Source organism: Williamsia limnetica (assembly GCF_003217475.1).
GTDB classification, from domain to species: domain Bacteria; phylum Actinomycetota; class Actinomycetes; order Mycobacteriales; family Mycobacteriaceae; genus Williamsia; species Williamsia limnetica.
Genome location: NZ_QJSP01000018.1, coordinates 56,760 through 114,430 on the forward strand (window position 1 = coordinate 56,760; position 57,671 = coordinate 114,430).

Sequence of the window (57,671 nt, forward strand, 5' to 3'; positions counted from 1 at the left end):
GTCATGGCTGCTGATCGACTGTTCCTGCAGTTCAGTCCCCTCCGAGGGTGCATAAAGCAGGTCTACTTTTGTGCTCCGGTAACGCGTGTGACAGCCTGGTCGATAGGTCACAAATAGACGCGTCTTAAAGCGTGTCAGTTAACCGCGACCCGCTCGCGTGGTTACTGTTGCAATGAGAAGTTGCACGGCAGAATGTAACGATGAAACCTTGTGTCGGTACATTTGCTCGCGCATGCAAACGTGGTGATTCGAGGCGAGCGTTCGTTCGAGATTGGAGCGCGAGATTTTGAGTGCTGGCCGCTTCGACGAACCAGCAGACGCGCCCGGCAACTCCTTCGAGCTGTCGGCAGCGCAACGCGGGATCTGGTTCGCCCAGCAGAGCCTGGGCCACGTCCCCATCAACATCGCCCTATATGTGGAGTTGGTCGGTGACGTGGATCTCGACACCCTCACCCGTGCGTCGCAGGCGGTCGGTCGCGAGATGGGGTCCGGGTACCTGACTCTGGTGGAGACGGACGGGCTGCCGCTCCAATACGTCGACGCAGCGATCGACGACTCGATCGAGTTGGTGGACTTCGCGGACGAGCGTGAGCCGGTGCAGGCCGCGCAGGCCTGGATGCGCGAGGAGTACCGAAAGCCGATCGACCTGCTCGCGGACCGTCTCACGGTCAGCACACTTCTGCGAATCGGAGTCGACCACTACTTCTGGTACCTCCGTACGCACCACATCGCCATGGACGGGTTCGGGGCGATGGCCACCGTCACCCGCATCGCAGAGGTGTACACGGCCCTGATCTCGGGCGTCGAGGTTCCGCCGGGCAAGGGGGCTGAGCTCTCGGAGGTGGTTGCCGAGGAACGCCGATATCGCGGCTCGGATCGGTTCTCGAAGGACCGCGACTATTGGGCGGAGCGAATCACCGATCTCCCTGCGCCGCTCTCGCTCACGCAACACAGGGCGGCGCCCGGTGAGTTCTCGCTGGTGGCGTCGGCGACCCTCGCCGACGACACGGCCGCACTCCTCGACGAGGCGGCCCGGGATGCGGCGGGAAGCACCGCACCTGCGGTGATAGCCGCGTTCGCCGCCTATGTGGCCCGTATGACCGACAGCGAAGACATCGTGTTGAGCCTGCCGGTCTCTGCTCGGAACACGGCGCGACTCCGTCGCGCCGGGGGGATGGTGTCGAACATCGTCCCACTGCGTTTGACGGTATCGCCGAAGACGACGATCAGCGATCTGATCAGGACCGTGCAAACCGAGCTGACCGGCGCGTTGCGTCGCCAGCTGTACCGGCACGAGGACATGCGGCGCGACATCGGCCAGGGCACCGGCCGAAGGGGCCTGTTCGGGCCATCGGTGAACCTCATGATGTTCAAGTCGCTCATCGACCTCGGCGACGTCGTCGGTCACCTGCACGTGCTGACGACGGGCCCTGTGGAAGACCTGTCGATGAACATCTATCCCGGCGTCCAGGGTGCCAACCTGCGCGTCGATTTCGAGGCCAACCCGCAGACCTACACCGATGGTGACCTGCAACGGCATCACCACCGGTTCACCGATTTCCTTGGCCAGATGCTGCGGGCCAACCCCGACGCCGTCGTCGGATCTCTGAATCTGGGTTCGCCGGCCGAGATCGCGGCGACGATGGAACAGTGGAACGCCACCGAGCATCCCGTTGCGGCCACCGACCTGGTACAGATGTGGTCGCAGCAAGTTGCATCGACCCCGGACGCGACCGCGTTCGTCGACGGCGATCGTAGGGTGACGTTCGCCGAGTTCGACGCCTTGACGAACCAGATGGCCCGCCATCTCATCGACGTCGGTGTCGGGCCGGATATCCGCGTCGGCGTCGCGATGAGACGGTCGCTCGAACTGATGGTCGCCCTGTACGCGGTGCTCAAGGCGGGCGGCGCGTACGTGCCGATCGATCCAGATCACCCGAGCGGTCGAATCGCCGACGTCATCGCGACCGCGATGCCGGTGTGTGTGCTGGCGCGAGCCGTGGATCACCCGGTGTTCGCCGAGATCGACATCGCTGTTCTGGACCCCGAGGCGGTCGATCTCGCGGATCGATCGGACGCCCCGATCAGGGCAGGGGAGCTCACGGCTGCACTGAACCCCGAGTCGCTGGCATACGTGTTGTTCACGTCGGGCTCGACCGGGAAACCCAAGGGTGTGGCGGTCCCGCATCGCGCTGTGGTCAATCAGTTGGCTTGGGTGGCAGGTCATTACGGGATCGGCCCGGATGACGTGGTCCTGCAGAAGACCCCGACGACATTCGATGTGTCGGTGTGGGAACTGTTCTCGCCGGTCGTCGGTGCGCGGATGGTGGTCGTCGAACCGGATGGGCATCTCGATCCCGAATACCTGGTTCGCCTGATCGAATCCGAGGCGGTGACGGCGACGTCCTTCGTGCCCGCCATGCTGCAGCTCTTCCTCGGAGAAGTGACGCCCGGAAGCATGGCCTCTCTTCGGCTGCTGCTGGTGGCGGGTGAGGCGTTCCCGGCGAAGCTCGCCGGCCAGGCGCTGCGCGCACTACCGCGAACTGCTGTCGAGAACCTGTATGGGCCAACCGAGTTCACGGTTCACGCTACGTACGCCTCCGTGGAGTCCGGCACGGCACAGACGATCCCGATCGGCCGTGCGGTGTGGAATTCCCGCGCCTGGGTCCTCGACCGGCAACTGCGTCCCTGCGTCGTGGGTGCCGTTGGTGAGTTGTATCTGTCCGGGGACCAGATCGCTCGTGGATACTTCGGGCGGCCGGACCTCACCGCGGAAAGGTTCGTGCCCAGCGTGTTCGGGCCGACCGGTGCCCTGATGTACCGAACCGGCGACCTCGTTCGCTGGTCGGCCGATGGTGCTCTGGAATATGTGGGCCGCAGCGATTTTCAGGTCAAGGTTCGAGGGCTGCGAATCGAGCTCGGAGAGATCGAGTCGGCGATCCTGGCCGACGAGTCCGTGCGTGAGACGGTGGTCGTCGTCCACCAGAGCCCACACGGTCAGCGTCTGGTCGCCTACGTGGTGGGTACGGACGATTCGGCCGTGCTCGACACCGCGAAGTTGATGAACACCGTGCGCGCCCGGGTTCCCGAGTACATGAACCCGGATGCCATCGTGTCGCTTCCGCAGATGCCCCTCGGACCCAGCGGTAAGGTCGACCGCAAACAGCTTCCTGAACCCGACTTCTCCGCGCAGGCCGTTGCCTTCAGGGCGCCGACGACCGATACCGAACGAGCGATCACCGCTCTGATCGGTGACCTTCTCGGACACCCCGAAGTCGGACTCGACGATTCTTTCTTCGGCCTCGGCGGCGACAGCATCATGTCGATCCAGCTCGTGTCGCGCGCGCGGGCAATGGGTCTGCACTTCTCCTCGCGAGAGGTGTTCGAATGCAAGACGATCGGCGAGCTCGCTGATGCGGCTCGAGACGAGAGCTCGGCGTCCGTGGTCGAGGAACTGGCCGGTGGCGGGGTCGGGGAAGTCCCCCTCACGCCGATCATGGCCTGGATGACCGCAGAGCCTGCCGCCGTCGGCCCGTACTCGCAATCAGTGGTCGTGATCGCGCCGGTGATCGACGATCTCGATGTCCTGCGTCGCACCGTGCAGGCGGTTGTCGATCGACACGACGTCCTGCGATCGACGCTGTCCGTGGACGAGTCGGGTTCTGTCCGACATCACGTTGCGCCGGTGGGTGATTCGCCGGATGTCGAGGTGACCGAATCCAGCATCGCCGCAACGCCCGGTACAGCGGCGTACGACGACGCGATGTCCGCGCTGGCCACCACCGCGACCGATTCCCTCGATCCGTACAGCGGGAAGATCATGTCGGTGACCGTGGTCGACTCGGCGGCCTCGGACGTCGGACGACGCCTTCTGATCGTGCTGCACCACATTGCGGTTGACGGTGTCTCGTGGCGAATCCTGTTGCCAGATCTCGCGACGGCATGGTCGCAACTCGTCACGGGCGAGTCTGTGGCGCTACCGGCGACCGGTACGTCCATGCGTCGCTGGTCCCATGGGCTGGCCGAACTGGCCGCAGATCCGGCACTGCAGGACGAGCTGGCACATTGGCGCACGGTCGTGAGCGCGATCGACAACTCGACACTGGAACTGGACCGTGACCGTGATGTGGTCGGCACGCTGCGGCACCGGGAACTGACACTGTCGGCCAACCTCACCGACACCCTCATGACGCGCGTACCGCAGGCGTTCCACGGCGGTGTCAACGACGGACTGTTGGCCGCTTTCACGCTCGCGGTGACACACTGGCTGCGGGGCCGGGGGCTGTCGGGCGACTCGGTGGTCGTGTCCCTCGAAGCACATGGTCGCGAGGAGGAACTGCTGCCGGGCGCGGACCTCTCGCGCACCGTCGGATGGTTCACCACGATGTACCCGGTTGTCCTGAGCACGACGGGGACCGACGTCGACGACGCGTTGGCCGGTGGGCCCGCTGCGGGTGACCTCATCAAATCCGTCAAAGAACAGTTGGCGTCGGTTCCGCGCCGCGGGGTGGGCTACGGGCTGCTCCGCTATCTCGACGAGCGCGGAATCGCCGAACTGTCGCGGTATCCGGAGCCGGCGATCACCTTCAACTATCTCGGGCGTCTCTCGGGTACGGACATCTCCGGGCCCTGGGTTCCTGACGGGCAGAGCGCATTGCGGGGGACTCGAGGTGCTTCGGTGCCAGTGCGGACGGCTCTCGACGTCAACGCCGTTGTCATCGAGACGCCGTCCGGTCCGGCGCTGTCGGCAGGTGTGGATTATCCGGCAGGCGTCATCGACGACGAACAGGTCGACCAACTCATCGACTTGTGGCAACGCGCGCTGGAATCGGTTGCGTTGCATGCGGCGTCGCCGGGTGCCGGTGGCCTGACGCCGTCGGATCTGGAGCTCGTGGATCTCGGACAGGCCCAGATTCTCGAGCTCGAAGATCGCTTCGACGACATCGCCGATGTCTGGCCGTTGACGCCACTGCAGAACGGGCTGCTGTTCCACGCGGAACTCGCCGCAGGAGATGTCGACGTCTACGCAGCGCAGATGGTCCTCGACCTCAGTGGAGTCGATCCTGACCGGATGAGGCGCAGCGCAGAGGCACTGATCGCACGACATCCCAATCTGCGCACAGCGTTCTTCACCGACTCCGAGGGCACCGCGGTGGCGGTCGTGAAGCCGCACGCCGCCGCGCCCTGGACCGATCATGACCTGTCCGACCTCGAGCCCGGTGACCGAGAAGTCAGGGTCGCCGAACTGACCCACGAGGAGCGCGTCAGTCCTTTCGCCATGGATCGCGCACCGCTGATGCGGTTCACCATGATCAGACGCAGCGACTCCTCGTTCCGGTTCGTCGTCACCAACCACCACATCCTGCTGGACGGGTGGTCCTTGCCGATCTTCATGAGCGATCTGCTCGCGATCTACCGCGAGGGGGGCGACGCGCAGGCCCTGGTGTCTCCACGTCCGTACCGGAATTATCTGGTGTGGCTGCACTCTCAATCGCAGCAGCAGCAACAGTCGATCGATGCCTGGGCCGAGGCGCTCGCCGGTGTCGATGAACCGACGCTGTTGTTCCCGTCGGCCGTCGCGCACGGCGAGGGGCAGGTACCGCTTCAGACCGAGGTGACCGTCGACCAGCACGTGATGGCCGGTCTCACCGACTATGTCCGCGAATCGGGCGTCACCCTGAACACCGTGCTGCAGGCTGCCTGGGCAATAGTGCTGTCACGGCTGACCGGTCGTGACGACGTGGTGTTCGGGACAACGGTATCCGGCCGCCCACCACAGGTTGCCGGTGTCGAATCCATGCTTGGGCTGTTCATCAACACCCTTCCGGTCCGGGTCCCGGTCGGGTCCGCAGGCGACGTCGGTGATCTGATCACCAGGATCGCCCGCCGGCAGACCGAGTTGCTCGACCATCACACGGTCGGCCTGGCAGACATCGTGGCGACCACCGAAGCCGACTCGTTGTTCGACACGATGATGGTCTACGAGTCCTACCCGCTCGATCGTGATGCGCTCAGTGCCGCTGCGGATATCGATGGCATGCGCGTGGAGAGCGCCGACGTGCTCGACGCCACTCACTACCCGTTCACGCTGATCGCGGTGACCGACCCGGGATTGCGGCTGTCCGCGAAATATCTGCCCGGCATGGTCGAGCGGAACGAAGTGGAGTCGATCCTGGACCGGGTTGTCCGGGTTCTCGGACTGATTGCGGCCGATCCGTCCGCGCGGGTGGATGACCTCGACGTTCTCACGCCGGCCGAGCGTATCGAGCTGCTCGAGCAGAGCGGCAACGGCGAGACGGCAACCGGAACCCTTCCGGAACTGCTCGCCGGCGCAGTGACGCGAGCCGGAGATCGTGACGCCGTGGTGTCTCCGGCCGGCTCGATCAGTTACCGTGCTCTCGACGAGCAATCGAACGCGCTTGCACGCCTGCTGATCTCACGTGGCATCGGTTCTGAGCACATCGTGGCGCTCGGAATGGGGCGCTCGATCGACTTCATGGTCGGTCTATGGGCTGTCGCCAAGACCGGAGCGGGTTATCTTCCGGTGGACATGCGGTATCCGGCCGAGCGCATCGAACACATGCTCCGCGACTCTGCTGCGGTGTTCGGACTCTCGACATCGCAGTGGCGCTCGGCTCGTCCGGACTCGATCGAATGGCTGGAGCTCGACGGCAGCGACGTGTCGGGCATGATCGCCGGGTACGCGACGGACCCGATCGCTGATGACCAGCGATTGCGGCCGATCCGTGTCGCCAACACGGCCTACATGATCTACACGTCCGGGACGACGGGGGTCCCCAAGGGTGTGACCGTGACCCACGGGGGGCTGCTGAACCTGCTGCGCGAGCAGTCCGATCGCTTCGTCCTCACAGAAACCTCGCGCACCCTGCATTTCGCGTCCCCGAGCTTCGACGCCTCGGTCCTGGAGGTCTTGCTGGCGCTGGCGAACGGCTCGACCATGGTCATCGCGCCGACAGAGGTGTACGGCGGCGACGAATTGCACGACTTCCTGGCGGAGTTCGGCGTCACGCACGGATTCATCACGCCGGCAGCGCTCGCGTCGGTCGACCCGACAGGTCTCGACGCATTCGAGTCGGTGGTCGTCGGTGGCGAGGCGTGCCCGCCCGAACTCGTCGACCGTTGGGCTCCGGGCCGCCGGATGTTCAACGGTTACGGTCCAACCGAGACAACGTGTTTCGCCGATATCGCCGGTCCCATGCAGCCCGGGGGTGCCATCACCATCGGCTCGCCGGTACGCGGTCTCACTTCGTTGATACTCGACCACCGGTTGCAGCCGGTGCCCGTCGAAGTGGACGGGGAGCTGTACCTCAGTGGTCCTGCGATGGCACGTGGATATCATGAACGCCCCGGCCTGACGGCGGACCGATTCATCGCCAACCCGTACGGCAAACCCGGTGCACGGATGTACCGCACCGGTGATGTCGTGCGCTGGGAACGCCACGGCGACCACCTCGAGGTCAAATACATCGGGCGCAGTGACTTCCAGGTGAAGGTCCGTGGTTTCCGGATCGAGCTCGGAGAAATCGACGCCGCGCTCGCCGCTCACCCCGACATCGAGTTCGCGTCCACCTCTGGGGCGACTCTGCCTTCCGGCGCCACCGCGCTGGTGGCTCACGTGCTGGCATCACAGCCGCTGGAGGCCAAGGCAGTTCGGGAGTTCGTCGGACGGCGCCTGCCGTCGCACATGGTCCCGGGAGCAATTGTCTTCCTCGACAAGATCCCGTTGACCCGTTCCGGCAAACTCGACCGATCGGCACTGCCGGACCCCGATCTCGAGTCGTTGATCGGTAGCGGAGCCGAACCCCGTACGCAGACCGAACGCGTTCTGGCCGAGATCTTGGCCGAGGTCCTGGGGCTGCCGTCGATGGGCGTCGACGACTCCTTCTTCGATCTCGGCGGCAACTCCCTGGTCGCGACCAAAGCCGTCGCCCGGATCTCGGCACTGGTCGGACGCCGGATCGCGGTCCGCGAGATCTTCGAGAACCCGACGGTCGAATCCCTGGCGGCCCGGCTCGACGACGATCACAGTGTCGGCGACGTACCGGAACTGGTGGCCGGCGCGGCCGGTGACCGTCCTCCACTATCGCTTGCGCAACAGGCGATGTGGCTGCTGAACAGGTTGGACCCGGCGTCACCTGCGTACAACATCGTGCTACCGCTGACGATGTCGGGGTCACTGGATGTCCAGGCCCTACGTGCCGCCGTCGCCGATGTGGTGGCGCGTCAACAGTCTCTGCGCACCGTGTTCCCCGACAGCGCCGACGGCCCTTACCAGCGCGTGCTTCCGGCTGCGGATGTTGCCATCGACCTCGACGTCGTCGACGTGACGGATGTCGAAGCGATGCGCAGTGTGGCTGCCCGGTTCGCTGCCGAGGGCTTCGATGTGACCGGCGGCCCTCAGGACGCCGCCACGCCACCGGTGCGGGGCACATTGCTGCGTTCGGGCGATGACCATCTGTTGCTGGTCGTCGTTCACCACATCGTTGCCGATGGAGCTTCGATGGCACCGCTCGCCCGCGACCTGGTCACGGCGTATCTCGCTCGAAGTAGCGGCCACGCACCGCAATTCAGCATGCTGCCGGTGCAGTACACAGACTTCGCGCAGTGGCAGCGTCAGGTCCTGGGTTCTCTGGAAGATCCGGATTCGGTTGCCGGTCGGCAACTCGATTTCTGGCGGCGCAACCTCGCCGGCGTTCCGGAGGTGCTCGAACTGCCGTTGGATCGGTCGCGTCCGGTCCGGCGTGACATGGTGGGCGACTTTGTGCCGCTCGAGATCCCTCGGGAGGTGGTCGCCAATCTCGAAGTGCTCGCTCGGCGACACCAGGCTTCCTTGTTCATGGTTGTTCATGCGATTGTGGCGACTCTCCTGGCAAGGCTCTCGAATTCGAGTGATATCACGGTGGGCACACCGGTAAGTGGGCGGGATCACGTCGATCTGGAAGCCCTGGTCGGAATGTTCGTCAACACTGTCGCTCTCCGCGTCGAGGTCGATCCCGCCGAATCGTTCGACGCACTACTCGATCGCATTCGAGCTGGCGACCTCGAAGCCTTCGCGAACGACGATCTGCCGTTCGAAAGCGTTGTAGGCGCACTGGTGCCGACGCGCCGCACTGCTTATTCGCCGCTCTTCCAGGTGATGCTGTCGTTCGAGAACAACGAGACGGCGCAGGTGAACTTGCCGGACCTGGTTGTGGGTGTCGCCGATGAGATGGCCGACGGTGCGAAGTTCGACCTGACGTTCACCCTCAATGAAACGATAGACGCGACAGGGGCACGCACTCTCGCCGGTCGCCTCACCTATGCCACGGACATCTTCGATCGTTCTACCGCTGAGACGATGGTCCTACGGCTCGGCGCGCTCGCCACCGCGGTTGGCACGAACTCGGCTGCGGTTGTGGGCGACATCAACATCCTGACGGACGCAGAGCGGGTCGAGGACAGCGCTTCTGTCGTGGAGTCGCGCCCTCGAGCAACCGGGACCAAGTACACAGCGAAAGACTTGGCCGCCCTACTCGCGGCTGCCGTTGATCTGGCACCTGATGCCACGGCCATTGATCATGACGGAACAAGAGTCACATACCGTGATTTCAGCGATCGGTTTTCGCAGCTATCCGGACCGTTGACGGAACGCGGGATGGATGCCGACGCCATCGCCTCGGTCGTGCTCACCGGTCTGGTTCCAACTATCATGGTGGCCCCCGAGGGGTTCGCGACGGCACTGGACAATGTCATCGCCGACGCGGCACGTCTAATCGGCGATCACGATCTAGACGGGTATCGCAGATCAGTAGGCGTGACCGCGGCGGTGGGTGGTGTAGGTTCGAAACCGGCAGAAACCGAGGAGCCCACCCCGCTAGCCGAATGGGACCTGCGCGTTCAAGAAGATCCAGATGCTCCGGCGCTACGCAGTCTAGGCGTAGCGCTGAGTCGTAGTCAGCTCGATCAGGCCGCAAATCGTCTTGCACGGGAATTGATCTCGTACGCAGTGGGCCCCGACGACGTGGTCGGTTTGCTGTTGCCACGGTCGGCGAACTGGGTGATAGGAATGCTCGCCGCGTGGAAGGCAGGCGCGGCGTACCTGCCGCTCGATCCGGCGGCCCCCTCCGACCGCACGATGATTGTCATCGAAGATTCTCAACCATCCGTCGTGATCTCGGACCAAGAGACGTCGAATGCCGACCTGCTCACCCGAATGGAAGCAGCGGGCGCGGTCGTTGTCCGAATCGGTGAAGCCGCGACCGATGAGCGGCTGTCTGCACGCGATGCGTCCCCGCTACCGAATAGGTGGATCGAAGCTGGTGCAGACCTTCGATTGGCCTATGTGATAACAACATCGGGGTCCACCGGGCGACCTAAGCCGACACTTGTGACTGCCGCTGGCGTTTTCAACGTGTGGAACTGGTATCGCAAGGCAATGCCGGTTGATCAGGGCGACTCGGTGTTGATAGTGAGCTCCCCTCGTTTCGATCTGACTCAAAAGAACGTATGGACGGCCCTCAGTTCTGGTGCAGTCGTGCGCCTCGTCCGGGAGGGGTTCGATCCGGCCGAGGTCCTCGGCGTCATCTCTGATGAGAGAGTCGCGCTCATCAACTTGGCGCCGAGCGCGCTCGAAGTCCTCGTCGAGCTCGACACGACCAGCGTACTTTCCACAGTCGGTGCGATCGTTGCAGGCGGAGAACATCTGCGTGCTGGTGCCTATCGATCGCTGCTCGGCGGCACCACCGCGCTGGTCAACAGCTACGGCCCGACCGAGGCCTCCGACGTCACCGCGGCCAAGTTCGTCGATGTCGGCAGCCAGCTGCCCAACGAGGCCGGGGAAGCCAGGGACATAGGCCCGATCTCTCTGGGACCTGCGATTGCCGGTGTCGTTCACCGAATTCTTGACCAGCGACTGAATCCTGTACCTGTCGGAGTGGTCGGCGAGCTATATGTCGGGGGAATTGCACCAGCGCGCGGGTACGGAAAGATGCCCGCCATGACGGCCGCGCGATTTGTCGCCGACCCGGCTGGTCGGCCTGGCCAGCGCATGTACCGAACGGGTGATCTCGTGCGTCGGCTGCCCCATGGCGACGGAATCTTCATAGGGCGCAGCGACTTCCAGGTCAAAGTCCGTGGCTTGCGAATCGAATTGGGCGAGATCGAATCAGCCTTGACGGCGATCGACGGCGTCCGCCAGGCGGTTGTTACGGCGCACGGTGACGCTTCCGATCGGCGGCTCGCCGCCTACGTCGCCGGTTCCGGCGAAATCGACCGGGGCGACATTCGGATGGAGCTTGGCCGGGCGTTGCCCGACTATATGGTTCCTGAAGCAGTTGTCGTACTTCCCGCACTGCCTTTGAACGCTAATGGGAAGATCGACCGAAAGGCGCTGCCAAAACCCGACTTCGGACAGGTCGATTCGGACGCTTTCGTCGCTCCGCGAACTCCGCTGGAGGAGATAATCGCGGGTTTGTTCGCCGACGCGGTCGGTACAGGACGTGTAAGTGCGACTGCTTCATTCTTCGATCATGGTGGCAACTCGTTGAGTGCGGCCCGGTTGGCGAGCAGGTTGTCCGACACCCTCGGAATTGTGGTTGGATTGCGCGACATCTTCGAGCAGCAGTCGCCCGCCGAGCTCGCGCGATTCGTTGAGGAACGCCGAAGTGAAGGTTCCACCGCTGGGGTCGGCGTCGCGCCAGCACGCTTTGTCAAACCAGAAGGACCGCTGCCGGAACACATACCGCTCTCGCTGGCACAGCAACGCCTGTGGTTCATCAACCGATACGACCCGTCTTCAGGCGCCTACAACATTCCGATGACGTTGTTGTTTACCGGAGAACTCGACGTCGAGGCACTCGGCGCAGCGTTGGTGGATCTGGTCGAGCGCCAACAGGTGATCCGCACTATCTACCCGGAGTCGACCGACGGACCAACCCAGGTGATCGTTCCTATTATGGAGGCGCTCCCTCCCTTGAGGCTCGACTCCATCCCGCAACAGCAAGTGTTCGAACGCTTGCAATCCTTCGCCCGTATCGGATTCGATGTCACTACGACTGTTCCGTTCCGTTCCGCGCTCTGGCGCATTGAGTCGGCGTCGGCAACTCCAGAAACGCCCGACGAACACCTTCTCGTGATCGTCATACATCACATCGCCTCCGACGGCCTGTCGATGGGTCCACTGGCCACTGATCTTCTGACTGCCTACGAGGCTCGGCGCGCGGGTCGAGAACCGGACTGGGCGCCGCTTGAAGTGCAGTACACCGATTTTGCGATTTGGCAGCAGAACAACTTCAGCGGAAGAGATGCACTGGTCGGCCCAGCGGCGACCCAGTTGGAGTTTTGGCGGCGCAATTTGGCAGGTCTGCCCGAGGTGATCGGGCTGCCGACTGATCGGCCACGGTCCAACGTCCGAAGCGGTGTGGGCGCAAGCCACATGTTCTTCGTGCCTGCTGGTCTGCACCAGAAGGTGATCTCGCTCGCCGGTGCCAACGGGTTGTCCGCGTTCATGGTCTTCCACGCTGCGCTTGCAGTTCTGCTCGCCCGGTCAGGCGCGGAGAACGATGTTGCGATCGGTACACCGATCGGGGGTCGAGGTGCTCCAGAGCTCGACGCCCTAGTCGGCATGTTCGTCAACACCCTTGTCTTGCGAACAGAAGTGGCGCCGGACGTCACCGTTGCCGAGTTCTTGGCCGATGTCCGGAACCGGGATCTGGACGCGTTCGTCAACAGCGACGTCCCGTTCGAGCAGATCGTCGATTCGCTCACGCTGCACCGTTCCACTGCACACACACCGCTGATCCAGGTGATCCTCGGACTGAACAACTCATCTCGGCCGATCCTCGATGTGGACGGGCTCTCCGTCACGCCCGGAGCAGTCGATACGGAGTTCAGCAAGTTCGACCTCGCGTTCGAGTTCACCGAGCAGTGGGATGTCGACGGGAAACCCGCGGGGCTGGCAGGATTCCTCGGCTATGCCACGGACATCTTTGACGAGGCAACGGCGCGGGCGCTTGCTGATCGGTTGCTGCGAGTTCTCGAGGGCATGGTCGACGACAGCGATACGACCCTCGGCGACATCTCGCTACTCGATGAGCAGAGCATGGCGGACCTAGTGCCTGTGCGCGGTGTCGAACCAGTGGCACCAGCCTCGCTCATCGAGTTGCTGGACGCTGCAGTCGATCTCAACCCGGACGGCGTCGCTCTCGTCTGCGGTCCTGTGAGCATGACCTACCGCGAATTGAACGACCGGTCGAACCGCCTCGCGCGTGACCTGATCGCTCGCGGCCTGGGGCCCGAGGATGTGGTGGCGCTCGGGATCACTCGTAGCGTCGAATCGGTCCTCGCAATCTGGTCGGTCGCCCGCTCCGGTGCGGCCTTCGTCCCGGTCGACCCGAACTACCCGGCCGATCGCGTGGCACACATGCTGTCCGACTCGGGAGCAACGATCGGCATGACGCGGCGTGTCGATGCGGTCCGCTTGCCCGACACCATCGAGTGGCTCGACATCGACGATCCCGCTCTCCATAGCCGATCCGGTGAACAGATCGATCCGGTCGAGCTTCGGGGCCCGGTGCGCATGTCGAACTGCGCCTACATCATCTACACCTCGGGTACCACAGGGAAGCCGAAGGGCGTCGAGGTCACACACGGTGGACTGGCGGCGTTCAGTGCCGAACAACACCGGCGCTACCGCACCGACAACACTTCGCGGACGCTGCATTTCGCCTCGCCCAGCTTTGACGCGTCGATCCTGGAACTACTGTTGGCCACTGGCGCCGGCGCAACAATGATCATCGTCCCGGCCGGTATCTACGGTGGCGGGGAGTTGCACGACCTGCTGGCAGAGAACGCCGTCACGCATGCTTTCGTCACCCCGTCGGCATTGGCATCGGTTGATCCGCAGCAACTCCCGCACTTTGCGGATGTGGTTGCCGGGGGTGAGGCGGTGCCGTCGGACCTCGTGGAACGATGGGCGCCGGGTCGTCGTCTCTATAACGGTTACGGCCCCACCGAGACCACGATCATGACGAACATCAGCGATCCGCTGGTGCCCGGGGAACCGGTGACAATCGGCGGTCCGGTCGCGGGCGTCAGCGCGCTCGTGCTCGACAACCGTTTGCGTGCAGTGCCGACCGGTGTTCCAGGCGAGCTCTATATCACCGGCCTCGGCGTGTCGCGGGCCTACCGGGGCCGGCCGGATCTGACCTCACACCGATTCGTGGCGAATCCTTATGTGGCCGACGAGCGGATGTACCGAACCGGCGACGTGGTCCGGTGGGTGAAGGTCGACAAGCCAGGTGGCGGTTCTGCGTTCGAGATCGCCTATATGGGCAGGTCTGATCAGCAGGTGAAGGTTCGCGGTTTCCGTATCGAACTCGGAGAAATTGATTCGGTACTCGCCGGACATCCGGCAGTCGACTTCGCGATCACGATCGGAGTCGATGGCCCGTCCGGTGACACCGCTCTTGCTGCCTATGTGAAGCCGCGGTCGGGAAGCACCATCGATTCCGGCGATCTCACCGATTATGCGTCCGGCTTCCTACCAAAGTTCATGGTGCCGTCTTCGATCGTCGTCCTCGACGAGGTGCCGCTCACCCCTGTCGGGAAGCTGGACAAACGCGCTCTACCAGCGCCCGATTTCCAGGGAAGTTCCACGGAACACCGGGAACCATCAACCCCGATGGAGCACGCGATCGCGGCGGCATTCGCCGACGTCCTCGGTGTAGGTGTGATCGGTGCCGACGATTCCTTCTTCGACCTCGGGGGCAATTCGCTCGCCGCCACCCGTGCCATTGCCCGGATCAACGAGGTCCTCGGTGTGCGTTTGGGAGTTCGAATCCTGTTCGAGGCACCTGTGGTGGCGGATCTCGCAGAAGCGATCGCCGCGTCGCCGGACCTGGACGGAATGCCCATCCGCCCATTGACCCCGCAGCCACGACCGGATCGGATCCCGCTGTCGCTGGCGCAACAGCGGATGTGGTTCGTCAACCGGCTGAACCCTGAAGCTGCCGACTACAACATCCCGCTTGGCTTGCGCTTGCGCGGCGTCTTGGACGTCGCAGCGCTGCGAGCAGCATTGATCGATGTCATTGCGCGCCAGGAGATTCTGAGAACGGTGTACCCGGATTCGGTCCAGGGGCCCTACCAGAAGATTCTGCCGATCGAGGAAGCTGTTCCCCAGTTACCCACTCGTACGGTCGATTCCGAAGAAGTGCTGCTCGGCCTCTGCGTGGAACTGGCGACCGAAGGATTCGATGTCACAGCGGCCCCGCCGTTGCGGGCAATGTTGATGGAGGTCGCGCCCGAAGATCACGTGCTGCTTCTCGTCATCCACCACATCGCTGCCGATGGTTCTTCGCTGGTTCCGCTCGCGACGGATCTGATGACGTCGTACACCGCGCGAGCGGCCGGTGCCGAGCCGGTTTATCGACCGCTCACCGTGCAGTACGCCGATTATGCGATTTGGCAGCGCGCCGTCATGGGTTCAGAAGATGACCCGGATTCGCTCGCTGCGCGCCAGATTGCCTTCTGGCGTGACCATCTTGCTGGAATGCCCGATCTGCTGGACATCCCGACCGATCGGCCACGAACGGACAAGCGGTCGGTGGCCGGCGGCGAAGTCACCTTCACGATCGGCGAGGAACTCCAGACGCGGCTCAACGCCGTTGCGAGAGACAACGAGACCACCATCTTTATGGTGATCCACGCCGTGTACTCAGTTCTGCTCGCACGTCTGAGCGGTTCGGCGGACGTCGCAGTCGGGACACCGATCGCGGGACGCAATGCCTCCGCTGTCGACGGTCTGGTCGGCATGTTCGTCAACACCCTCGTGCTGCGGTCGACCGTGGAGTTGTCAGATTCCTTCACCGCCATACTCGCAGCAACCAAGGCCTCCGACTTGGCTGCGTTCAACAATGCCGAACTCCCCTTCGAGCAGGTTGTAGAGGCCCTCGCCCCAGTACGCACGCGTAAGTACGCGCCGCTGGTCCAGGCGATGCTCACCATGCAGAACATCGATGTCCCGACCGTGACGCTGCCTGGACTCGAGGTCAGTGGTCTCGAATCGCCGATCCGTTACGTCAAATCCGATTTAGGGCTGACGGTCTCGGAATCGTTCGGTGCCGACGGCCGCGGACGAGGCATCGACGCTGTACTGGACTACGCCGTCGACATCTTCGACGAAGCGACGGTCAAGGCAATGAGTGAACGCCTCCTGGCGATCTTGGAGGCGGTAGCCGGCAACCCGGATGTGACGATCGGCGACATCGACATACTCACCGCTGCGGAACGTCAGTCAACAGGACTGTCGACCACAGGGCAGGAGGCTGCTGGATTTGGGTCGGCTTTGCAAGACCTCCAGGGTAAGTCGCTCTCGGAACTGCTCGAGACCGCGGCGCGAATCAATCCGGAAGGAATCGCGCTCTCACACAATGGCATCGACGTTACATACGGTGCGCTGCACGCGAAGTCGACCGAGCTGGTCGTGACGCTGGCCGCAGTTGGCGTCGGGCCCGAGGCCGCAGTGACGGTTGCGTTGTCCACCCTGCTGCCAGGTCTGCTCGAAGGAGAATCCGCGGAAGGATTCGCCGAGCAGTTCTCCGGTATGCTCGCGTCTGTCATCGCCGAATCGGGTGATGCACCAGATGTGGAAGGCCTCACGCTCGCCACCCTCTTCGGCGACGCAGTCAAGGCGAACTCCCACGCCACCGCCTTGCTTTTCGAAGGCGAGACCATGACTTACCGCGAGTTTGCGGAACAGGTCTCGACGCTGGCGAGGTATCTGATCGCGGCAGGGGTCGGACCCGACACCCATGTGGCACTCGCCATGAACCGCTCGTTCCAACTGCTCGTCGGCATGTATGCGGTCATCGAAGCCGGCGGCGCGTATGTTCCGATAGACCTGGGCAATCCGGCGGAGAGAATCGCCTACGTCCTGGACAGCAGCCGGCCGGCGATGGTGCTGACGACTTCGGTCGACGGTTTCGAAGTGCCGGTTGAGACGCTCGCTGCTCCTGAGGTCCTGGTCGTCGATCAGTTGGACCTGGCCGGCTTCCCGATTGAACCGGTTGTCGATGCCGAACGTATCCAACCGCTGCGCGGTACAAATACGGCCTACGTCATCTATACCTCGGGCTCGACCGGACGCCCGAAGGGTGTCGCGGTCAGCCATGAGTCGATCGTCAACCGGCTGCTGTGGATGCAGTCGGAGTACCCGATCGGCCCGGGCGACGTTGTGATGCAAAAGACTCCTGCGACGTTCGATGTCTCGGTGTGGGAGTTCTTCTGGCCTTTGCAGGTCGGGGCCGGCCTCGCGATCGCGATTCCGGACGGACACCGCGACCCTGCATATCTGAGCCGCCTGATCGTCGATGCCGGTGTGACCACACTGCACTTTGTACCGTCGATGCTGTCGGCATTCGTCTCCTCTGCGGTTGCGACGGACCTGGTCGGACTTCGACGTGTATTCGCCAGCGGTGAGGCGTTGCCGCCGGGAACGGCAGCCCACCTGGCCCGACTCACAGACGCCGAACTACACAACCTCTACGGACCAACGGAAGCCGCCGTCGACGTCACTTACCACCAATACACTCCGGATGACGTCAATCTCGTTCCGATCGGTCGCCCGGTCGCCAATACCGGGGTGCACGTTTTCGACGCACGTTTGCGACCGGTGCCACCGAATGTGGCGGGCGAGCTCTACCTCACCGGCGTCCAATTGGCCCGCGGCTATGTGGGCCGTCCCGATCTGAGTGCGGACCGGTTTGTCGCCGACCCAACGGCGCGAGGCGGGCGGATGTACCGCACCGGTGACCTGGTCCGATATCGAGCCGACGGCGAACTCGAGTACATCGGGCGTACCGACTTCCAGGTAAAGCTTCGAGGCCTGCGGATCGAACTGCCTGAAATCGAAACAGCGCTTACAGACAATGATTCGGTCGCGGAGGCGGTCGTCGTCGTCGTCGACGCGGCGGGGGACCAGCACATCGTCGCCTACGTGGTCGCTGCCGGCGGTCACGAGGTGGACGTCGCTGCTCTGTCCGCGGGTCTGCGTGATCGATTGCCCGCGTACATGGAGCCGAGCGCGATCATGGTGCTTGAGCACCTGCCGTTGACGCCGAATGGAAAGCTGGATCGAAGGGCATTGCCTGCTCCCGAGTTCAGCGACCGGGCAGCTGAGTTCGTACCGCCGCGGACGGCAGCTGAGCAAGCGGTGGCGCAGGCCTTTTCCGACGTGGCCAAACGCGCTGAGGTCGGCGCCAATGATTCGTTCTTCGATATCGGTGGTACGTCGCTCGGTGCGACTCGCGTTGCGGCACGTGTGGCCGCCGCGCTGGGCACGGACATCAGCGTGCGTGACATCTTCGACCATCCGACCGTTGCAGAGCTCGCCGAACTGACCGCCAAGCGGTCTGGCGGCAGGCCGGCACGCCAGGCACTCGTCCCGGCGGATCGTCCCGAGCGGATCCCGCTGTCTCTCGCACAGTCCCGGATGTGGTTCATCAACCAGTTCGACACCAGTTCCCCGGCATACAACCTGCCACTGCCGCTACGGTTGTCCGGTGAGCTCGACGTCGCAGCTCTGCGCGTCGCGATCGCTGACGTCGCTCATCGTCACGAGTCACTGCGGACCACCTTCCCGGACTCCGCGGACGGGCCATATCAACTCATTCAACCGGCCGAAGAATCAGTTGCAGGGATCTATCAGGAAATCGAGGTCCGAAACGATTCCGGCGCGATCGAGGACGAACTGCGCCGTCACGCCCTGACCGGCTTCGACGTCACTGCCGAACTGCCACTACGAATCATCCTCATTCGCGTGAGCGACACCGAGCACATCCTGATGATGGTCGTCCATCACATCTCTGCCGACGGCGCCTCTCTGGCGCCGCTGTTCAGTGACCTACTGCTCGCCTACGAGGCGAGGAGAAACGGTGCACCGCCAGAGTTCACCCCGCTGGCAGTCCAGTATGCCGATTACGCGATCTGGCAGCGCCAGGTTCTGGGCGACGAAAAAGATCCGGGCTCGCTCGCAGCAGAGCAGGTTGGCTTCTGGCGCGAGGCACTGGCGGTACTGCCGGAATCGATAGAACTGCCCACCGACCGGCAGCGCCCGGCCCTGCAATCGCTACGTGGCGCAAGCCTGCCGTTCAAGGTTCCCGCAGCCGTGCGCGAAGCGTTGCAACAGGTCGCCCGTACCCACGATGTCAGCATGTTCATGCTGATGCATGCCGCATTGGGCGTACTACTCGAAAGGCTCAGCGGTGTCAGCGATATCGCGATCGGTACACCGATCGCGGGGCGCGGCGAGCAGGATCTCGATCCGTTGGTCGGCATGTTCGTCAACACCGTCGTACTTCGCGTGCAGGTCGATCCCAAGGAAACATTCGCTGATCTGCTCTTCGATGTCCGGACTACCGACATTGATGCAATGGCGCATGGAGACATCCCCTTCGAGCGGTTGGTGGAAGTGCTGGACGTCCACCGCTCGACAGCTCATCACCCGCTCTTTCAGGTCGCTCTGTCGTTCGACAACAACGAGATGCCTGAACTGAACCTCCCGGGTCTCCGGGTATCGCCTGCACACGCCGACTTCGACGTGGCGAAGTTCGACCTTCAGTTGTCGATCGGTGACAACGACGCGCCGGGATCGGACATCGAAGCGCTGTTTACCTACGCGACGGATCTGTTCGACGAATCGTCTATCTCCTCGTTCGCGGATCGCTTCATCCGTATTCTCACTGCGGTCGCAGACGATCCAAACGTGATAGTCAGCGACATCAACGTTCTCGATGAGTCTGAGGTCACCGATCTGGTATCGATCTCGGGTGGTGCAGGGGTCGATGCAGAGTCGCTACCCGCGATCCTGGCACGCGGCGTTTCCGTCAATCCGGCCGGCATCGCGGTGTCGTACTCAGGTCAGACGCTGACGTATACCCAGCTCGATCAGCTGACGAACCGCATCGCGCGAAGGCTCATTGCACTCGGTGCGGGCCCGGAAACAGTGGTGGCGTTGGGGATTCGGAGATCGATGGATTCGATCATCGGGACGTGGTCTATCGCTAAGACCGGTGCGGCCTACTTGCCGATCAATCTGGATTATCCGCGGGAACGAATCGTTGAGATGATCGAGGACTCGGGGTCGCGCTTCGGACTCAGTGCGGACGGCGACAGAAGCCATCTGCCCGCAGGCATGGACTGGTACGAAATCGATGAACTCGACACAGAGTCAGAGGATGAGCGATCCGACGCGGTGACCGACGCCGACCGGATCCGGCCGATTCGTTTGGATAACCCCGCCTATTTGATCTACACATCCGGCTCGACGGGTAAGCCGAAGGCCGTTGTAGTTTCCCATCGCGGCCTGGCGAATCTGGCGCGGGACGTGCGAGAGCACTATGACGTCGACCCGCAGTCGCGGTTCCTGCACGTTGCATCACCGAGTTTCGACACCTCGGTCGGAGAACTGTTGGCGGCGTTCAGCGCCGGCGCTGCGCTCGTCGTGTCGCCGCAGGACGTCTTTGGCGGTACGGAGTTGTCCGAGTTGATTGCCGCAGAACAGGTCACCAACGTCGTGATGACTCCGACTGCGTTGATGACCGTCAATTCTGCGGGCCTTGAGTCCGTGCGGTCGGTCGTCGTCGGCGGCGACATCTGTCCTCCGGAGCTCACAGAACGCTGGTCAGGTCTGCTACGAAACGCCTACGGTCCGACTGAGTCGACCGTCATCGTCACCATCACCCCGCCGCTGTCCTCCGGCGATCGCGTCACCATCGGATCCCCGCTCCGCGGTGTCACGACCCGAGTTCTCGACTCGAGGATGAGAGTCGTGCCCCGTGGCGTCGTCGGTGAGCTGTACCTGGCGGGTCCAGGTGTGGCTCGTGGCTACCACAACCGTCCGCAGATCACGGCGCAGCGATTTGTGCCCGACCCTTATGGGGCGCCAGGAACCCGGCTTTATCGCACCGGTGACCTCGTCCGATATAGCGCGGATCCCTCGGTGGCCCGAAACTCGCTGGAGTACGTCGGACGTAGTGACTTCCAGGTCAAGGTGCGTGGCTTCCGGGTAGAGCTGGGTGAGGTCGATCGCTTGCTCGACGCTCAGCCAGACCTCGATTTCGCGGTAACAGTGGGTACAACGGGGCCGGGTGGCGACACCGCCCTGGTGTCGTACGTACTACCCAAGGACGGCCGGACCGTAGACCCTGAGGCACTCAAACGTGCCGTGGGCGAACATCTTCCGCAGCACATGGTGCCTTCCGTGGTCATGATCCTGAGCTCGATCCCACTCACGCCGATCGGTAAACTGGATCGGCGTGCACTGCCGGAGCCGACGTTCAACCTCGGCGACCGGGTGTACCGCGCTCCGCGCAATGTCATCGAGACGACGCTCGCCGATGTGTTCTCCGAGGTCCTCGGTATCGATGAGGTCAGCATCGACGAGAGCTTTTTCGACCTCGGGGGCAACTCGCTCAGCGCCACGAAGGTGGTCGGCAGGGCCGGCGCGCTACTCGGCAGCAAGATCGGTGTTCGGGAACTGTTCGCGGCCCCGACTGTCGAAGAGCTTGCATCCCGATTGTCGGCGAGTACTGATATTCGACCTCAGCGACCGCCGTTGGTCGCGCGACCCCGGCCGGTGCGAATACCGCTCTCACTGGCGCAGACCAGGATGTGGTTTCTCAACCGGTTCGACCCCGAATCGGTTGCGTACAACATTCCTGCGGCGGTGACCCTCAACGGGGCGCTGGATGATTTGGCGCTCGAGCGCGCCATCACCGACGTGGTCGACAGGCACGAATCCCTGCGAACGATGTATCCCGATTCGTCGTCGGGACCCCATCAGGTGATTCTGACGGCCGAGCAGGCCGCGGTCCGCGTCGAGAAATTCGACGTCGACGCTCAGACGCTGTTGCCGGAGCTGCAGCGTTTCGTGGCACAGGGTTTTGATGTCACCCTCACGGTTCCCGTGCGTATTGCGTTGCTTCGGGTGGAGCCCGATCAGCACGTGCTCGTGATGGTCGTCCACCACGTGGCTGCGGACGGCCAATCGATGGTCCCGTTCGTCGGTGACCTGGCGATGGCCTACGCAGCCCGCGTCGAGGGTCAAGCGCCGGCCTGGTCGCCGCTGCCGGTTCAGTACGCGGACTATTCCATCTGGCAGCGCGACCTCCTGGGCGACGAAGGTGACCCGGGAAGTGTGCTCGCCACTCAAGTCGAGTTCTGGAAGCGCAACCTGGCGGGTATCCCGGATCAGCTCGAACTGCCCACCGATCGGCCACGGCCTCCGGTGCAGTCGCTACGGGGCCGCCAGCTGCGCTTCTCTGTTCCCGCCGATCTACATCGCGGATTGTCGGACCTCGCGCGTTCACGGGGTGCCAGTACGTTCATGGCCTTCCACGGTGCGTTCGCGCTGTTGCTGGCGCGACTGAGCGGCAACGGGGACATCACCGTCGGTACGCCGATGAGTGGTCGGGTGGAGAGTGAGGTCGAAGGTGTCATCGGCATGTTCGTCAACACACTGGCACTGCGGACCGAGATCGATCCGGGGCGGAGCTTCAACACCCTGCTCGACGGTGTCCGCGATCGGGATGCGGAAGCATTCACCCACGCCGACGTGCCGTTCGAGCGGCTCGTGGAGGTGCTCAACCCGCAGCGGTCCACTGCGCGGCATCCGATCTTCCAGGTCGGTCTGTCTTTCCAGAACATCGATCGCGCCACTCTGGAGCTTCCGGGTCTGCGCATCGAGCCGGTCGAGATGCCGGAGGGCGTCGCACAGTTCGACCTGCACCTGATCCTGTCGGACAACTACGGTCCCGACGGTGAACCCACCGGCCTCGACGCGGTGTTCACCTACGCCGACGATCTGTTCGATCCCGATACGGTGTCGTCCATCGCCGAGCGCTTCGTGACCCTGATCTCGGAGATCGTCGCCACCCCGTTCACCGCCGTGGGCGACCTGCCACTGCTCACCGATCGTGACCGCCGCGAACTGATCCGCGGACGGAACAACACCGCGGTGGTGCTCGCGCCGGCGACTCTGGCCACCCGACTGGCGATGTCGGTGCGGGACAACGCCGGCGACATCGCGCTGGAGACGGACGACGGCAGCACCCTGACCTATGCCGAGCTCGGTGGACGGGTGAACGCCCTCGCGCGGATTCTGATCGCCCAGGGTGTCGGGCCCGAGACCATCGTCGGTCTGGCCATGCCGCGCTCGATCGACCTGCTCGTCGGTATGTATGCCATCACCGTCGCGGGCGGCGCCTACTTGCCCATCGACCCGGATCACCCGTTGGATCGGACATCTTTCATCGTCGAGAGTGCCCGGCCGGTGCTGACATTGGTCTCCGGCGACCGCCCGGCCGGCCTGCCGGATGCGACCGCGACCCTGGATGTCACCCAACTCGACATGGCGTCGGCCTCGTCCGGCCCGGTCGAGGACTCCGATCGCATCGCGCCCCTGCGCCCCGAGAACACCGCCTACATCATCTACACGTCGGGATCGACCGGCCGCCCGAAGGGCGTCGCGGTCCCGCACGCGGCAATCGTCAACCAGATCAACTGGATCGACGCCCAGTTCCGGCTCGACAGTGACGATGCGCTCTTGCTCCGCACGCAGGCGACCTTCGATCTGTCGGTCTGGGAGTTCTGGTGGGCCACGACGTCCGGTGCCCGGCTCGTGGTGGCAGACCCCCAGGGACACCGGGATCCGGTATATCTGGCGGGTCTCATCGAGCGGGCCGGCGTCACCACGATGACGTTCGTGCCGTCGCTGCTCGGGGCATTCCTGCAGGAGGCCCATCCGGGCCAGCTGGCATCCCTGCGCCAGGTCTTGTGCATCGGTGAGGCGCTGACCCCCGATGTCGTCTCCAGATTCCGTCAGTCGACCGGGGAGGCGACCGGCGGCGTAGCCCGACCGGATACCGATTTCGATGTCACCGTGGTCTCGATGCACAACCTGTACGGACCCACCGAGGCCGCGGTCAGCGTCACCCATCAACCCGTGCCGAAAACGGTCGGCGCCGTGGTGCCGATCGGACGGCCCGAGTGGAACAGTCAGGTCTACGTCCTCGACACCCGTCTCCATCCGGTGCCCGACGGCGTCACCGGTGAGCTCTATCTTGCGGGTGCACAGCTGGCCCGCGGATACCACGGCCGCAGTGACCTTTCGTCAGAGCGGTTCGTGGCGAACCCGTTCGGTGGACCGGGCAGCCGGATGTACCGCACCGGTGACCTCGCTCGCTGGACGACACTGGACGGCGACGCCGAGCCGACCCTGGCGTACGTGGGCCGCAGCGACTTCCAGGTGAAGGTGCGCGGATTCCGTATCGAACTCGGTGAGATCGAACGGGTACTCGCGTTGTCGCCTCAGGTCGACGCCGCAGTGGTCACCGTTCACAGTGATCCACACGTCGGTGACCAGCTGGTCGCCTACCTGGTGGCGGCTCCGGGGCAGACTGCCGATACGCGCGCCGTCCTCGCCTTCGCGGCAACGGAACTACCCGCCTACATGGTGCCGGCGCTGGTGGTCCCGATCGATGAGCTGCCGCTCAACATCAACGGCAAGCTCGACCGAAAAGCACTGCCGGAGCCGGTCTTCGCCGGTTCGGAGAGCTATCAGCCGCCGAGCAGCCCCGTCGAGGAGATCGTCGCGGGCATCTTCGCCGACATGGTGGGCGCCGAATGGGTCGGGGTACACGACAGTTTCTTCACCCTCGGGGGCAACTCGCTGTCGGCAACGCGGGTGGTCGCACAGATCAATGCTGCGGTCGGTTCCGATCTGGCGGTCCGCGATCTGTTCACCGAACCCACCGTCGCCGGCTTGGCTCTGCTCGCCGAGCGCGCCGACGGCGGACGCGGCCGTCCGCCGCTGCTCGCCGGGAACCGGCCCGACCGACTGCCGCTGTCGCCGGCCCAGAGTCGGATGTGGTTCATCAACCAATTCGACACCTCCTCACCGGCGTACAACATTCCTGCCGTCATCGCGATGTCGGGCGAGTTGGACGTCTCCGCGCTGCGCGAGGCGGTGACGGACGTCGTCGCGCGCCACGAAATACTGCGCACGCGCTACCCCGATGACGGAGACGGCCCGCGCCAGCACATCGTCGACGTCGATGAAGTGACCTCTGCGGGACTGTTGTTGGATGTTCGCGACGTGTCGGGCGACGAGGATCTGTATGCCCAGCTCGGGTCGCTGATCGGCGCCGGATTCGACGTCACGGCAGCCATACCGGTGCGAATCGCGTTGCTGCGTCGCGGCGTCACCGAGCACGTCCTGGTCATGGTGATCCACCACATCAGTGGAGACGGATCATCGGTGGCACCACTGGCCCGCGACGTGATGGTCGCCTACACCGCGCGCACCGCGGGAACCGAGCCGAACTGGGCGCCTCTTCCGGTGCAGTACGCCGACTATGCGCTGTGGCAGCGCGAGGTGCTCGGCGACGAGTCCGACCCGGAGTCTCTGGCCAGGCGCCAGATCGATTTCTGGACAAAGGAACTCGACGGCATTCCGGATGTCATCGATCTGCCCCTCGACCGGCCCCGGCCTCCGGTGCAGTCGATCGAGGGGGCCGCGTTCGAGTTCGCACTCGACGGCGAACTGCGGTCCCGCCTGCAGCGGGTGGCGAACATCCATCACGCGACGATGTTCATGGTCTGCCACGCGGCACTGGCGGTGTTGCTCTCGCGTTCGGGCACCACCGACGACGTCGCCGTGGGTACGGCGATCGCGGGCCGCGGCGAACCGGAACTCGACGATCTCGTCGGTATGTTCGTCAACACGTTGGTGCTCCGGACGCGGGTCGATCCGGGGGAGCGGTTCACCGACCTGCTCGCCCGCACCCGTAGCACCGACATCGCGGCGTTCACGCACACCGAGATACCGTTCGAGCGGCTTGTCGAGCACCTCGCTCCCGAGCGTGAGACCTCCTACGCGCCCCTGTTTCAGGTGGCGCTCGCCTTCCAGAACAACGAGAAGGCGGAACTGGAGCTCCCCGGAATGAGGGTCTCAGGACTCGAATCCGACCTGAAGACGACCAAATTCGATCTTCAGCTGACGCTCGCCGATCACGTCGACGACAATGGCGTGACCGGTCTGACCGCGCTGTTCACCTATGCGACCGCGCTGTTCGACCAGTCGACGATCGCGTCGCTGGCGCAGCGGTTCACCGCGATCGTGTCGGCGATCGCGGCCGACCCGGATGTCCGCGTCGGCGACATCGAGTTGCTGACCCCCGAAGAAAGGGTGATGCTCTCACCGGTCACCGGACCCCCAGATGTCAATCCATGCACCATGATCGACATCTTCGATGCTGCCGTCGAGGCCAACCCCGATGGGGAAGCGCTTGTCTGCGGTGATGAGTCTCTGACCTATGCCGAACTCGATCACCGGGCCCGACTCTATTCGCGGGTGCTCATCGATCGCGGGGTGCGACCCGGAATGCCGGTGGCGCTGGCCATCGGGCGATCGACGAATTCGATGATCGCCTTCTGGGCCATAGTCAGATCCGGTGGTGCGGTGCTGCCCATCGATCCGAACTATCCGGCCGACCGGATCGAGGGGATGGTTGCCGACGCCGATGTCGCGATCGGACTGACGACGGCGGACATCGTCGACCGACTACCGCAGCTGACCAAGTGGCTGCCCATGTCCGAGGACGTGCTGGCAGCGATGCGCGCCTCCGAGGATGCCGAGAGCGCCGGTGAGCAGAAGGCAGCGGTCCCGGCGACGCCGCATATCGATGATCTCGCCTACGTGATCTTCACGTCGGGTTCGACGGGCCGTCCCAAGGGCGTCGGGACCACCCACCGCGGCCTCGCCAACCTCGTGACCGAGATGCCGTCGCGCTTCAAGCTGACCCAATCCTCGCGAGTCCTGCATTTCGCGTCGCCGAGTTTCGATGCGTCGATCTTCGAGATCATGATGGCGGTCACGGCGGCGTCGACGCAGGTGATCGCCCCGGCGTCGATCTTCGGTGGCGAAGACCTGGCCAGATTGCTGGCCGAGCAGCGGGTGTCCCACGCATTCGTGACTCCCGCGGCACTCGCCACGGTGCCTGCCGACGGTCTCCGCGGTGTCGAGATGATCGCTGTCGCCGGAGACGTCTGTCCTCCGGAACTGGTGCGGCGGTGGGCTCCCAGTCGATCGATGTTCAATCTCTACGGTCCGTCGGAGGCCACCATCTGGTCGACGTCGACACCGCCCCTGGATCCGTCTGGCCCGGTCACCATCGGTGGCCCTGTGACCGGAGTCCGTGCCCTCGTGGCCGATTCCCGGATGCAACCGGTCCCCGTCGGTGTCGCCGGCGAACTGTACGTGTCGGGTGCGGCGGTCGGCCGGGGATATCTCGGACGTTTCGACCTGACCGCCCAGCGATTCGTCGCTGATCCCTACGGCGAACCAGGCTCGCGGATGTACCGCACCGGCGATGTGGTGCGTTGGAAGCAGGTGTCCGACCATCGCCTGGAGCTGGAGTTCCTGGGACGCAGCGACTATCAGGTCAAGGTGCGTGGTTTCCGTATCGAGCTCGGCGAGATCGACTCGGCGCTCGGTGACCATCCCGACATCGACTTCGCGGTGACGGTCGGCCGGACGAACCCGAACACCGGCCAGACCATCCTCGCCGCCTACATCTACCCACGTCCGGGCAGAAGCGTTCAGGTCTCAGAGGTCAGTGCCCGCCTCGGGGAGCGACTGCCGGCGCACATGGTGCCGTCATCGATCACCGTCCTCGACTCGGTCCCACTGACACCTGCCGGCAAACTCGATCGCCGGGCACTGCCCGAACCGGTCTTCGACAGCAACGCCGATTCGTATCGTGCCCCGACCTCCGCGATGGAGGAACTGCTCGCGACACTCTTCGCCGACGTGCTCGGGGTCGAGCGCATCGGCGTGGACGACTCGTTCTTCGCACTCGGCGGCGACAGCATCGTCTCGATTCAGCTCGTCTCGCGGGCCCGTGAGGCCGGAATCGTGTTCACGCCTCGTGACGTGTTCGATCGGCGCACGGTGGCCGAGCTCGCCGCGGTAGCGCGGGCCGCAGCCGATGCCGAGGTCCGACGCGTCGCAGAACTCCCTGGTGGCGCAGTGGGTGCGGTGCCACTGACCCCGATCATGCGCTGGCTGGTCGAGTCCCGTCGCAACTACCGGCATTTCTCGCAGGCCACGTTCCTGACGCTGCCCGCCGATCCAGGACACGACCGGTTGCTGGCCGCGGTCTCGGCAGTGCTGACCACACACGATGTCCTCCGAGCCAGACTCGTCCTCGACCGCGACCCCGAGCACTCCCGTCTGGAGATCCCGTCAGCGGATTCGATCGACCCCGCATCGGTACTGACCCGGGTCGAGTTCACCGCAGCCCCGGGCACGTCTGAGTTCGAGGAGACGGTTGCGGCAGCGACCCGCATCGCCATCGATCGCCTCGATCCGGAGAGCGGCGTGATGATGCAGGTCGTCTGGTTCGATCCGGCCGCAGGTCTGCCGGCGGACGTGATCGGCCGCCTGTACGTGCTCATTCACCACCTGGTGGTCGACGGTGTGTCCTGGCGGATTCTGCTGCCGGATCTCGCTGTGGCCTGGGGCCAGAGTCACGGTGGGGCGGTGCCCGAACTGCCTGCCGTGGGCACCTCGATGCGTGCCTGGTCAACTGCGCTGAACGCGACCGCTGAGCAGCGCGGCGATGAGATCGATTACTGGACCACGGTTCTCGGAGTCGACGATCCGGTGCTGGGTAGGCGTCGGGTCGATCCCGATGTCGATGTTGCCGACACGATCGACCGCTTGGAGGTCGAGTTCAGCAGCTACGTCACGGAGTCGATGCTCACCGGTGTCAGCGCCGCCTATCGCGGTGGCGCCAACGATGCGCTGCTCACCGCCTTGGCTCTGGCAACTGCGCGGTGGCGTTCACGCCGAGGGTCGGCATCGGACACCCTTCTCGTCGACCTGGAGGGTCACGGCCGTGAAGAAGACGCCGTCGGGGGAGCGGATCTCTCGCGCACAGTGGGCTGGTTCACGTCCCTGTATCCGGTGGCGCTCGATCTCTCCGGTATCGACACCGACGATGCGTTCGCGGGCGGTCCGTCCGCGGGCTCGGCGTTCAAGGCGGTCAAGGAACAGCTACGGACGGTGCCGCGGAGTGGGATCGGGTTCGGCGTGCTGCGCCACCGGGCCGACTCGCCGTTGGCGGGGATCGGGGCCGACCCACAAATCGGATTCAACTACCTCGGACGCATCGCGGCCGGACACGGCGACGTCGATGACGCCGCCGCGGCTCACGGGTGGCAGCGCGCAACCGACGGTGGTGAAGTCGGCGGCGCCCAGGACCCAGGGATGGTCGTTCCGTCCGCACTGAGCATCAACGCCGTCACGACCGACTACGCCGACGGACCGAGATTGTCCGCGTCGTTCGCCTACGCCACCGGAATCCTCGACTCCGACGACGTCCGCGAACTGGCGGAACTCTGGAAGGAAGCGGCCGCGGCGCTGGTTTCTCACGACCGTCGCGGTGACGCCGGTGGTCTGACGCCGTCGGATGTCCCACTCGTCCGTGTCAAGCAGACCGAGATCGACGTCCTCGAGCGCGATCACCGCGCAGTCCACGACATCTGGCCGTTGTCCCCGCTGCAGATGGGCATGCTGTTCCACGCGGAGGTGGCGGGCGAGTACGTGACCGATGTCTACACCGCCCAGGTCGTCCTGGAACTGCGTGGCGTCGTCGACGAGAACCGGCTGCGGGCCGCCGCGACCACTCTGGTCTCGCGGAACCCCAACTTGCGGGCAGGTTTCCATCACGTGGACGACGGCACCGTCGTCCAGTTCATCGCGGGTAGCGTCGACGTTCCGTGGCAGGTGGTCGACCTGTCGGAGCAGTACCGTGTCGATCCGGCCGCAGTCGACCACGAGGTGGATCGTCTGCTCCGCGAGCACCGCAGTGGCCGCTTCGACATGGCGGCACCGCCACTGCTGCGCATCCTGTTGCTGCGTCTCGGTGAAGGCCGCTACCGGATGTCCATGACGAATCATCACATCCTGCTCGACGGCTGGTCAGGACCGCTGCTCATGGAGCAGTTGTTCACGCTGTATGCGACGGGAGGCGACGACACGCATCTGCCCCGGTCGCGGTCGTACCGTGACTTCCTGGAGTGGCTCGACCGGCGTGATTCGTCGGCCGCGGTGGCGTCGTGGGAACACGCGCTGGACGGCGTCGAATCGTCGACTCTGTTGGTCGACCAGAGCGAGTCGGTCACCGCCGGCGACCAGATCCCGGTCGAACTCGCCCTGGACCTCGACAGGCACACCGCCGAGGGTCTCGCGAATCTGTCCCGGGATCGCGGCCTGACGATGAACACGCTCGTCCAGGCCGCGTGGGGCCTGGTGCTCGCCCGTTCCCTCGGCAGCGACGATGTCGTCTTCGGGGCGACCGTGTCCGGTCGTCCGCCGGAGATCGCCGGTGTCGAGTCGATCCTCGGCCTCTTCATCAACACCATCCCGGTGCGGGTCCGTCTGGACGAGCGGGAGACGGTTCTCGGTTTGCTCGAACGGATTCAATCCGAGCAGGCGGGCCTGCTGGAGGCCCACCACATCGGCCTGCCGACCATCCAACGCGCGGTGGGGCTGCCGATCCTTTTCGACACCCTGACCGTCTTCGAGTCCTACCCGGTGGACCGGGGCAAGTTGGACGCGCAATCGGACATCGACGGGATGTCCATCGCCGGCGCGCAGATCAACGACGCCTCGCATTACCCGACAACCCTGTTGGCACAATCGGATCCGGACCTGGCACTCAAGCTGAAGTACCTGCCGTCGGTGGTCCCGCACGATCGCGCCGAGATCTTGGCCGCCCGGCTCGTGCGGGTGCTCAATACCTTTGCGCAGGCGAGCTGGACACCGGTGCGAGAGCTCGATCTGCTGGACGCCGACGAGCTGACTGCGCAACTCCACACGTGGAACGACACGGCGCGAGAGGTGCCGGAGCGCACTGCCATGGAGTTGTTCGCCGAACAGGTCGCCGCGACTCCTTCCGCCGTCGCGTACCAGTACGGCGATCAGACGCTGACGTACTCGGAGTTCGACGCGCTGACCAACAAGCGTGCCCGCGCGCTGATTGCGCGGGGGATCGGACCCGATTCGATAGTGGGCGTTGCGATGCCGCGCACACTCGAGCAGGTCGCCGTCGTCTACGGCATCCTCAAGGCCGGCGGCGCCTACCTACCCCTCGACACAGAGGCGCCGGATGACCGGTTGCGGGCAATCGTCGGCGATGCCGGGGTCGACTGTGTTGTCGCCGAGTCTTCCCGCCTCGGTCAGCTGCGCTCGGCATTGCCGGGTGTGACGGTCTTGGACTTGGCGGCACGAGATCTCCAGTCGATCGATTCGAGCCCGCTGCGGCCCGGCGAGGTCCGGGGCCGCGTGCGCCCGGACTCGTTGGCCTACGTGTTGTTCACATCGGGGTCGACGGGTCGCCCCAAGGGCGTGCAGATCAGTCAACGTGCCCTGGTCAATCAGGTGTGCTGGATGGCGGTCGAATACGAGTTCAACGCCGATGACGTGGTCCTGCTGAAGACCCCGTTCACCTTCGATGCCTCTGTGTGGGAGATGTTCGCCCCATCGCTGGCCGGTGCGCGCACTGTCATCGCCGAGCCGCAGGCACACCGCGACGCCGACGAACTGGTGTCGCTGGTGCAGCAGCATGGGGTGACGGTCGTGCAGTTCGTCCCGTCCGTGCTGTCGGTCTTCGCCGATGCGGCAGAACCGGAGTCGATCGAAACCCTGCGTACAGTTTTCAGCGGCGGCGAGGCGTTGCCTGTCGCGCTGGCCGAGCGCGTGGCGACCCTCGGCAAAACCAAGGTCGTCAATCTGTACGGTCCGACGGAGGTCACCGTCGATGCAACCTCGCAGGTCGTAGCCGATGGATCGAACGGTACCTCCGCCGGTGCCGGCATCGGGTCGCTGTCGACCTCCGGAGCCGCACCGATCGGTCGGCCGGTCTGGAACACCAAGAGCTGGGTACTCGATCGTTGGTTGCGGCCGGCGATGGTCGGCGCGGTCGGGGAGCTGTACCTCGCCGGGGAGCAGCTGGCGCGCGGCTATCTGGGGCGACCGGATCTGACTGCCGAGCGTTTTGTGCCGAGCGTCTTCGGTCCGTCCGGATCGGTCATGTACCGCACCGGTGACCGTGTTCGCCGCCTGTCGGACGGGACCATCGAGTACGTCGGCCGGGTTGATTTCCAGGTCAAACTCCGTGGACTGCGCATCGAGCTGGAGGAGATCGAAACTGCCCTGGCAGAACACGATTCGGTCGCGCAAGCGGCGGTGGTCATCCACTCCGACGCCGGCAGAGAGCGCTTGATCGGGTACGTGACCGGCAACGATATCGACCCGCGCGATGTACGCGAGCACGCCGGCCGCACACTGGCGCCGTACATGGTCCCCGAGATGATCGTGGTTCTCGAGGAGTTCCCCCGCGGCCGTTCGGGCAAGATCGCGCGGCGGGAGCTACCGGCCCCCGACGTCGCGACAACCGCCGGGCGTCGTCCCGCCACCCCGAACGAGGAGATCCTCAGTCGGATCGTCGCCGAACTGGTCGGTGTCGACGATGTCGGTGCGGACGATTCGTTCTTCGAACTCGGCGGCGACAGCATCCTCGCGATGCAACTGGTGAGCCGGGCACGTGCTGCCGGACTGAACTTCACTGCCCGCGACGTGATCGAGAAACGAACGATCGCGGCGCTGGCCGTGGTTGTGAACAACAACGTGCTCGACAGAACATCAGAGGTTGCGCGTGCCGCCGATCAGGCAATCGCGCCGCCTAGCCCCGTCATCGCTCGAATGCTCGAAAGAGGCGGCGATTACCGCAGATTCGTGATGCCTATGGTGGTGAACCTGCCCGTCGAGGTGACGGAAGAACAGATTGTCGACACCTTCGAGGCGATCTTCGATCTGCATGACGTGTTTCGAGCGCGCCTCGATGGGGACAACTTGGCGATCGCCGAGCCTGGTTCTGTCGATGTCCGCTCGATGCTTCGGCGGCTCGAGTTGCGACCCGGACAGCTTCCGGGCGAGGCCGGATATCAGGCCGCGCTTCGCGGCGCCCTGTTCGAAGAGATGGATCATCTCGATCCCGGCACCGGTGCGATGGTGCGGTTGGCGTGGCTTGATCCGGGTGCAGGCATCGCCGGCCGATTGCTGGTAGTCGCCCACCACCTCGTGGTGGACGCGGTGTCTTGGCGCGTCTTGGTGGCCGACATCGCAACGGCGGGCTCGCAGATCTCAGCCGGAGCACCGATTTCGCTGCCTGAAATCGGCACCTCGTGGCAGGACTGGACAACCAGCCAACACCGACAAGTAGAGTCACGGCGCGGCGAACTCGAGCACTGGCAAGCGGTACTGGACGGAGAAGACCCGATGCTGGGCAGCAGGCGTCTCGATCTCGCGACGGACCGCGTCGACCAACTCAGCCGCGCCGAGGTGCTCATACCGTCTGACATCGTGGAGCCGCTCATCTCCAGTGCCGGTGACGCGGTGACGATCGCTGATCAACTGGTTGCCGGGCTGTCGGCGGCGCTGGTGGGATGGCGCCGAGACCGGGGCATCGAAGTGGCGTCCGCGCTGCTCACTCTGGAGGGCCATGGTCGGGAGGAATCATTGGTGCCAGGAGCGGACTTGTCTAGGACCGTCGGCTGGTTCACCTCGATGTTCCCGACGCGGATCGACCTTACTGGGATCGACATCGAAAGCTTGTACGAGCAACCCAGGGTAGCGAATGAGGTACTCGGGCGAACACGCGCCGCGATGGAATCGAACCCCGGTCGGGGGATCGGATACGGCATGCTGCGCTATCTCGACCAGGAGTCGGCTGGACTGCTGGCGCAGTTCGATGAGCCCCAGATCGTCTTCAACTACATCGGGATCGTTCCTGGAGGCGATGTGGCTGACGAGATCGCTACCGCGCCATGGTTCCCGGATGTCAACGGTCCTGAACTGGGCAGTACCGACAGTGCGGTCATGGAGCGCGGCAACCGGATGCCGGCTCAATCGGAAATTGACATCCAATCGATGGCCACCGAATCGCCGGACGGCATGGTCGTGAAAGCCTTCGTAACCTACGTCGCAGATGCGATCGATCCTGAAGACTTACAAGAGTTCATCCAGCACTGGCTGCTGGCACTCCGCGCGTTGGCGAATCGGCACCAAAGCTGATTCCTGGCGGGATGTCAGAATTGTCGCCACTGGTGTGACACAGAACCTCAGAGGTTCAGGGACAGGGCGCCTGATGAGTACGCCCGTAGCCAGGATCGAGCGCAACCAGCGTCATCCATACCGCGCGCGGGCTACTCGTCACCTGCATGTGGTCGACGTTTGCCGACTCGCAACCCTCTTGGACCCAAATGTTACGAACCTTGGACCCTCGTGCCGGGTTGAGGAACGCGTTTTCGGGCGGCGTGACCATGGTGTCGTTCTTGGTCGCCAACGCGACGTACGTGACTCCTGGCCGCGTATCCCCGCCTGCGTTGAGTTGGCGGAGGAACGGCGAGCCCGACATCTGTTCGACGTACGACGGCCCCACGGTCGCAGAAGCGAGTGTGACTACCGGAATTCCGAGCATCTCAGCGATTGCTCCGAGTTGCTGGTTGAGATTGAAGCTGGTGCCCTGATTGGTACCCGCCAAGCTAACGAGCGTGTGGACAGAGTTTCGTTCGGGTCTGGCAGCGTCCGACCCGCCGGCTGACTTGAGGTATTCACGGGCGACCAATGCGCCTTGCGAGTGTCCGATCAGGTCGACCTGGCGACCACTTGTCGCAGCTCGCACCTTCGACACGAAGCCAGCAAGTGTTCTGGCTGACCGGCTGATCGTGTTGCCGCCGACCATGTCGAGCAGATTCTCGCCGGTGCTCAGGTCCCTGGTTCCGTAGTTGAGCGCGAAGACGCAGTACCCCTGCGACTTCAACGTTGGTGAGAGGGTGTCCCATGTGGTGACCATGTTGGCCCAGGTGCCGTGCACTAAGACAACGGGCCGGGGGTGTTCGGGAGCCGGTATGCAGGACCAATCGTTGGCCCCTGCAGGTGGAGCGTCGGGTGCGGGAGCTGCCGTGGCCGGGGCTGCGAATCCGGCTAGAAGGGCGACGCTGAGGAGAATCGTGGCAAACACGCCAGACCTGCGACTAGCTTCGTCCGACATAAATATTCCTCCGCACCATCAATCGACCGGGGCCCGCCGTTTGGGGCTCGCATCCAATGGTGACACGAGCTGCAGGTCGGATCATATTCGGTCAAGCCGGATCAATCGGATTGTGAGGCAATTCAGACGGCTCGGACATCCGTTGCGATGAGCCACGAGAGAGTGGATCGCCACAGCGTGGTTCGGTAATCATGCTCGCGTGGTGTCGTACGGCAGTACCCGTTGTTTGTGTTTAGAGAACAATTGACGAAGCGAATAGTGTCCCGTTGCCGGATTCCACGCTCGTGAAGGAACCCAGAAGACCCGATGCATGATCCGCATGGTCCTGACCTCGGCCCGCGACCGCTTGGCCTCTGCCGTCATCCCCCGTGCCTCATAGGTGGCCGGCATGTAGGCGGTGAACTTCGCGTAGGTTTTGGTATCCGAAAGCATCCGACGACCCGAGGCGCTTATCGCCATACCGGGGACGTAAACATTCCGCTGACCGATTTCCTTCACGCAGAGGGTGATGTCGAGGTCGTCGAAGATGCCGTTCTGCTCAAGCAATAGTGGCCTGATTTGCTTCCAGGTACTTGCCCGCACCGCCATGTTCGCGCCGAAAAGCGACGGAACATCCCCGTTGTTCTTCTGCGCCTGATCGAACGCGATGTTGAGCAATTTCTTGTGGATGAACTGCAGCGGCATGTCGTACTGATCGAAGAAACCGGTGCCGGCCCCGATCGAGTCATCTGCGTTGGCAAAGAAGGTGCGGACTGCCGCCGCCCAGCCGGGCTTGGCTCGCGCGTCTGCGTCGAGGCGTCCGATGATATCGCCCTTGGCGACATCAAAGCCTGCGTTGCGAGCGGCGATCACGCCACGCTTGGTCTCCTTGATCATGCGAAGTTGCGGGATTTTCGCGTAAAAACCGGCCACGATATCGGCCGTCTCGTCGGTGGAATTATTGTCGACGACAATGATCTCTTCGATGTCCGCCAACTCGGTGAGCAGGGATTCGAGGAGCCATCCGATGGTTTCTGCCTCGTTGTACGCGGGAATGGCCAGCGATAGGGTCGGCTGAGTCATGCGCCGGAGTATTCCACAGTTGGGCCCATGTGCTCGTCCCATGAATGTGCCAAAAAGGCTCTGACATCGCCCTTACTCGACAGTAGGTACAGTTACGCGCCCCTCGAATCTGACGGGCAAAAATGACTCTCAAGCTCAGTTATTTGTGATCTGTTATTTACCTCCGCTAAGCCTCTGACCTGCAGTGATGCAGGTCATAAGAAATCTTATGGTTTTCCTGCAGACAGGGACTGTGGAGGTGCTGTACACATGTCACCATTAATGAACAGCGCAATCGAGCGTTGAGCAGACACCGAAGGTAGATCATCGTGAGCGATTTGATCCCAACGTCAGGGCACCCTGTGGATACGGGCGTTTCTGCCGTCGCCGTCATCGAGAAGGTCGCGGCAACGCGTCCCGCTCGGGTCGCGGCAGAGTTCGGCGACGACTTCGTCACTTACGGGCGACTGAACTCGACGATCCAGGCGTACCGAGTCGTGATGGATGCCCATGGCATGGGCGAGCAAGCCGCTGTCTTCGCTGCCGTGCTGGGCACACTGCCGGGGCTGGCGGATGAGACTCCCGGCCGCGTCACCGATCGGGTTGCAGACATTTTGCGTGCCATCACCGGGGACACCGAGTGGGCACACATCGAGGAGAGCCGGCAGGTCGGCTGACCTGACAGCAGTAGTCACTCCCCGAACTGCGCGAGTATCCCGCTGTACGTCTTCGGCGGCGGGGGCGCGAGCTCGCCGGATGACGCAGGTGCGGCCTGCATCGTGACCAGTGATTGCAACAGCAGCGTTCCTGCGGCCACACCGTCTATGACGGGTATCCCGATCTTTTGACTGATCAGATGAGCCAGGTCGGCCATACCGGCGCAGCCCAGCACGATGGCGTCGGAGCCGTCGTTCTCGGCGGCCGCCCGGCAGGCATCGATGAGGATCGCGGCGGTGTCGGGGTTGGTCTCGAGTTCCAGCACCGGGATCTCGCAGGCGTGGATGCCGCGGCAGCGCTTGCTCATTCCGTAGCGCTCACTCAACTCCTCTGCGCGGCCGATTGTCCTGCCCAAGGTGGTGACCACGGAGAACCCTCGTCCGAGCAGGGACGCGACGTGCATCGCGGCTTCCGCGATCCCGATCACCGGAACCGGTGAGATCTCACGCGCGGCGTCCAGGCCCGGATCGCCGAAGCACGCCACCAGATAGCCGTCGGCGGGTGTTTCGCTGCGCTGACTCCGGATGATCGCATCGAGTAGTCCTGGCACCGCCAGGGCCTCGTCGTAATGGGATTCGATCGAAGCCGGACCCATCGTCGGGGTGACGCCGACGATCTCGGTCCCCGGCCCGGCGACCGATCGGGCGGCAGCAGCGATCTGATCGGTCATCGCGGCGGTCGTATTCGGGTTGATCACGCTCAGTAGCACGCACCCATCCTTCCATCGGTGCCGAAAATGGGGCCTTCTGGCGAAGAAAACCGCAGGTCGCGGTCGCCAGAAGGCCCCATGATCGGAAGTTGTCAGACTTCGGCGGTGGCCGTGCGGGTTCCGTAGATCAACTCTTTCGGCAGCATCCTCATGCCGACCATGTACATCACGAAGCCGATGGCGGCACCGATGAACCACGTGAAGCTCGCCTGGTAGGCGGTACCCCAGATGACCACGCCGATCGGGATCAGCGCGCCCACGATGGTGGCCGCCACCGCCACCGGGTTGACGCCGCCCCGGAAGTAGTAGGTCGACGTCTCGTCCATGGTGAACAGATCGTCGACGATGATCTTCTGCTTCTTGATCAGGTAGTAGTCGGCGATCAGGATGCCGAACAGTGGTCCGATGACAGCTCCGAGGGTGTCCAGTGTGTAGTGGATCGCGTCGGGATTGTTGTAGAGGTTCCATGGCGTGATCAGGATGGAACCGACTGCGGCGATCATGCCGCCGGTCCGCCAGGTGATCTTCGTCGGGGCGACATTCGAGAAGTCGAATGCGGGGGAGACGAAGTTGGCGACGATGTTGATGCCGATGGTGGCGATGGCGAAGGTCAACACTCCGAGAACGGCCGCGGTGGTGTTGTCGATCTTGTCGACGATGTGCACCGGGTCGGTGATGATGTTGCCCTCACCGTCTTTACCGATCACGGTGGCGCCGGCCGAGACCGTGCAGACAACGAGGATGGAGAAGAACAGGAAGTTCACCGGCAGGCCCCAGAAGTTGCCCTTCTTCACATCGCCGTACGTCTTGGCATAACGCGAGAAGTCGCCGAAGTTGAGCATCGGCCCGGAGAAGTAGGACACCACCAGCGCGATGGCTGAAATGAGTGCGGTGATCGATGCCCAACCCGTTTTGCTCGGCCCCACAGACAGATCGAAGCTGACATTGTCCCAGCCGGCTTTCCAGATCAGATAGCCGGCGAGGATGACCATGACCACATAAACGGCGGGGCCACAGAAGTCGATGAATTTGCGGATGGTCTCCATGCCGTTCCAGAACACGACTGCCTGCAGGACCCACATGAGCATGAACCCTGCCCAGCCCAGCGGGGACAGGCCGAGGAATGCCATATCGCCGCTCTCGCTGTACTTTTCGAGCGACGGCCAGAACTTGAGGGCGAGCAAGCCGAATGCCACCGAGGCGAGATAGGTCTGAATTCCGTACCAGGCCACGGCAATCAGACCGCGGATGATCGCCGGGATGTTGGCGCCCCGAACACCGAAAGCCACCCGGGTCGTCACCGGGTAGGGCACACCGGCCTGTTGCGATGGTTTGGCGACCAGATTGCACAGGACATTGACGATGACGATGCCGACGACCAGTGCGACCAGCACCTGCCAGGCAGCGATGCCGAGCGCAAACAGACTGCCCGCGAACACATATCCGCCGACGCTGTGCACGTCTGACATCCAGAACGCGAAGATGTTGTACCAGGTCCAGCTCTGGTTCTTCAGTGGCGCGAGATCTTCGTTGGTCAGGCGCTGGTCGTAGCTGAGCTTGATCACGCTCTCGCCCGCACCGTTGTTGTGGCTTGTGGGTACCTCGGGATCCGATCCCGACGTCTTGACCTCTGTCATGGGCTTTCCCTGCTGTCGGTGTGAACCGGTTACCCGGTTCTCCAGTGGCTGAGAAAAACCTAAGTCTCCGATGTTGCACTCGGATTACATGCGTAACAAATTGCCGGCGACAAGTGCAGGGAACGGAATATATTCGCAGAATATATTCTGCGAGAGAGGGTGATTCGCTCCGATCAAATCTTCAGAGCTCATCGGCTGAGGCCGGATCCTCGCCGGCGACATTCAGCTGGGCTGCGGTCTCGATGATGACCGACTCGAGCCTGCGATGGTGTTCCTGGGCGACGGCGATGAGTTCGGCGACGTCTCGGCGAGCCATCGCGTCGATCATCTTCTCGTGGTCACTGTGCAGCTGTAGTTGCGTCGGGCCGGTTGCACCCTGCATGACCTGAAAAGGTTCGGTGATATCCCAGGTGGAGTCGAACATGTTGAGCAATCGGTGCATGCCGCAGGGGTTGGCAAGCGCTTGATGAAAGCGTCGCGAATGTACGTGATAGGCCCGGCGATCCCCGGAGATGGTCGCCTCCTGGAGGGCTTCGTGTTCGGCGCGGGCGCGGTCGAGGTCGGCGACGGTTGCCAGTTCGCATGCGCGGGTGAGTGCGGCCTGCTCGAGCACGCCCCGAACGAAGTAGATCTCTCGGAGTTCGGTCAACGTCAGCTGCGCGACGAAATATCCGCCCCCGGTCCGGTGGCCCACCAGGCCCTCGCCGATGAGGGTTTTGAGCGCCTCGCGAACCGGGATGGCGCTGACTCCGAACAGCTCTGCGACCTCGCCGACGGGAATTGCGGAACCGGGCGCCGCGCTCCCGTCGAGAATGACCCGCCGTAGTTCGCCGAGCACGCTGGCCTGGGCGCTGCCGGAACGCTCTCCGTTCAGGTACGAGACCAGCGGGCGATGTGGATGATGCGGCGGCACGACTTCCTTCGGGCGATGACGTGAGGACGATGTTCGCCGAATCTTAGGCCCATCTGTGCCGCTCGGCCTCCCGAGACCTGCGTTCGGGGTTTTACGCCGGCGTCACCCAGGTCGTGATGTCGCAGTGCACGACCTCGACGCCGCTGTGGTCCGTGATCGTGATGTTCACGGTGACGTCGCGGCCCTCGGTGATCTCGGCCCAGTCGAGTGGTTCCGCGATCGTCGCCACCGCGCGCAGCCCGGTCTTCGCTTTGGTCAGGTACTGGCTTGTCATCGCCTTGGGAATCCATCGGTGGGTGGTGGGGGTGCTGGCCTCCATCAGCATCCCCATGGCCGTCTCGGCCAGATTGCACGCGGCGATCGCATGAAAGGTACCGAGGTGGTTGCGGATCCCGAACCATCTCGGCGCGGTCACCTCGCAATAGCCGGGTTCCATCGTTTTGACGTACGGCAGGATCGTCGCGAAGTAGGGGACTCGGACGCACATGCCCACCGAGAAGAGGGCGGCGCCGAGGCGACCCTCCGGGAGTTTCTGCCGAAAGCGATAGGTGGGGCCGGACAGGGAGCTCGTGGTGGTCATGGGGGCTTATCTTACTGCCCGGTAAGTTATCGGGATCGGCAGGATGCGAACGTACCGACCTGAGCGAGTCGCAGATCCTCCAACTGCTCTTTCGCGTGGGCTCGGCCGACGTTGAAGTCCATCAACCCGTGATCGGATCGGACCTCACGGGCGATGGTCCGGAGAACGCATCGGCGAAGGTCGTCAGGCAAGTCGAGGAGCGCGCCGGTGGCGTCGGGGGAGAGCTGCGACAGGTAGACGAGATCGATCTTCCCGGTCTTGTCGAACCGGTCGACGTTCGCCTGGGCGATCTGGTGGTCGGGGTTGTAGGCGGCGAAGCCCAGTGCCGCGACGATGGTCATGACACCGACGATGCGGGGGAGGTGACGCGTACCGAGTCCGATGCCTGCGGCGATCAGGATGATGAGGATCGCACCGAGCCACAGTTCGGTCGCCAAGACACTGATCCGCAACCGGGTGGCGCCGAAGGCGTCCATATAGAGATCCATCCGGTGCAGGGCCGATGCGACGACCGCCAGTGCACCCAGGCACAGACCACCGAGAATCGCTCGCACCAACGCGCGCCGGCTCGCCGTACTGCGATCTGCTCGCCGCCAGCCGACGGTGACAACCAGGATCGTCAGTGCGGTGATCGCGAACAGCTGCCAGAATCCGGACCGCGCGTATTCGGCGTAGGTGAGGTCAGAGGTGCGTTGGACGTACTCGTCGCCGCCGAACATCGCGCGGGCCTGGATGAGCAGAAACGCGACATACAGTGCCAGCACCGTGCCGGTCGGAACAGCCCACATCCAGGCGTCACCAGCTGGTCGACCTGAGCGCGGCGAGACCCCTGGCTTCGAGAACCTGAGGAAGCAACCGAGGGCGGTGAATGCGGAGATGAGCAGTCCGAGAACGATATCGGGGCCGACGTTCGCATCGCCGAAGTCGGGGGTGAGGTCGCTCAACAGTGATGCGAACGTGGCGTCGGCTCCGGCGAAGAGCGCACCGAAGACCACCAGCAGCACGATCGTCGTCGCGGCCACTTTGATGATCGCCCCGAGGTTCTTGATCGGCCTGTCGGCGCATGCCGTCCCGACACCCCGACACAGCCAGCCGATCGCGCCCAGGGACATCACGATCGGTGCCACGAGCGAGAAGGCCATGTCTCGCACCGACCGTCCATCGACCAGCAGTACTCCGGTCACGAGTATGGCCAACAGGATGCACCAGCCCGCCAGCCATTCGGCGCTACGCCACCCCGCCACCATCAGCAGGGCCAGGATGCTCGCGGCGGTGAGCACTTGCAGCGGACTCGGACGCTCCGGCGAGCCGATGAAGACCGCGATGAGTACCGCTGCCCCGGTGAGCGCGATCCCGATGCCGATCAGCGTCGTGGGCAGCAGCATGGGTGCGATCAGAGCAACCAGGGCGACCGCCGCGAGCACTCTCGACGGCGCCGCGCCAGGGAGCGCCGTGGACACGGTGAGCCGGGCCGAGCGTGGGACCTTCTTCTCCAGCACGACCGGCGGAGCCTGTGGCAGATCGGTTTCGGGCATGGGTTATCGCCTCTCGAAGATGGGGGTGAAATTTGGTGGAACGAGGGTGGTGTCAGCGCACGGGACGGACCGGCAGGCGGATCCGGATCCGGCAGCCGCCGGATTCGATACCTCGATCCCACGGGTCGTCAACGACCGCGATCTCGCCGCCGTGCAGATTGATGACCCACTGGGCGATCGCCAGGCCCAGGCCGGTGCCGCCGTCGCGGGACCCGCCGCGGGTGAACCGGTCGAAGATCCGGGTTCGTTCGGCGGGCGCGATACCCGGTCCCTGATCGGCGACCTCGAGGACGACGACGTCCAGGTCCTGCCGGCCGGCCACCTGCACCACGCCGCCCGGCGGGGAGTGGCGTGCGGCGTTGTCGAGCAGATTGGCCAACACCTGATGCAACCGCGCCTCGTCGGCGACAACGGTGAGATGAGGCGCGATGTCGGTCTCGAAGCTGATGTCGGCGCGTGATCGCATCCTGCACTCGGCGACGGCATCGGTGGCGAAGCGCAAGACATCCATCGGTGCGACGTCGAGCTGGGCCACGCCGCCCTCCACTCGGGAGAGATCGAGCAGTTCGTTGATCAGTCGACCCAGCCGGTCGGTCTGTGAGAGCGCCAACTCCAACGTGCCCTGATCTGGAGTACTCACGCCGTCGACGAGGTTCTCGAGGACGGCGTGGAGTGCCGCAACCGGAGTCCGTAGCTCATGCGCGACGTTGCCGATCACCTCACGGCGGTACTTGTCCTCATCCGCGAGGTCGTCTGCCATCTGGTTGAACGCTGTGGCCAGCGTCCCGATCTCGTCTCTCGAGGTCGCGCGGACCCGGACCGTGTAATCCCCTCGCGACATCCGCCGCACGGCACCGGTCATCTCGCGTAGCGGCGACGTCATGCCGTGGGCCAGGACCAGCGTCACCAGGAAGGCCACGAGCAACGCGACGAGCAGGGCGTATCGGAACTGCCACTGGGCGGTGACCCAGAACGACACGCTCGAGAGGGTCAGCGCCGAACCGACCACGACAGCGGTCTTGAACTTGAACGAATGCAAGGCATCGAGGGGGCGGGGGAGGTCAAGCGTCACGGCGTGCTGCTCTCGAGCGCGTACCCGATGCCGTGGACGGTACGGATCCGGTGGGCCCCGACCTTCTGGCGCAGCGAGCGGACGTGGGAGTCGACTGTCCGGGTCTCGCCCGCGCTCGGCCACTGCCAGACGGTCTCGAGCAACTGGGTGCGACTGAGAACTGCGCCCGGGTGCCGCGCCAACGACGTCAAGAGGTCGAACTCGGTACGCGTGAGATGAACCGCCGAACCCGCGACGGCGACCTGGCGAGCGGCGTGATCGATCTGCAGATCCCCGAGTATCTGCGGGACCGAGGATTCGGCGGACGTCTCGGGCTGCGGGGCTCCGTAGCGCTCGGCCCGCCGCAGCAGGGCCCGGGTTCTCGCGACGAGCTCGCGCATGGAGAACGGTTTGGACAGGTAGTCGTCGGCGCCGACCCCGAGTCCGATGACCAGATCGGTCTCGCCGGACCGGGCGGTGAGCATCAGGACCGGCGTCGGCGCCTGCGACTGGATCCGTCGGCACACCTCCAGTCCGTCCATGCCCGGCAGCATCAGGTCGAGGATCACCACGTCGGGATTGCTCTCGGAATGCTTCGCCACAGCGGCGGGGCCGGTGTCCGCGGTGTTCACATCGAAGCCCTCCGCGCGCATCCGATCGGCGATCGATGTCCTGATCAACGGCTCGTCGTCCACGATCAACACGGACGGAGGTCGGTCCCCGGATGGCTGTGAGGTCATGGAGGCGACGTTAGCTGCGGAATGTCGGCTGCCTGCGCAGATGTTGTGAAGAGACTGTGTAGATCTGCCGCCCGATAGCTGCTGGTGGGGGCAATTTGGACGTACGCCGGATCTGTTGCATACTTGTCGGGTTGCCTTGATCGGCAGCTCGGCGCTGTCTGTCGTCCAACGACTGCTGGGCCACTGTCGATCAGAGAGCACCACCGGACGAACCAAGCGGCTTCCGAACTGGTTCGAGCATCCGTTGTGGCGCACAACATGCAAGCTAGACCCCGCGTTCGCAAGGATGCACCCGGTACAAGTGATAGGCGCATGCGCATAAGTGTGTGTAGCGATCGCGACACGCCCGAGTGCGTGGACCGGAGGCCCGCTCAGGCGGGCAGAGCTCGAACGGCTCGCGCAAGCGGGCTTTGAACAATGACAGATGAACAGCGTCGATCACCACCGCGAGGTTTTGGTCACGAGGGTGCGGCCACTGTGTCGCGACCGCGAGGTGTTCATCTGTGCAGCCGAAAATGACGGAAGAGGACACAGCGTGGCGGGACAAAAGATCCGCATCCGGCTCAAGGCTTACGACCATGAGGCGATCGACGCGTCGGCGCGGAAGATCGTTGAAACCGTGACCCGTACGGGTGCACGCGTGGTCGGCCCTGTGCCGTTGCCCACCGAAAAGAACGTGTATTGCGTCATCCGCTCGCCGCACAAGTACAAGGATTCGCGCGAGCACTTCGAGATGCGTACACACAAGCGACTGATCGACATCCTCGATCCCACGCCGAAGACCGTTGACGCTCTGATGCGCATCGATCTGCCGGCCAGCGTCGACGTCAACATCCAGTGAGTGGCGGGATTTAACAGATGACTCAGAGAAATGTGAAGGGAATCCTGGGCACGAAGCTCGGGATGACCCAGGTCTTCGACGAAGACAACCGGGTGATCCCGGTGACCGTCGTCAAGGCCGGACCCAACGTGGTCACCCAGATCCGCACCGAAGAGACCGACGGCTACACCGCTGTGCAGCTCGCCTACGGTGCCATCGATCCGCGCAAGGTCACCAAGCCTGTCGCCGGACAGTTCGCCAAGGCCGGGGTCACCCCGCGCCGGCATGTGTCCGAGATCCGCGTCCACGACGTGTCCGACTACACGGTGGGACAGGAACTGACGGCCGAGATCTTCGCCGACGGTGCACTGGTCGACGTGACCGGCACCTCCAAGGGCAAGGGTTTCGCCGGTGTCATGAAGCGTCACGGCTTCAAGGGCCTGGGCGCCAGCCACGGCGTGCACCGCGTGCACCGCTCGCCCGGATCCATCGGTGGTTGCGCCACCCCCGGTCGCGTGTTCAAGGGCATGCGGATGGCCGGCCGGATGGGCAACGACAAGGTCACCACCCAGAACCTCAAGGTTCACAAGGTGGATGCCGAGTCCGGCCTCCTGCTGATCAAGGGAGCGATCCCCGGTCGCAAGGGCGCCATCGTCATCGTTCGCGACGCAATGAAGGGTGGTGCATAGCCAGTGAGCGTCAACACTGAAAAGCAGCAGACCCGCACGCTCGACGTGAAGGTGTTCGGCGGCAAGACCGACGGCACCGTCGAACTGCCTGCCGAGATCTTCGACGCACCGGCGAACATCTCGCTGATGCACCAGGTCGTCGTCGCGCAGCAGGGTGCAGCACGTCAGGGCACCCACGCCACCAAGACACGGGCCCAGGTCCGTGGTGGCGGTGCGAAGCCTTACCGCCAAAAGGGAACCGGCCGCGCCCGTCAGGGCTCGACCCGCGCACCCCAGTTCGCCGGTGGTGGCGTCGTGCACGGCCCGCAGCCGCGTGACTACAGCCAGCGCACCCCCAAGAAGATGAAGGCAGCTGCTCTGCGCGGAGCCCTCTCCGACCGGGCACGCAACGAGCGCATCCACGTGATCACCGAACTGGTCGCCGGACAGGATCCGTCTACCAAGACGGCTCGTCAGTTCCTCGCGGAACTGTCGGATCGCCGCAAGTTCCTGCTCGTCGTCGGCCGCGAGGACATCGCAGCCTGGAAGAGCGTGCAGAACCTGCAGCACGTCCTGCCGATCGCGCCCGATCAGCTGAACACCTACGACGTGCTCGATGCCGACGAGGTCGTCTTCAGCCGTGAGGCACTCGGCGTCTTCATCGATGGTGCGAGCAAAGATCAGAAGGAGGCCTGAGAAACATGACAGTTCAGGCAAACCCACGCGACATCATCTTGGCCCCGGTGATCTCCGAGAAGTCCTACGGACTGATCGAGGACAACGTGTACACGTTCTTCGTGCACCCGGAGTCGAACAAGACCCAGATCAAGATCGCCATCGAAGAGATCTTCGGTGTGCAGGTCACGAGCGTGAACACCGCGAACCGGCAGGGCAAGCGCAAGCGCACCCGCGCCGGCTACGGCAAGCGCAAGGACACCAAGCGCGCGATCGTGACCCTGGCAGCCGACAGTAAGCCCATCGAGATCTTCGGAGGCCCGGTCGGCTGACGCCGCCCGGACTCAGAAGAAGTAGAGGACAAGAAGACTCATGGCTATTCGTAAGTACAAGCCGACGACTCCTGGTCGTCGTGGCGCTTCCGGCGCGGATTTCGCGGAGGTCACTCGTGACACCCCGGAGAAGTCGCTGGTTCGCCCGCTGCATGGTCGCGGCGGTCGAAATGCCCACGGACGTATCACGACTCGTCACAAGGGTGGCGGCCACAAGCGGGCCTACCGCCTCATCGATTTCCGTCGCCACGACAAGGACGGCATCAACGCCAAGGTCGCTCACATCGAGTACGACCCCAACCGCACTGCGCGGATCGCGTTGCTGCACTACGTCGATGGTGAGAAGCGCTACATCGTTGCACCCAAGGGCCTCGGCCAGGGCGCAGTGGTGGAGAGCGGCCCCAACGCCGACATCAAGCCCGGCAACAACCTGCCGCTCCGCAATATCCCGACCGGTACTCAGATCCACGCGATCGAGCTCCGTCCGGGTGGCGGCGCCAAGCTGGTCCGTTCCGCCGGAGCCGGCGCTCAGCTGCTCGGTAAGGAAGGCGCCTACGCCACGCTGCGTCTGCCGTCCGGTGAAATCCGTCGAGTCGACGTGCGCTGCCGCGCCACCGTCGGCGAGGTGGGCAACGCCGAGCAGAGCAACATCAACTGGGGTAAAGCCGGCCGTATGCGGTGGAAGGGCAAGCGCCCGACCGTCCGTGGTGTCGTGATGAACCCGGTCGACCACCCGCACGGTGGTGGCGAGGGCAAGACCTCCGGTGGACGCCACCCGGTCAGCCCGTGGGGCAAGCCCGAGGGCCGCACCCGCAAGAACAAGCCGAGCGACAAGCTCATCGTCCGCCGCCGCCGCACCGGCAAGAACAAGCGATAACCCAGGAGGGAGTTAGAGAATGCCACGCAGCCTCAAGAAGGGCCCGTTCGTCGACGACCACCTGTTGGGCAAGGTCGATGTTCAGAACGAAAAGGGCACCAAGCAGGTCATCAAGACCTGGTCACGTCGTTCCACCATCATTCCGGACTTCATCGGACACACCTTCGCCGTCCATGACGGTCGCAAGCACGTGCCGGTGTTCGTCTCGGAGTCGATGGTCGGTCACAAGCTCGGCGAGTTCGCGCCGACCCGCACCTTCAAAGGTCATATCAAGGACGACCGGAAAGCGAAGCGCCGGTAATCATGAGTACTGAAACAACGAATCCGACCGCCAAGGCGACCGCGAAGTTCGTTCGCGTCACGCCGATGAAGGCGCGTCGTGTCATCGATCTGGTTCGCGGCAAGAACGTGGACGAGGCCCTCGACATCCTGCAGTTCGCTGCGCAGACCGCGAGCGAGCCGGTTGCCAAGGTGCTCGCCAGTGCCGTGGCCAACGCAGAGAACAACCTCGACCTCGACCGTCGCACCCTCGTGGTGGCTCAGGCGTTCGCCGACGAGGGACCGACCATGAAGCGGTTCCGCCCGCGTGCCCAAGGGCGTGCGTTCCGGATCCGTAAGCGGACCAGCCACATCACCGTCGTCGTCGAGAGCATCGCCGACAAGGGTGCGGCCACCAGCCGCAACCGCCGGAAGGGAGCTCAGTAGTGGGCCAGAAGATCAACCCGCACGGCTTCCGTCTCGGTATCACCACGGACTGGAAGTCCCGCTGGTACGCAGACAAGCAGTACGCGGAATACGTGAAAGAGGATGTTGCCATCCGCAAGCTCCTGGCCACCGGCCTCGAGCGCGCCGGCATCGCCAAGGTGGAGATCGAGCGCACCCGTGACCGGGTTCGCGTCGACATCCACACCGCCCGTCCGGGCATCGTCATCGGTCGCCGCGGCGCCGAGGCCGACCGGATCCGTGGCGACCTGGAGAAGCTGACCGGCAAGCAGGTGCAGCTCAACATCCTCGAGGTCAAGAACGCCGAGTCGGAAGCTCAGCTGGTGGCACAGGGTGTCGCAGAGCAGCTCAGCAACCGCGTGGCTTTCCGCCGGGCAATGCGTAAGGCCATCCAGTCGGCCATGCGTCAGCCCAACGTCAAGGGAATCCGGGTCCAGTGCTCGGGTCGCCTCGGCGGTGCGGAGATGAGCCGTAGCGAGTTCTACCGCGAAGGTCGTGTGCCGCTGCACACCCTGCGCGCCGACATCGACTACGGCCTGTACGAGGCCAAGACCACCTTCGGCCGTATCGGCGTGAAGGTCTGGATCTACAAGGGCGACATCGTCGGTGGCAAGCGCGAGGCTCTGTCCTCGGCCGCTGCTCCGGCCGGCGATGACCGTCGTCCGCGTCGCCCCGCACGTCCGAAGCGGAGCGGTTCGTCGGGCACCACAGCGACCAGCACCGAAGCTGGACGTGCGGCCACCGCGACTGCTGATGCACCCGCGGCCGCCGACGCTCCAGCGACTACGCCTGCTCCCGCGCAGGCCGAGAACCAGGAGGGCTGAGGCATGTTGATCCCTCGTCGGGTCAAGCACCGCAAGCAGCACCACCCCAGCCTGAAAGGTCAGGCCACGGGCGGCACCAAGGTGACGTTCGGTGACTACGGCATCCAGGCTCTGGAAGCTGCCTACATCACCAACCGTCAGATCGAGTCAGCTCGTATTGCCATCAACCGGCACATCAAGCGTGGCGGCAAGGTGTGGATCAACATCTTCCCCGACCGCCCGTTGACGAAGAAGCCTGCCGAGACCCGCATGGGTTCCGGTAAGGGTTCGCCCGAGTGGTGGGTTGCCCCGGTCAAGCCCGGTCGCATCCTGTTCGAGATGAGCTACCCCAGTGAGGAGACTGCTCGCGAGGCCCTGCGCCGCGCGCAGCACAAGCTCCCGATCAAGACCCGCATCGTGACCAGAGAGGAGCTGTTCTGATGTCAATCGGAATCGCCGCCGCTGAGCTCCGTGAGCTCAACGACGAAGAACTGGTCGAACGTTTGCGTGAGTCGAAGGAAGAGCTGTTCAACCTTCGGTTCCAGATGGCCACCGGTCAGCTCGACAACAACCGCCGGCTGCGTACCGTGCGTCGCGAAATCGCGCGCGTGTACACCGTCATGCGGGAACGCGAGCTCGGCCTGGCCGCCGGACCTGAAGCAAAGGACGGTGACGACGCATGAGTGAGGACCAGAAGGTGACAGAAACGTCCACCACCGAGGAGCGTGCGCGCCGCAAAGAGCGGATCGGGTACGTCGTCTCGGACAAGATGCAGAAGACCATTGTGGTCGAGCTGGAAGATCGTGTGAAGCACCCGCTTTACGGCAAGATCATCCGCACCACCAGCAAGGTCAAGGCCCACGACGAGAACGAGACCGCCGGTATCGGCGACCGCGTCCGTCTGATGGAGACCCGCCCCACCAGCGCCACCAAGCGCTGGCGTCTGGTCGAGGTCCTCGAGAAGGCCAAGTAGAAGTTCTACACTCAAGCGGCCCGTTCCCTTCACCGGGGGCGGGCCGCTTTTGTTTTCACCACATTCGTCCCCATCTGGTATCACCGAGGGAATATCACCCTCGGCGATCGCAGTAGGGGACGAATCTGGTGTCGACGGCGAGACGAGGCGCTCACCGTCTGCTGAGTTCGAGTACTTCCTCGTCGGACAGCGGAGATGATGGATGAAAGCTCAGGCACATCGGGGTGTTCACCTTCTGGAACGACGCACCATCCGGCGCCACGTAGAACTCCCCGGTGCCGAGTCGGCCGATGTCGTTGATCCGGCTGCCCTTGGCGGAGGCCATCTCGTTTGCGGCGTTGATCTGCACCGGCGTGTTGAGTCGTCCGAAGAACTGGGTTGAGGCGTTGCCGACGATCTTGGCATCGATGCCTTTGGGTGCCTGCGTCGCGAATACAAATCCCAATCCATACTTACGCGCCTGCGATGCGAGTGCAACGGTGCTACGCGTGCACGGCGTGACTCGTCCTGACGGCACCAGGGTCTGGGCTTCGTCCATGACGAACAACGCACCAAGTGGTCGATCGCCGGCCGGGTTCTTCTTGATCCAGGCGAACAGAGCGAGTTCGAGTTGATTGACGAATCCCTGGCGGTTGCCTTCGTCCGGCAGACCGATCAGGCTGATCACCGAGATACGGGCGCGTTTACCGGTAGTCGGGGTGAGCAGGACCGACGGGTCGACAGGTGTGCCGCCGCCGCCCAGCATCGGATTAATGATCATCGCGGCCTTCAAGTTCTCGGCCAGGATGCCCGCGAGTTTTTCGGTGTCGGTGAGTCCGCTCATGTCGTCGGTCATCTCTGACAGCAGGGCGACGTACCCGGCGAGGGATCCGCCGCCGCCGCGGCCGTACAACGCCATGGACCGCTTGAGGATGGCTTCTTGTAAGGCTGCTTTCGCTCCGCTGACCCCCGCATATGGCTTCAGCGCGGACACTGCCGCATCGACAGCCAGATCGAACTCGTCCGGGTTCTCCTGGACGGCGGCGAAGTCGGGGAGTGGTTGGAAGCTCAACGGCCGACCACCGCTGAGTCGTGGCGTCCAGGTGACGGTTTCGACGTTCGCGATGTAGTCGGAGGCTTTGGCGGCATCGTCGCCCGACCATGCTGACGGGGCTTCGGGCCATGCGGTCCCCAGCCGTGCGAGGTCGTTGTTGGGATCGAGGACGATCGCCGAAACACCCTGCAGTGCGCACTCTTCGATGAGCCGGCGGATCATCACCGTCTTCCCGGAACCTGACCCGGCGAAAATGGCGGTGTGTTTGCGGAGGGCCTCGAGCTCGACTGTGGCTTCACGGCCGGAGCGGGCCACTCCGAGGCGGATCGCGGTAGATGCGGGAGTCGGCGTGAGCGCGGGGGTGGGTGGTTGGTCAGGATCGATGACGGGGATCTCTGCGGTGGTCTCTGCCGATACCTCGGCCGACGGCGTCGCGGGTGGCGTGTGCGGCGCGGAAGCTTCCACCGGGGGGCCGGAGGGTGCGACAGGATCGAGCCTCGAGCTCGCCTCGCTGCCGGCATCGCCCAATGCGGCGCTCAGGAAGTCGATGTCATGCGCGGGCTGGCGCTCCTGGAGCCAGGTGTCGAGACCCCCGGGTATCTTCTTCATCATCTCGTTCAGCGCGCTGAGTTTCGAGATGTCGTCGGTCGACAGTGACAGCACCTGTCCGCCGTTGGCGGTGAACTCGCTGACGATCTGCGCAGTCTTGGGACCACCGGGCCAATCGATGTTCCGGAGGATGAACAGTTGGCGGCGCGGGACGTTGGAGTCGAGCCCCGCCTCGATTGCGGCGTTACGCAACCGGGATTGCACGGCAACCGCGTTGGGTGACGAGATGGCGCGGAATGCCCAGTGCTGTTCGTCGTCGATCTCCGAATCAAGCGTCAGCCGAAGCCGTGCATGCAACCGGAACTGACCGCCGACCGGATCGATCTCGAATGCATCAGAGCCCGACTCGATCGCCCAGGCCCGAAGTCCTGCGTTGAGGAGATCCGGGACGACGTCGTCTTCCTTCTTGGGATCCACAACTGGCGCGGTGATCGCGTTGCGGACGTGACGCTGGTAGGTCTCATCGAGATCCCCGGCGGCCGCCTGATTACGGTCGGCGATCTTGGGGCGGTGCGGAGCATCGACAACCGTGGGTGGCTGATCGACCAGCGATTCCAGCTCCGCCACGTCGTCGTTGTCGAGGCAGTCATTGATGTGGCGATCGATCCGCTTGATCAATAGGCGCGCATTGAGCGAGGACGCCTGTCCGAACGCCGCATCTTTGACCGGCCAGGTCGGGTAAGGCGGCGTGAAATCAGTTCTCGCGAGCGCTTTGGTCAGGCGTCGTTCGACGAGCATGCGTGCAAACGCGCCGTCGGGTAGGCCTTCTAAGACGACGTTCGCTCGGAACCGATCCTGGACTGTGCTAGTCGCTTGAGATTCAATGATCGTCCAGATCTTCGGCAGGCACGAGATCACGCACACGGTGCGTAACAGCACCTCGCGCACCGACATCAGACCGTGGGCCAGGAGGTCGATGATCGAACTGGCGTAAGCATCTGTCGCCGTGGCGTCCGTGCTCGAGCGCGATTGTGCGACGAGGGTATCGATCTGGTCGATCGCCAGCACTGAGGGACCGGTGGCGGCCATGAACTCGGAGATGGCGCGGACGGTCTGGTCGTGTGGCATCGCTCGCGGTGGCAGCTGCCACTCGTCCCGATCCGTCGGTTCGATCTCCTCGATGTTGTTCTCCAGGTAAGCGATACCCAGGTCATTGAGGCGAGAGTTCGGCGCTGCGGTGAGTACGAGTGCGCGCAGGGTGGCGTGATGGCTACGGATGAGCGCCGGGAGCGGCTTCCGGAGACCATTGACGAACTCGTCCAAGACTTCCGGGGTGATCGTTGTGTCACCGGAAATCGCGCGACGCGCACTGCGGGTGGTGCCGGCGAGGTCAGCCAGTTTGCGCATGACTTCGTGGAGTTGGGTCTTGTCGACCGGTGGTTCGATCTGCCGGTTCAACGAGTCGAGTAGCGAACTGAGCAACGTCCGCCAGAAGTCACTCGGATCCAGGAGATCTAGCATGACGAAGTAGCCGTCCTGCGCCTGCACATACTCGCGGACCTGCCCGAGCAGATGTGTCTTGCCCGATCCTGCAGGACCCTGCAACACGACACCGAGCGGGCTGGGGCCGCGACTTTCCTCGGCGTCGGCGACAGCACGCTCGATGGAACGCCAGGCCTTCGAATGCAGCCCGTCGACGTGGATGTCGTTGTGAGACACCCAGACATCGTCACGGGTATGGGCGGAGTTGGAGAAGCCGCTACGAGCTGTGGCGAGAGCTTCGAGCGGGGATGTCGGGGTCACACGGTCTCCACGTAGATGAGGTGTTTGTTCTGGCCGCCGATGGACACCGCAGCGGCGCGATCGTCCGGGGTCAGCGACTTCTGGTTCTCTTCTGGGATCAGCGTGATCCCGGGCCGGGTGTACAACGATCTCAGCGCATCGTCGAGCACATCCCGATCGATGTCCCCGAGGGCGGGTCGTAGCCGCCGCAGCGATACCCACGCTCCGGGTTTCGCTGCCAGTGAGCGGTAAGCCTCCACGATGCGGATGTCCACGGCTGGCTCGGACTGCGTGGAAGTTTCGGCTGCGCGTTCGACTGGTTCGTCAGCGGCCACCTGATCGTCTGCCGGTACGAACACGTCAGCCAGTCGCAGGTCACTGGATTGAAGATGGCGTCCGAGTCCGGCCAGCACAGTGAACAGCGCTTTGCCTTGCGGGGTTGTTCCGGCCGGTGGGTTGGTGCCGAGGAGTTCGTTGCATCTGGCCCAGCCGCGATCAGACAGGGCGTGGCGGTGAGGCCGCGCGGACGTGTTGCTCTCGATGAGCCCCAGATCGTTCAGCTTTTTCCGGGACGGAGTGGCACGGAGTTCAGGCCCGCGTTCCTTGATCTCGGCGTTGGTGAGGCCACGTGCTTCAGCCATCAAGACGAGTAAGACGATCATCTCCGTACCGGTGAGGTCCGAAGTGGTCACGGGAGCTCCTTTGCAGCCAAGCGGTCAGAACGCAGCTTCTCGATTATGGCTGCAACTCGGGGGGTGTCGCTCAGTACCTGTTCGTTGGTGAACCGGACGACCATGTAGCCGACGAGTTGGAGGGCGACGTCGCGGCGACGATCATCCGCGTATTTGCCGGCGGTTCGGTGGTCGGCGCCATCGATTTCCACAACGAGCGACGCCTCCGGCCACACGAGATCCGCTCGGACGTACGGCTCGAGATCGCCGGTCGGCACCGTTTGGTTCCACTGGCGGCCATCGGCCCATTGCAGGCGGGCGAGGTGCGATTCGAGTTTCGACTCCGCCGCGCTCGCCGGTTGCGGCCGTCCTGCGAGGGGAGGAAAGGTGACCGTAGAAAGCGTCCATAGGGGTTCGGCTGCGTCCGGGGCATTGCCGAGTTCGACGTCGAGAATCGGGTACCGGTCCAGTGGAGACATGATGTCGTCGAGAAGCCAGATGCCGACATGACTGCCGAGCCAGTCGCAGGCGGCGGCGAGGTGCTGTTGACTGGCTGGGGAGAGGGTGGCTGCCGGGTAGAGCGCGAGCACGACGGACTTTCGCGCGAAGCTGTCAGAGATCACCCGCACGAGTCCGGCCATCCGAGTGGCCGAGGAGTACCTGCGCGACAGATCCACCGATTCGCCGCCGCCGTGGGCTGCAACCGCATTGGTGGTCAGATCGACGAGAAACGGGCGATAGTGGGGTGTCGATGCTGCCATCGTCGCGGCCAGAGATCTGGCCGCGACCCTGTCGATCGTGCTTCGCCCCGGCGACACCTCTGCGCGCGGGAGCCAGGCCGGATAGAAGTCGTAGGCAGTGCGTTCGAGGTGACCGAGCAGAGTCTCGATCACCTGGGCAGCGCCGCTCACCTGGTCGACTCGGATCAGCAAGACAGCGGGTGCCTCGTCGGGAAGATCGTCGAGTGCCAATGCGATGTCGGTCGAGCCGACAACGGTCAGCGCTACGATGCCCGAGTAGGGCAAAGCCGACCAGTCCATGTGGAAAACCTACTCGTCTGCGATGTCGCCGCATGTCGTCATCTGATCGATCTACATATCGCCGGGCGGCAGGCAGACTGGTGACGGCCAGTCTGCCCTTGGTCGTCTCCTCGTCTCGACCACCCGAAAGGCTCCGCTGATGACCGATCCTTACGACCCGACACAGAGCTATCGCCCAGACCTGAACAAAGGCGGGAGCAGCGGTCAGGACAGCAGTGGTGACGACACCGCCATGGGCTACGGAAGCGGTGCCTACGACAACGGTGCCTACGACAACGGCAGCTACCCTCCGCAGGCCTACCCACCGCCGCCCGTGTACGGCCAGACCTACGATCCTTACGGCAGCCAGTATCCCGTGGCCGGACCTGCCTACGGACCCCCGAACCAGCATTTCGCGGCTCCACCGTTCGGACAGCAGGGCTACCCCCAACAGTTCCCGACGGCCGGGCAACGCACCAACGGACTCGCCATCGCTGCGCTCGTCTGCGGACTGCTGCCCTTCTTCTGCGTCACGTCGATCATCGCAATCATCCTCGGGCACATCGGGCTCAACCAGGTCAAGAACAGTGGTGGGGTCGAGACCGGTGAGGGGCTGGCCCTGGCGGGGCTCATCTTGGGTTACGTCTTTGTCGCCGGCTGGGTGCTGTACTTCTTCATCTCGATCGCTGTCGCGGCAGGCAGCAGCTGATCGGCACGTCGTAGTGATCAAATGACGCCCTGAGCGGTAAGATTCGTTCAGGGTTGGGCAGATCTGTCCGTGGTTGACGCTGCGGAGAGCTACCCGAAGGGTGTTCGATCAGATGACCGATATTCATGTGCCACAACCGCAAAGCCGGTATGGCCGCCACAGATCTGCGCTGATCGACTCCTCGATTTGCCGCTGGCGGATGCCATGAGCGCCGTCCGCGCCACCCCTCCAGTACGCCAGGGCCTCGGCCACAAAGGCGAAGCACGTCGATCACGAGCCGTGGACGCGGCGCACGTACGGTTCGCCGATGCTGACGAGATCCGGCGTTGGGACGAGCTGATTCTGCTCAGTCCCGATGAGGGCAACGTCTATCGCGGGAGCGACAACATCGCCGGCATGGTCTTGGGTGGGGCAACCCCCGTCTACCTGATCGTCGGTGGCTCTGCGGTGACCGCCTTCCGAGTGAACGTCCCTGTCGCCGGCGCGTTGTGGATTCTGTTCGGCCCTCCGGTCGCCGGCGTGCACGAGTTGATCCGCGCAGCGCGTGCGGTGGCTGCCTTCGCGGCGGACCATGACATCACCGCGGTGCGGGTCAGAACCCAACTGAGGGCGAATCCCGAGGACGCGAAGACGCTTCGGGCGCAGGGACTTGTGCGGGTGCCCACCTGGCTGGACGACAGCACGGTCCTGGTCGACCTTCGTGGTTCTGAATCTGACGTACAGGCCCGGTTCAAGAAAAGGGCCCGGAAATCAATTCGACGCGCTGCCCAGGAAGGTGTCACCGTCGACCTTGTCCCGGCGACCGACGACAACTGTCGCATCCTGTACGAGATGCTCGACGCGACCAGCGGTGGCCGTTTCAGGATTCCCAGCCTGGCGACGTCCACGGCCGTGTTCCAGCGGTACGAGCAGTCCGGGCGCGGGCAGCTGTTCCTGGCGCGCCATCGCGGCGAGGTGGTGGTCGGTGCCTTCGTCACGATGTTCGGGACGACCGCGTTGTATTTCGGTGCGGGGTCGGTGAGAAAACGGCCGGGTGATCCCACGGTGTGCGGGCTGGGTGGGAGCCGTGCAGCTTATGCGCTGCAGTGGGAGATCATGCGCTGGGCCCGAGACCAGGGATGCGAGTGGTACGACCTCGACGGCACGCCCTCGTCGTCGACGATCACCGACGAATCCCACCAGCGTCACGGTGTCGGCCAGTTCAAGACAGCGTTCAGCGAAGAGATCACCGACTACCTGGGTGCCTATCAAATCGCTGTGCGACCGCGGCGCGCGTGGGCTATACGGCAAATGGAGAACTGCTCGGGACGCATCGACCAGTCACCGCTGTTGAACCGCATACGACGGCGCCCGGTGCGACCGAACCCGGACTATGTGTGGCTCTACCGGAGGCGCCGGCGCCGGGCGGTGTGATCAGTTGCCGCCGATGACGAGCGGCAGCAGAATCCACGGACGCTCGGTGAGCCACTCGATGGCCGCGAGCAGATCGGTGAGATCGTCGCTGCCCGAGTCGGTGTCGAGTAGCGGGTCGTCGGAGTCGGCAGGTGTGCCGTGGGCGTCGGTGTTGGGTGAGGGTTCGTCGCAGACGATCATCGTGTTGTTCGCCTCGCCCCACGCCTGCTCGAACTCGTCGAGGGGAACCTCCATGCGGTCACCGTCCGGGTGTCCCGGATCGCTCAGGTAGACGACACCCTTCTCGTGGTCGATCTCGCTGATGACCACGCAGTGGTCGCCGCCTTGATCCCGTCCGGTGGCCTCGTCTGTCGCTTCTTGCTCAGGATCCCAGTACTCACCGGAATCGACGTAGAGCATCACGCCCCGGCCCTCGTCGAGTGCGCGAGAGAGGTCGTCCATGTTCCCGGTTTCGACGGTGGCGGGAATCCCGTTCTGTTCCAGCAGCTCTGCGGCTGCGTAGATGGACATGCCGTTGTTGATCT

At 64.1% G+C, this 57,671-nt stretch carries 28 protein-coding genes (1 of these 28 only partly in view); 15 read left to right on the forward strand and 13 right to left on the reverse strand.

The genetic code is table 11. The annotated features are described in order from the left end of the window. Positions 1–286 precede the first annotated feature (286 nt). Entirely contained in the window at positions 287–34,198 is a 33,912-nt protein-coding gene (locus tag DFR67_RS24580; RefSeq protein ID WP_245938139.1) for a non-ribosomal peptide synthase/polyketide synthase, read from the forward strand. A 55-nt stretch (positions 34,199–34,253) separates the two neighbouring features. Here the strand turns inward: DFR67_RS24580 and DFR67_RS24585 are convergent, their stop codons facing one another. Both DFR67_RS24585 and DFR67_RS24590 read right to left on the reverse strand, forming a co-directional pair. After that, complete coding sequence (locus DFR67_RS24585; RefSeq protein ID WP_110472116.1) at positions 34,254–35,177, reverse strand: esterase/lipase family protein; 924 nt, start codon at positions 35,175–35,177, stop codon at positions 34,254–34,256. Positions 35,178–35,366: 189 nt separating this feature from the next. Beyond that, positions 35,367–36,239 carry a glycosyltransferase family 2 protein gene (locus DFR67_RS24590; RefSeq protein WP_158540030.1) on the reverse strand — a complete coding sequence of 291 codons (873 nt, stop codon included), beginning with the start codon at positions 36,237–36,239 and terminating at the stop codon, positions 35,367–35,369. A 308-nt stretch (positions 36,240–36,547) separates the two neighbouring features. Between DFR67_RS24590 and DFR67_RS24595 the strand changes: the two genes are divergently transcribed. After that, positions 36,548–36,895 (forward strand): hypothetical protein, encoded by a 348-nt coding sequence (locus tag DFR67_RS24595; RefSeq protein ID WP_146240531.1) that lies wholly within the window; start codon positions 36,548–36,550, stop codon positions 36,893–36,895. A 14-nt stretch (positions 36,896–36,909) separates the two neighbouring features. Here the strand turns inward: DFR67_RS24595 and DFR67_RS24600 are convergent, their stop codons facing one another. The 7 genes from DFR67_RS24600 to DFR67_RS24630 form a co-directional block, all read right to left on the reverse strand. Continuing rightward, positions 36,910–37,644 carry an aspartate/glutamate racemase family protein gene (locus DFR67_RS24600; RefSeq protein WP_110472119.1) on the reverse strand — a complete coding sequence of 245 codons (735 nt, stop codon included), beginning with the start codon at positions 37,642–37,644 and terminating at the stop codon, positions 36,910–36,912. Between the two features lie 92 nt (positions 37,645–37,736). Then, a complete protein-coding gene (locus DFR67_RS24605; RefSeq protein WP_110472120.1) occupies positions 37,737–39,281 on the reverse strand; it encodes an NCS1 family nucleobase:cation symporter-1 in 1,545 nt (514 codons plus the stop codon). A 181-nt stretch (positions 39,282–39,462) separates the two neighbouring features. Next, positions 39,463–40,194 (reverse strand): GntR family transcriptional regulator, encoded by a 732-nt coding sequence (locus DFR67_RS24610; RefSeq protein ID WP_110472121.1) that lies wholly within the window; start codon positions 40,192–40,194, stop codon positions 39,463–39,465. Between the two features lie 91 nt (positions 40,195–40,285). Further along, complete coding sequence (locus tag DFR67_RS24615; RefSeq protein WP_110472122.1) at positions 40,286–40,774, reverse strand: hotdog fold domain-containing protein; 489 nt, start codon at positions 40,772–40,774, stop codon at positions 40,286–40,288. A gap of 26 nt (positions 40,775–40,800) precedes the next feature. Continuing rightward, entirely contained in the window at positions 40,801–42,309 is a 1,509-nt protein-coding gene (locus DFR67_RS24620) for a DUF4153 domain-containing protein (protein WP_110472123.1), read from the reverse strand. A 52-nt stretch (positions 42,310–42,361) separates the two neighbouring features. Next, entirely contained in the window at positions 42,362–43,381 is a 1,020-nt protein-coding gene (locus tag DFR67_RS24625) for a HAMP domain-containing sensor histidine kinase (RefSeq protein ID WP_110472124.1), read from the reverse strand. Continuing rightward, positions 43,378–44,100: a response regulator transcription factor gene (locus DFR67_RS24630; protein WP_110472125.1), complete on the reverse strand. Its 723-nt coding sequence runs from the start codon at positions 44,098–44,100 to the stop codon at positions 43,378–43,380. The genes DFR67_RS24625 and DFR67_RS24630 overlap by 4 nt, the downstream gene beginning before the upstream one ends. A gap of 535 nt (positions 44,101–44,635) precedes the next feature. Between DFR67_RS24630 and rpsJ the strand changes: the two genes are divergently transcribed. Genes rpsJ through rpsQ form a run of 11 tightly spaced genes read left to right on the forward strand, consistent with a single transcriptional unit; the run spans position 44,636 to position 49,971 of the window. Beyond that, positions 44,636–44,941 (forward strand): 30S ribosomal protein S10, encoded by a 306-nt coding sequence (rpsJ, locus tag DFR67_RS24635; protein WP_003938093.1) that lies wholly within the window; start codon positions 44,636–44,638, stop codon positions 44,939–44,941. 17 nt (positions 44,942–44,958) lie between these two features. Continuing rightward, positions 44,959–45,609 carry a 50S ribosomal protein L3 gene (gene rplC, locus DFR67_RS24640; RefSeq protein ID WP_110472126.1) on the forward strand — a complete coding sequence of 217 codons (651 nt, stop codon included), beginning with the start codon at positions 44,959–44,961 and terminating at the stop codon, positions 45,607–45,609. Positions 45,610–45,612: 3 nt separating this feature from the next. Beyond that, positions 45,613–46,284, forward strand: coding sequence for a 50S ribosomal protein L4 (rplD, locus tag DFR67_RS24645; protein WP_110472127.1), 672 nt, complete (start codon positions 45,613–45,615; stop codon positions 46,282–46,284). A 5-nt stretch (positions 46,285–46,289) separates the two neighbouring features. Beyond that, positions 46,290–46,595, forward strand: coding sequence for a 50S ribosomal protein L23 (gene rplW, locus DFR67_RS24650; protein WP_084835378.1), 306 nt, complete (start codon positions 46,290–46,292; stop codon positions 46,593–46,595). Between the two features lie 40 nt (positions 46,596–46,635). Next, the gene (gene rplB, locus DFR67_RS24655) at positions 46,636–47,472 is read left to right on the forward strand and encodes a 50S ribosomal protein L2 (RefSeq protein WP_084835379.1); all 837 of its coding nucleotides are present in this window, start codon (positions 46,636–46,638) and stop codon (positions 47,470–47,472) included. Between the two features lie 19 nt (positions 47,473–47,491). Next, positions 47,492–47,773, forward strand: coding sequence for a 30S ribosomal protein S19 (gene rpsS, locus DFR67_RS24660; protein WP_084835380.1), 282 nt, complete (start codon positions 47,492–47,494; stop codon positions 47,771–47,773). Positions 47,774–47,775: 2 nt separating this feature from the next. After that, entirely contained in the window at positions 47,776–48,177 is a 402-nt protein-coding gene (gene rplV / locus DFR67_RS24665; protein WP_110472128.1) for a 50S ribosomal protein L22, read from the forward strand. Beyond that, positions 48,177–49,019, forward strand: coding sequence for a 30S ribosomal protein S3 (gene rpsC / locus DFR67_RS24670; RefSeq protein ID WP_110472129.1), 843 nt, complete (start codon positions 48,177–48,179; stop codon positions 49,017–49,019). The genes rplV and rpsC overlap by 1 nt, the downstream gene beginning before the upstream one ends. A gap of 3 nt (positions 49,020–49,022) precedes the next feature. Next, complete coding sequence (rplP, locus tag DFR67_RS24675; RefSeq protein ID WP_084835383.1) at positions 49,023–49,439, forward strand: 50S ribosomal protein L16; 417 nt, start codon at positions 49,023–49,025, stop codon at positions 49,437–49,439. After that, positions 49,439–49,681: a 50S ribosomal protein L29 gene (gene rpmC / locus DFR67_RS24680; protein WP_084835384.1), complete on the forward strand. Its 243-nt coding sequence runs from the start codon at positions 49,439–49,441 to the stop codon at positions 49,679–49,681. The genes rplP and rpmC overlap by 1 nt, the downstream gene beginning before the upstream one ends. Further along, positions 49,678–49,971 (forward strand): 30S ribosomal protein S17, encoded by a 294-nt coding sequence (gene rpsQ, locus DFR67_RS24685; protein ID WP_023956016.1) that lies wholly within the window; start codon positions 49,678–49,680, stop codon positions 49,969–49,971. The genes rpmC and rpsQ overlap by 4 nt, the downstream gene beginning before the upstream one ends. Before the next feature lie 151 nt (positions 49,972–50,122). Here rpsQ and DFR67_RS24690 read toward each other — a convergent pair whose 3' ends face one another. The 3 genes from DFR67_RS24690 to DFR67_RS24700 are packed head-to-tail and all read right to left on the reverse strand — an operon-like array spanning position 50,123 to position 55,046. Continuing rightward, a complete protein-coding gene (locus DFR67_RS24690) occupies positions 50,123–53,356 on the reverse strand; it encodes an AAA family ATPase (protein ID WP_110472130.1) in 3,234 nt (1,077 codons plus the stop codon). Next, complete coding sequence (locus DFR67_RS24695) at positions 53,353–54,027, reverse strand: hypothetical protein (RefSeq protein ID WP_110472131.1); 675 nt, start codon at positions 54,025–54,027, stop codon at positions 53,353–53,355. The genes DFR67_RS24690 and DFR67_RS24695 overlap by 4 nt, the downstream gene beginning before the upstream one ends. Beyond that, positions 54,024–55,046: an endonuclease domain-containing protein gene (locus DFR67_RS24700; RefSeq protein WP_110472132.1), complete on the reverse strand. Its 1,023-nt coding sequence runs from the start codon at positions 55,044–55,046 to the stop codon at positions 54,024–54,026. Before DFR67_RS24700 ends, DFR67_RS24695 begins: the two co-directional genes overlap by 4 nt. A 139-nt stretch (positions 55,047–55,185) precedes the next feature. Between DFR67_RS24700 and DFR67_RS24705 the strand changes: the two genes are divergently transcribed. Together DFR67_RS24705 and DFR67_RS24710 are read left to right on the forward strand one after the other, a co-directional pair. Then, positions 55,186–55,734 (forward strand): DUF4190 domain-containing protein, encoded by a 549-nt coding sequence (locus DFR67_RS24705; RefSeq protein ID WP_110472133.1) that lies wholly within the window; start codon positions 55,186–55,188, stop codon positions 55,732–55,734. 204 nt (positions 55,735–55,938) lie between these two features. Further along, positions 55,939–57,147 (forward strand): lipid II:glycine glycyltransferase FemX, encoded by a 1,209-nt coding sequence (locus tag DFR67_RS24710; protein ID WP_110472134.1) that lies wholly within the window; start codon positions 55,939–55,941, stop codon positions 57,145–57,147. On the opposite strand, the gene DFR67_RS24715 is transcribed toward DFR67_RS24710, so the two are convergent. Continuing rightward, a protein-coding gene (locus DFR67_RS24715) for a C39 family peptidase (protein ID WP_158540031.1) crosses the window boundary here: on the reverse strand, positions 57,148–57,671 show its 3' portion. Its footprint extends 337 nt past the window's final position; 524 of the gene's 861 nt are visible here — the last part of the coding sequence; the start codon falls outside the window, past its right edge; it ends in the stop codon at positions 57,148–57,150.

Excerpts from the sequence above, each read along its gene's own strand:
- DFR67_RS24585 (WP_110472116.1), bottom strand. The coding sequence starts at position 35,177 with ATGTCGGACGAAGCTAGTCGCAGGTCTGGCGTGTTTGCCACGATTCTC.
- rplB (WP_084835379.1), top strand. The coding sequence starts at position 46,636 with ATGGCTATTCGTAAGTACAAGCCGACGACTCCTGGTCGTCGTGGCGCT.
- rplC (WP_110472126.1), top strand. The coding sequence starts at position 44,959 with ATGACTCAGAGAAATGTGAAGGGAATCCTGGGCACGAAGCTCGGGATG.
- DFR67_RS24615 (WP_110472122.1), bottom strand. The coding sequence starts at position 40,774 with ATGACCACCACGAGCTCCCTGTCCGGCCCCACCTATCGCTTTCGGCAG.
- rplW (WP_084835378.1), top strand. The coding sequence starts at position 46,290 with ATGACAGTTCAGGCAAACCCACGCGACATCATCTTGGCCCCGGTGATC.
- DFR67_RS24700 (WP_110472132.1), bottom strand. The coding sequence starts at position 55,046 with ATGGACTGGTCGGCTTTGCCCTACTCGGGCATCGTAGCGCTGACCGTT.
- rplV (WP_110472128.1), top strand. The coding sequence starts at position 47,776 with ATGAGTACTGAAACAACGAATCCGACCGCCAAGGCGACCGCGAAGTTC.
- DFR67_RS24605 (WP_110472120.1), bottom strand. The coding sequence starts at position 39,281 with ATGACAGAGGTCAAGACGTCGGGATCGGATCCCGAGGTACCCACAAGC.
- DFR67_RS24630 (WP_110472125.1), bottom strand. The coding sequence starts at position 44,100 with ATGACCTCACAGCCATCCGGGGACCGACCTCCGTCCGTGTTGATCGTG.
- DFR67_RS24590 (WP_158540030.1), bottom strand. The coding sequence starts at position 36,239 with ATGACTCAGCCGACCCTATCGCTGGCCATTCCCGCGTACAACGAGGCA.
- rpmC (WP_084835384.1), top strand. The coding sequence starts at position 49,439 with ATGTCAATCGGAATCGCCGCCGCTGAGCTCCGTGAGCTCAACGACGAA.
- DFR67_RS24620 (WP_110472123.1), bottom strand. The coding sequence starts at position 42,309 with ATGCCCGAAACCGATCTGCCACAGGCTCCGCCGGTCGTGCTGGAGAAG.
- rplP (WP_084835383.1), top strand. The coding sequence starts at position 49,023 with ATGTTGATCCCTCGTCGGGTCAAGCACCGCAAGCAGCACCACCCCAGC.
- DFR67_RS24710 (WP_110472134.1), top strand. The coding sequence starts at position 55,939 with ATGAGCGCCGTCCGCGCCACCCCTCCAGTACGCCAGGGCCTCGGCCAC.
- rpsQ (WP_023956016.1), top strand. The coding sequence starts at position 49,678 with ATGAGTGAGGACCAGAAGGTGACAGAAACGTCCACCACCGAGGAGCGT.
- rpsS (WP_084835380.1), top strand. The coding sequence starts at position 47,492 with ATGCCACGCAGCCTCAAGAAGGGCCCGTTCGTCGACGACCACCTGTTG.
- DFR67_RS24705 (WP_110472133.1), top strand. The coding sequence starts at position 55,186 with ATGACCGATCCTTACGACCCGACACAGAGCTATCGCCCAGACCTGAAC.